The organism is Micromonospora sp. CPCC 205546, from assembly GCF_036902715.1.
Lineage (GTDB): Bacteria > Actinomycetota > Actinomycetes > Mycobacteriales > Micromonosporaceae > Micromonospora.
In genome coordinates, this window is sequence record NZ_JBAKHL010000058.1 from 1 (window position 1) to 41,826 (window position 41,826).

General features: G+C 73.3%; 21 protein-coding genes and 1 tRNA gene. 16 read left to right on the forward strand and 6 right to left on the reverse strand.

The window, feature by feature from the left end:
* The coding region (locus V6U77_RS30095) for a helix-turn-helix domain-containing protein (protein ID WP_442934438.1) at positions 1–102 on the reverse strand (102 nt) is incomplete at its 3' end.
* A gap of 110 nt (positions 103–212) precedes the next feature.
* Positions 213–1,529 (reverse strand): D-arabinono-1,4-lactone oxidase, encoded by a 1,317-nt coding sequence (locus tag V6U77_RS23325; protein ID WP_334608762.1) that lies wholly within the window; start codon positions 1,527–1,529, stop codon positions 213–215.
* A 222-nt stretch (positions 1,530–1,751) separates the two neighbouring features.
* On the opposite strand from V6U77_RS23325, the gene V6U77_RS23330 reads away from it, so the two are divergent.
* Positions 1,752–2,324: a TetR/AcrR family transcriptional regulator gene (locus V6U77_RS23330; RefSeq protein WP_334608763.1), complete on the forward strand. Its 573-nt coding sequence runs from the start codon at positions 1,752–1,754 to the stop codon at positions 2,322–2,324.
* A gap of 46 nt (positions 2,325–2,370) precedes the next feature.
* Here the strand turns inward: V6U77_RS23330 and V6U77_RS23335 are convergent, their stop codons facing one another.
* Positions 2,371–3,579 (reverse strand): amino acid deaminase/aldolase, encoded by a 1,209-nt coding sequence (locus V6U77_RS23335; RefSeq protein ID WP_334608764.1) that lies wholly within the window; start codon positions 3,577–3,579, stop codon positions 2,371–2,373.
* 331 nt (positions 3,580–3,910) lie between these two features.
* On the opposite strand from V6U77_RS23335, the gene tmk reads away from it, so the two are divergent.
* The 7 genes from tmk (at position 3,911) to V6U77_RS23370 (ending at position 10,353) form a co-directional block, all read left to right on the forward strand.
* The gene (gene tmk / locus V6U77_RS23340; protein WP_442934487.1) at positions 3,911–5,974 is read left to right on the forward strand and encodes a dTMP kinase; all 2,064 of its coding nucleotides are present in this window, start codon (positions 3,911–3,913) and stop codon (positions 5,972–5,974) included.
* Positions 5,974–7,248 carry a DNA polymerase III subunit delta' gene (locus V6U77_RS23345; RefSeq protein ID WP_334608765.1) on the forward strand — a complete coding sequence of 425 codons (1,275 nt, stop codon included), beginning with the start codon at positions 5,974–5,976 and terminating at the stop codon, positions 7,246–7,248. Before tmk ends, V6U77_RS23345 begins: the two co-directional genes overlap by 1 nt.
* 194 nt (positions 7,249–7,442) lie before the next feature.
* The gene (locus V6U77_RS23350) at positions 7,443–7,772 is read left to right on the forward strand and encodes a YbaB/EbfC family nucleoid-associated protein (protein ID WP_121397041.1); all 330 of its coding nucleotides are present in this window, start codon (positions 7,443–7,445) and stop codon (positions 7,770–7,772) included.
* A 1-nt stretch (position 7,773) separates the two neighbouring features.
* Positions 7,774–8,079 (forward strand): hypothetical protein, encoded by a 306-nt coding sequence (locus tag V6U77_RS23355; protein WP_334608766.1) that lies wholly within the window; start codon positions 7,774–7,776, stop codon positions 8,077–8,079.
* Entirely contained in the window at positions 8,079–8,762 is a 684-nt protein-coding gene (locus tag V6U77_RS23360; RefSeq protein ID WP_334608767.1) for a hypothetical protein, read from the forward strand. The genes V6U77_RS23355 and V6U77_RS23360 overlap by 1 nt, the downstream gene beginning before the upstream one ends.
* A gap of 128 nt (positions 8,763–8,890) precedes the next feature.
* On the forward strand, positions 8,891–9,751 hold the full coding sequence (locus V6U77_RS23365) for a PSP1 domain-containing protein (RefSeq protein WP_334608768.1): 861 nt from the start codon (positions 8,891–8,893) through the stop codon (positions 9,749–9,751).
* A 98-nt stretch (positions 9,752–9,849) separates the two neighbouring features.
* On the forward strand, positions 9,850–10,353 hold the full coding sequence (locus tag V6U77_RS23370) for an AAA family ATPase (RefSeq protein WP_334608769.1): 504 nt from the start codon (positions 9,850–9,852) through the stop codon (positions 10,351–10,353).
* Between the two features lie 139 nt (positions 10,354–10,492).
* Here the strand turns inward: V6U77_RS23370 and V6U77_RS23375 are convergent, their stop codons facing one another.
* Positions 10,493–12,328 carry a metallophosphoesterase family protein gene (locus V6U77_RS23375; protein ID WP_442934488.1) on the reverse strand — a complete coding sequence of 612 codons (1,836 nt, stop codon included), beginning with the start codon at positions 12,326–12,328 and terminating at the stop codon, positions 10,493–10,495.
* Positions 12,329–12,374: 46 nt separating this feature from the next.
* Here V6U77_RS23375 and V6U77_RS23380 point away from each other — a divergent pair.
* A tRNA-Thr gene (locus tag V6U77_RS23380) sits at positions 12,375–12,448 on the forward strand.
* Positions 12,449–12,619: 171 nt separating this feature from the next.
* Here the strand turns inward: V6U77_RS23380 and V6U77_RS23385 are convergent.
* Both V6U77_RS23385 and V6U77_RS23390 read right to left on the reverse strand, forming a co-directional pair.
* Entirely contained in the window at positions 12,620–13,096 is a 477-nt protein-coding gene (locus V6U77_RS23385; protein ID WP_231925809.1) for a hypothetical protein, read from the reverse strand.
* 99 nt (positions 13,097–13,195) lie between these two features.
* Positions 13,196–14,293 carry a class I SAM-dependent methyltransferase gene (locus V6U77_RS23390; protein ID WP_334608770.1) on the reverse strand — a complete coding sequence of 366 codons (1,098 nt, stop codon included), beginning with the start codon at positions 14,291–14,293 and terminating at the stop codon, positions 13,196–13,198.
* Between the two features lie 363 nt (positions 14,294–14,656).
* Here V6U77_RS23390 and V6U77_RS23395 point away from each other — a divergent pair, with 363 nt between their 5' ends.
* From V6U77_RS23395 to V6U77_RS23425, 7 genes are all read left to right on the forward strand, one after another.
* Positions 14,657–15,619 carry an ornithine carbamoyltransferase gene (locus tag V6U77_RS23395; protein ID WP_089002384.1) on the forward strand — a complete coding sequence of 321 codons (963 nt, stop codon included), beginning with the start codon at positions 14,657–14,659 and terminating at the stop codon, positions 15,617–15,619.
* Positions 15,616–20,565, forward strand: a complete 4,950-nt coding sequence (locus V6U77_RS23400) for an amino acid adenylation domain-containing protein (protein WP_334608771.1) — start codon at positions 15,616–15,618, stop codon at positions 20,563–20,565. The genes V6U77_RS23395 and V6U77_RS23400 overlap by 4 nt, the downstream gene beginning before the upstream one ends.
* Positions 20,562–25,838: a type I polyketide synthase gene (locus tag V6U77_RS23405; RefSeq protein ID WP_334608772.1), complete on the forward strand. Its 5,277-nt coding sequence runs from the start codon at positions 20,562–20,564 to the stop codon at positions 25,836–25,838. Before V6U77_RS23400 ends, V6U77_RS23405 begins: the two co-directional genes overlap by 4 nt.
* Positions 25,835–27,994 carry a lantibiotic dehydratase gene (locus tag V6U77_RS23410; protein WP_334608773.1) on the forward strand — a complete coding sequence of 720 codons (2,160 nt, stop codon included), beginning with the start codon at positions 25,835–25,837 and terminating at the stop codon, positions 27,992–27,994. Before V6U77_RS23405 ends, V6U77_RS23410 begins: the two co-directional genes overlap by 4 nt.
* A complete protein-coding gene (sbnB, locus tag V6U77_RS23415) occupies positions 27,988–28,995 on the forward strand; it encodes a 2,3-diaminopropionate biosynthesis protein SbnB (RefSeq protein WP_089002380.1) in 1,008 nt (335 codons plus the stop codon). Before V6U77_RS23410 ends, sbnB begins: the two co-directional genes overlap by 7 nt.
* Positions 28,992–35,366, forward strand: coding sequence for an amino acid adenylation domain-containing protein (locus tag V6U77_RS23420; RefSeq protein WP_334608775.1), 6,375 nt, complete (start codon positions 28,992–28,994; stop codon positions 35,364–35,366). Before sbnB ends, V6U77_RS23420 begins: the two co-directional genes overlap by 4 nt.
* Positions 35,363–41,826: amino acid adenylation domain-containing protein (locus V6U77_RS23425; protein WP_334608776.1), on the forward strand; the 6,464-nt coding region annotated here is incomplete at its 3' end. The genes V6U77_RS23420 and V6U77_RS23425, both read left to right, overlap by 4 nt.

Here is a 41,826-nt window from a genome sequence, read left to right on the forward strand (position 1 = left end):
CCGACCCAACCTCCGCGCGATCGACCGCATCGACTCACCCTCAGCCCGACCCAACCCGATCTGCTCCCGCTCCAGCGAACTCAACCTTGATGCCACGACCACCCCAACGAAGATCCCGGAAGGGTGTTGCAACCACCGGTTGAGTCCGCCTCTGAGGGCCGTTTCTTGCCAAGATCGTGGCGAGCGCCCTCGCGCCGCAGCGCCGAGGGGGGTCAGCCCAGGGTTCGGGTCAGGTGGGGGTTGGTGAAGAGGTGGTGCGGGTCCAGGCGGGCGCGCAGGGCCTGGAAGTCCGCCCAGCGGGGATAGGCCGCCGCGAGTGACTCCGCGTCGCGCCAGTGCAGCTTGCCCCAGTGTGGCCGCCCGCCGAGGCCCGCAGCGACCTGCTCGAAGGCCCGGAAGTACGGCTCGTACGGCATGCCGACGTACTGGTGGACGGCCACGTACGCCGACTCGCGCCCGTAGCCGTGGGAGAGCCAGATGTCGTCGGCGGCGGTGAAGCGCACCTCGACCGGGAAGAGCACCTTGAACGGCAGCCCGTCGACGATCCGGCGCAGCGCGTCGAGCGCCTCGCGCAGGGCGTCGCGCGGCAGCGCGTACTCCATCTCCACGAAGCGGACCCGGCGCGGCGTGCAGAAGACCCGGTCGGAGCGGCCGGTGTAGCGGCGCTCGGTGAGCGCGCGGGCGGAGACGGCGCTGATGCCGGGGGCGAGCGCCGGCACGGCGCGGCCGAGCCGGCAGGCCGCGGCGAAGAGGGTGTTGGAGAGGAACTCGTCGTCCAGCCAGCCGCGCCACGGGGGCAGCGGCCGGTCGTCGGCGGCCACCCGGTCGTTGGCCTTGACCTGCACGCGGTCGGTGTACGGGAACCAGTAGAACTCGAGGTGGTCGTGCCGCTCGACCAGCGAGGGCAGCTCGTCGAGCACGGCCGCCAGCGGCGCCGGCCGCTCGTGGGCGCGCAGCACGAAGGCGTCCACGCAGCGCAGGGTCACCTCGACGAGCACCCCGAGCGCGCCCAGCGACACGCGGGCGGCGGCGAAGACGTCGGGGTGCTCGTCGGCGGAGCAGCGCAGCACCTCGCCGGTGCCGGTGACGAGGGTGAGCGCCTCGACGAACGTCGACAGGCAGCCGTACGCGGCGCCGGTGCCGTGGGTGCCGGTGGAGATCGCGCCGGCGATCGTCTGGGCGTCGATGTCGCCCAGGTTGGGTAGGGCCAGACCGTGTGCGGCGAGCAGTTCGTTGAGCGCGCGCAGGGTGATCCCGGCCGGTACGGTGACCAGTCGGCGATCGACGTCGACGCGTACCCCGGTGTGCAGGTCGGTCAGTTCCATGCGCCGTCCGTCGGTGACCGCGACGCCGGTGAAGGAGTGGCCGCTGCCCACCGCCCTGATCCGGTCCCCGGTCGTCGCGGCGGCGCGGACGGCCTCGGTGACGTCGTCGAGGGAGGTGGGGCGCAGGATGGCGGTGGCGGTGGCGCGTTGGTTGCCGGCCCAGTTGGACCAGGCTGCCAGGGTTGGCGGTGCGGTACCGGCCATGCGCACTCCTTGACATGAATGTGAAGTGACTTCATATCAGCAACGTTGTCGCAGGTAAATACCGCAATCGAGGTTTGCTCGTTGTACCGGTAGTCACGAACCCGTGACGTGCAGATATGTTCATCCGTCGAAGGGGGGTGGCGAGTGTCCACACCAGCCGCCACAGCCGGGCCGCTGCGCCGCGTACCGGTGCAGGGTCGAAGTGTCGCACGGGTCCAGCGGATGCTGGACGCCTGTGCCGAACTCGTCGACGAGGTGGGGTACGAGGGTCTGACCACGACCCTGCTCGCCGAGCGTGCCGAGGTGGCGATCGGGTCGGTCTACCAGTTCTTCCCGGACAAGCGGGCGATCGTGCAGGCGTTGACCCTGCGCACGATGGAGTCCTACCTCCAGCGGCTCGACGAGCGTTTCGCCTCCGACGACCTGACCCACTGGTGGGACGGCGTCGACGCGGGGATCGACGAGTACATCTCGATGCACCGCACCGTTCCGGGATTCCGTACCCTGCACTTCGGCGACGTGGTCGACCTGCACCTGCTCGACGAGCAGCGGGACAACAACGGGGTGATAGCGGACCAGTTGGCCCGGGTGCTCGCCGAACGCTTCGGGCTGGACGTACCCGACCTCCGCTTCCACCTGGAGATCGCCGTGGAGGCGGCCGACGCGCTGATCAAGTTGGCGTTCCGCCGGCTGCCCGAGGGCGACGACCGGGTGCTGGCCGAGGCGAAGGCGCTGATCCGGGAGTACCTGCACCGCCAGGTCGACGCCCCGGCCGGCGTGGACCAGCCGGGCTGACCCGGCGGGCGTGGACCAGCCGGGCTGACCCGGCCGGCGGACTGGATCAGAGGAACGCGTGGCCCTCGCCCCGGTAGGTCGGCACGGTGCCCACGACCGCGTCCCCCTCGACCAGGTGCAGCTCGTTGACGTGCTCGCACAGCTCGCCGGCCTTCGCGTGCCGGAACCAGACCCGGTCGCCGACCCGCAGCCCGCCGGCCGCCGCGCCGGCCAGCGGGGTCTGCACCTCGCCGGCCCCCTCGGTGCCGATCAGCTTCAGGCCCGCCGGCAGCCACGGCAGGGGCAGCCGGCTGCCCTCGGCCGGGCCGGAGGCGATCCAGCCGCCGCCCAGCACGGTGGCGAGGCCGGGCCCGGGGCGGCGGACCACCGCGCAGGCGAAGGCCGCCGCCGGGGTGGGGCGCCAGGCGCGGTACGCGTCGAACAGCGTCGGCCCGTACAGCCCCGATCCCGCGGTGACCTCGGTGACCGCGGGATCGGCGCTGGTGGCGGCCACGCTGCCGGTGCCGCCGCCGTTGACGAACTCCAGGTCGGCGTGTTCGCGTACGGCGGCCACCGCCGCGCCCCGGCGGGCCAGCAGCTCGCGGTACGAACCGCGCTGGGCCAGCCGGATCGCGGAGCCGAGCACCGCCCGCCCGGGCGGAGCGTCGCCGAGGCCGGCGATCTGCGCCTCGTACGCCATCAGCCCGACCAGCCGGAAGCCGGCGCGCGCCGCGACGGTGGCGGCGAGCGCGCCGGCGGCCCGGGCGCTGTGCACCGGTGAGCGGCGCACCCCGACGTGCACCCGCCCGCGCAGCGGTCGCCAGGAGGCGTCCAGTTCGAGGCAGACCCGCAGCTCGGGGCGGCGGCCGGGCGGGCACACGGCATCGACGAGGTCGAGCTGGTCGGTGCCGTCGATCATCAGCGTGACGGCCCCGGCGAGCGCCGGGTCGGCGGCGAGCGCGGCGAGCGCCCCCCGGTCGACCGTGGGGTACGCCACCAGCGCGTCGTCGGTCACCCCGGCGCGGACCAGCCAGAGCGCCTCGGGCAGCGTGAAGGCCATCACGCCCCGCCAGCCGGGTCGCGCCAGCGCCCGGCCGATCAGGTCCCGGGCGCGGACCGACTTGCTGGCGATCCGGACGGGTTTGCCGGCGGCCCGGTCGGCCAGCGCGGCGGCGTTGCCGTCGAAGGCCGTGAGGTCGACGACGGCGTACGGCGGGTCGAGGTGCGCGGTCGCCCGGTCGAGGCGCTCACGAAGTTTGTCGCTTTCGATGGCCACGTGTGCACGCTAACTGTCTGGGGGTCAATGCGAAATACCCTCGCGTCTGTCCGGGCTGCGGGCGGTGGTCGCGGCGGCCTAGGCTCGGCGAACAGGAGAATGTCGCGGCGGGGCAGGTCCCCACCGGGTCTAGAGTGTTCCACCGGGACTGCCCAGCGATGGGCCGGCACGTGGAGGTACGGCCATCGAAAGCCAGTTCAACGGCGAGTCGCCCGGCGTGTCGTCGTCCTCGACCAAGCCCGGCGCCGCCGAGAAGCCCGGGGCGGACCACTCCGGTTACGCCGCCATTCGCTCGGTGCTGCGGATCACGCCGTTCCGCCGGCTCTGGATCGTGCTCGGTGCCGCCTCCTTCGGCGACTGGTTCGGTCTGCTCGCCACCAGTGTCTTCGCCGCCTCCCAGGTCGAGGGGAGCACCGCCAAGGGCGCCGCCTTCGGCGGCGTGATCGCCATCCGGCTGCTGCCGGCGTTGGTGCTCGGCCCGATCGCCGGCGTGTTCGCCGACCGCTTCGACCGGCGCTGGACGATGGTCATCTGCGACGTGCTGCGGTTCCTGCTCTTCGCCTCGATCCCGCTGGTCGCGTTGCTCGGGGCGAGCGGGCCCGTCGTGGTCGGCTGGGCGGCGATCGCCACCTTCCTGATCGAGTCGATCACGCTGCTGTGGATCCCGGCCAAGGAGGCCGCGGTCCCCAACCTGATCCCGCGCGCCCGGCTGGAGGCCGCCAACCAGCTCACGCTGATCACCACGTACGGCCTCACCCCCATCCTCGCCGCGGCGGTCGCCGCCGCCCTGGACGCCGCCGTCCGGGCGGCCACCGGGGGAGCGACGCCGAACTGGGCCGAACCCGCTCAACTCGCGCTCTGGGTCAACGCGTTCTCCCGGCTGGCCACCGCGCTGGTGGTGGCGTACGGCATCAAGGAGATCAGCCAGGGGCAGTCCGCCGAACGGGAGGGCACCGAGCAGAGCATGCTGCGCCAGTTCAAGGAGGGCTGGCGCTACATCGGCCAGACCCCGCTGGTCCGCGGCCTGGTGCTCGGCATCTTCGGCGCGTTCGCCGGTGGCGGCATCGTGATCGGCACCGCCAAGTTCTTCGCCACCTCGCTCGGCGCCGGTGACGCCGCCTTCTACCTGCTCTTCGGCGCCATCTTCATCGGCCTCGCGCTGGGCATCGGGCTCGGCCCGATGATCGTCAAGGACATGTCCCGGCGGCGCTGGTTCGGCATGAGCATCGTGCTGGCCAGCGCCTCGGTGATGGCCCTGGCCTTCGCCATCCACCTCTCCATGGCGATGGTGGGCGCGATCCTCGTCGGCGCGGGCGCCGGGATGGCGTTCCTCTCCGGCACCACCCTGCTCGGCGGGGAGATCGCCGACGAGGTGCGCGGCCGGGTCTTCGCGGTGGTGCAGATCGGCACGCGGCTGGTGCTGATCCTCGCGATCGGCCTCAGCAGCCTGCTGGCCGGCGTCGGCGGCTCGCGCCGGCTGGAGCTGGCCGACCTGGGCGTCTCGATCTCGTCCACCCGACTGCTGCTGCTCGCCGCCGGCGCCGCCGGCATCTTCGCCGGGATCAGCGCGTTCGGGCAGATGGACGACAAGAAGGGCGTTCCCGTCCTGGCCGACCTCTGGGGCTCGATCCGGGGCCGCCCGCTGATGCCGGCCGAGCCGTTCGTCTCCGCCGGCCTCTTCGTGGTCTTCGAGGGCGGCGAGGGCGCCGGCAAGTCCACCCAGCTCGCCGCGCTGGCCGAGCGGCTGCGCGGGCAGGGGCGCGACGTGGTGGTGACCCGCGAGCCGGGTGCCACCACCGTCGGCGAGCGGATCCGGTCGCTGCTGCTCGGCGCGCCCGGTTCCGACGTGCCGTCGCCGCGCGCCGAGGCGCTGCTCTACGCCGCCGACCGGGCGCACCACGTGGCCACCGTCGTCCGGCCGGCGCTCGTGCGGGGCGCGGTGGTGATCAGCGACCGGTACGTCGACTCGTCCCTGGCGTACCAGGGGGCCGGGCGGACGCTCCCCGTCGACGAGGTCTCCTGGCTCTCGTCCTGGGCCACCGGCGGGCTCAAGCCCGACCTGGTGGTGCTGCTGGACGTCGACCCGCACACCGGCCTGACCCGGGTGGCGGCGCGCGCCGAGGCGGCCGACCACGTGGAGGCCGAGTCCGTCGCGTTCCACGAGCGGGTCCGCTACGCCTTCCTCGACCTCGCCGCCGCCGACCCGAAGCGCTACCTGGTGCTCGACGCGTCCCGCCCGGTCGAGGAGATCGCCGGGCAGGTGGCCCGGCGGGTCGAGGAGATGTTCGGCGCCCCCGGCGGCATCGTGCACCCGCGCCCGGCGCACGGGCCGGACACCTCGGTGCAGCCGGAGTTATCCGAATCGGAGCTGGTACCGATGGAGCGCCGGACCTGATGCCCGACGTCTTCGCCGACCTGGTCGGGCAGGACGAGGCGGTCGACACGCTGCGCCGCGCCGCCGCCGCGGCGTCCGCCGTGCTGCGCGCCGCCGCCGTCACGCCCCCGACCGACGGCGCCGGGGACGGGTTCGACGCGCTCGCCGAGGAGTCCGCCGACGCGCAGCCGGCGGCCGCCGTCGACGCGGGGGCGGGGATGACGCACGCCTGGATCTTCACCGGGCCGCCCGGCTCGGGCCGGTCGGTGGCGGCGCGGGCCTTCGCCGCCGCCCTCCAGTGCGCGTACGGCACCGGCTGCGGGGAGTGCCCCGGCTGCCACACCACGATGACCGGCACCCACGCCGACGTCCGGATGGTGGTGCCGGAGGGGCTCTCCATCGGCGTCAACGAGATGCGGGCGCTGGTGCTGCGCGCCGCCAGCACCCCGTCGGGCGGGCGCTGGCAGGTGGTGGTCATCTCCGACGCGGACCGGCTCACCGAGGCGGCCGGCAATGCGCTGCTCAAGGCCATCGAGGAGCCGCCGCCGCGGACGGTCTTCCTGCTCTGCGCCCCGTCGACCCACCCGGACGACATCTCGGTGACCATCCGGTCGCGCTGCCGGGTCGTACCGCTGGGGCAGCCCGCGCCGGAGGCGGTGGCCGAGGTGCTGGCCCGCCGCGACGGCGTCGCGCCCGACGTGGCCCGGTGGGCCGCGGCGGCGGCGCAGGGGCACGTGGGGCGGGCCCGCCGGCTGGCCCGCGACCCCGAGGCGCGCAAGCGCCGGGAGGCCGTCCTCGCGGTGCCGCGCCGGCTGACCGGTGTGGGGGCCGCGTTCGACGCGGCGTCGGCGCTGATCGAGGCGGCCGAGGCGGAGGCCGAGGCGTCCGTCGCGGAGGCCGACGCGGCCGAGCGGGCGGCGCTGGAGACCGCGCTCGGCGCCGGGGGCACCGGGCGGGGGGCGGCCGGCGCGATCCGGGGCGCCGCCGGGCAGCTGAAGGACCTGGAGAAGCGGCAGAAGTCCCGGGCCACCCGGGCGCAGCGGGACGCGCTGGACCGGGCGCTCGTCGACCTGGCCGGCTTCTATCGCGACGCGCTCACCATGGCGCTGCGCGCCCCCGTGGCGCCGGTGCACACCGACACCGCCGCGCTGGCGGAGGCGGGCGCCCAGAAGTGGGACGCCGAGGGGGCGCTGCGCCGCCTGGAGGCGGTGCTGGAGTGCCGGGCGGCGATCGAGGCGAACGTCAAGCCCCGCATCGCCGTCGAGGCGATGATGCTCTCGCTCTGGAAGGGCTGAGCCCGCCGGTCGCCCGTCCCCGGGGCGGCCCGGGGCGGACCCGCCGCGGCCGCTGCGCCGCGGCCCGGTCCCGCCGGCCGGACCGGCTGTCCACAGGCATCGACAGCCGCGATTGCTGTGCGGTACGGTCCGGTGTGCCGTGGTGACGGTGGCGGCACGCACAGTGATTCCCTTGTTCCGGGAGGAGTCCGCCGATGCCGCGGGGGGAGATCGACGAGGCCTGGATCGAGGAGGCGGTGCGGCGCTACCGCCGCATCGAGTCCCTCCAGACCGAGTTCGACCAGGCGGTGTCGACCGTCGAGGTCACCGTCCGATCGCCCGACGGCTTGGTCGAGGTGGTGGTGACCGCCGGCGGGCGGATCACCGACGTGCGGTTCCTCGGTCCGCTGCACACCCGCAACCCGCGCGACGTGGCCGGCTCGGTGCAGGCGGCGGTCACCGCGGCGGCCGACGCCGCCCAGTGGGCCCGGGAGAAGCTGCACAACGAGACCTTCGCCGCCTACCGGCCGCTGGCGGGAGCCTGAGATGGAGAGCCTGCGCGCCCTCGCCGCCCGGCTCGACGAGGCGAGCGAGACCATGACCACCGTGTCCCGCACGGTCACCGTGGGCGACCCGGCCCAGGTCGCGTTCGGCGCCGACGCCCCCGGCCGGCCCGGGGAGATCGGGCGGGCCCTGCACCGCCAGTGGACCGCCGCCACCGGCGACCGGGCCCGGGAGGCGCACCTGGCCGCCCAGCGACTGGCCGCCGCCGCGGCGGCCGTACGGGCCGCCGCCGACCACTACGCCGACGTCGACCGCGCCGCGCGCCACCGGCTCACCGAGGAGGTGTGATGGACGCGCTGGAGCGGCTCGCCGAGCCCGGCCTCGACCTGCTCCGCCGGGTCGACACGCTGCTCGCCGCCGGTGCCCCCGAGGGCCACCGGGTGTGGCCGCTGCTGCGCCGCATGCAGGTGCTTCCGGGCGAGGCCGTCCGCAACTTCCTCGACCTGCATCCGGCACCGCTGGCCGCCGCCGGCCACAGCGCGCGCCGCCTCGTCCGGGGCTACGACGAGGCCTGCGCCGCGCTGACCGACCCGGTGCTGTGGTCCGGTTCGGCCGCGTCGTCGTACGGGCAGGCCCGGGCCGCCCTGCTGCGCCACCTCGACGAGGGGCCCGAGAGCCTGGTCGGCCGGCTGGAGTCGACGGCCGGCTTCGCCGACGCGCTCGCCGACTGGGTGGAGGGCAGCCGCCTCGCACTGGCCCGGGCGCTGGCCGACGTGCTGCGCTGCGCCGAGGCGGTGACCGTCGTCGCCGCCACGTCGACGCCGGCCGGCGCACCGGGGCGGGGAGCGGCGGGGCCGGGCGCGACCGAGGCCGCCGAGATCGCCGCCCGGGTGCTGGCGGTGCTCTGCGTCGCGTACGACGGGGCCGAGACCCTGCTGCGCCAGTGGACGCCGAGCCTCGCCGAGTCCCGCTGGCGGGCGCCGGTGGCCGAACGCCCGCGCTACGACACCCCCACCCGCGTCGGCTGGTGACCCGCCGTCCCGGGCGGGCCGGAAGGGCCGGCCGCGCAGCACCTCAGGGGCGTGGACGGCTGCGTGCCGTAGTCGGGCGGCGACTGCCCGCCGGGTGGTCCCGCCCCGCGCGCCGTAGGGTGTGAAGCATGGGCATGCTGTGCGCGGTCAGCTTCCAGCGGTACGGGCGCCTCTACTACCTGGACCCGGGCGAGCTGCGCCCCCAGGTCGGCGACAAGGTGCTGGTGCCGACCGACGACGGGCCCGAGGTGGCCGAGTGCGTCTGGGCGGCGCAGTGGGTCACCGAGGAGACCGAGGGCTTCCCCCGCCTCGCCGGCCTGGCCGGCGAGGAGGACCTGCGCCGCGACGAGGCCCTGCGCCGCCGCAAGGCCGAGGCGAAGGTCGCGGCGAAGCGGCTGATCCGGGAGCACGCCCTGCCGATGAAGGTGGTGGCGATCGACCACGTCCTCGCCGCCGCCGAGGGTGGCGGTGAGCGGAGCACCATCTACTTCACGGCCCCGCACCGGGTGGACTTCCGCGCGCTGGTCCGGGACCTCGGGGCCACCCTGCACTGCCGGGTCGAGCTGCGCCAGCTCTCCGCCCGGGACTCGGCGCGGGTGCAGGGCGGCATCGGCTCCTGCGGCCGGGACCTCTGCTGCGCCACCTTCCTCACCGACTTCGAGCCGGTCACCATCCGGATGGCGAAGGACCAGGACCTGCCGCTCAACCCGCTGCGCATCTCCGGCGCGTGCGGCCGGCTGATGTGCTGCCTGAAGTACGAACATCCGCTCTACCAGCGGTTCCAGGAGTCCGCCCCGGCCGTCGGCGCCCGCGTCACCACGCCGGAGGGGGAGGGCCGCGTGGTCGGCCACAGCGTCCCGAGAGACGCGGTGACCGTCCGCCTGGACGCCGACGGCTCGCGCTCCATGTGCTCCCGCGCCGACGTCTGCGGCTCCCGACTCGCCTACGAGAGCCGTGACCTGTCGGGCCAGGAGGGTGCCGCGCGATGACTGGCGCGCCTTGTCGCTCACGGCGGTGACACCGCTGCGGACGACCGAGCGACCATGAGGGACCGCACCCGTCTCACCTTGCTCGCTACCATCCGGCGATGGGCCTGAGGAACTACCTGATCGAAGGCGTCTCCGGCACCGGCAAGACCTCGGTCTGCAAAGAACTGCGGCGGCGCGGCTACCACGCCATCAACGGTGACCGGGAGCTGGCCTATCAGGGCGACCCGGAGACCGGTGAGCCGTTGGACGGCCTCGGGCACGAGCACCACATCTGGCGCGTGGACGACGTGCGGGCCCTGGTCGCCAACCACGACGAGCCGGTGACCTTCTTCTGCGGTGGCTCACGGAATCTTCACAAGTTCGTCGACTTGTTCGACGGCGTCTTCGTCCTGGAAGTCGACTGGGACACCTTGAACCGGCGGCTCGACGGGCGACCGGAGGACGAGTGGGGTGGAAGAGCGGCCGAACGCGAACTCATCAGGCGATTGCACCGAACCACGTCAGACACCCCGAAAACCGGCACCCCGATCGACGCCACCGCACCCCTCGCGAACGTCGTCGACGAAATCCTCCGCCAGGTGACGCTGTCCCCGGCCACGTAGGCACACTCTCCCCGACCCTCCCGGCCTCTCCGGGTCGATCATGAGGTTGGCGGCGAAGTCGATCGCGAACAGTGCCGCCAACCTCATGATCGATGCGGTCCTGTCCCCGGGGGCGGGGGGCGGGGGTGGGGTGGGTGGGTCAGGTGAGGGTGGTGGGGGGTTCGGCCAGGCGGGGGCGCAGCGGCTGCTTCGGGACCAGCCAGGAGGAGCCGGGGGACTGGTCCGGGTTGACCTGCCAGTCGCGGGCCACCCGGTCGACGGCGATCGGGTAGATCGTCAGGGTGCCGTCGGGGTCGATGCGCAGCCGCAGGAACGCCTTGGCGTCCTCGATGCCCTGGCCGGCGAAGAGTTCGTTGACGTTCACCCCGAACGCGCCGGCCACCAGCAGGTAGGCGGCCACCAGCTGGCTCGCCACCAGCCCGATGACCGGGCCGTAGAGCACCGCCGCGGCGGCGACCGGCAGGGGCCACGGCCAGTGGTAGAAGGGCAGGGCCAGCCAGGCCCAGGTGCCGACGGCGGCCAGCGCGATCTGGGTCAGGCCGTGGCCCACGCCCAGGATCCAGTGCCGGGCGTGCCGTTTGCCGCCGGAGCTGGGCGGCTTGGCGAAGAACGCGGCGCCGAGCATCGTGACGATCAGCATCGCCATCAGGGGCACGCTGAACAGCCGCTGCTCGATGCCCTCCGGGTTGCTCGCGACGCCGGCCATCGCCAGCATCAGCAGCGTGTGCAGGGTGCCAAGCAGCGTGGTGAAGCCCGGGTTGCGCAGCGGAAGGCGGGGGAAGATCCCCCAGGCGTACCGGCGGGAGCGGGCGGCGTCCGGGTAGCAGCCCGCCAGATCGTACGGGTGGGAGGTGCTGGCCCGCCGGGCGAGGGTGTCGCGCGGCGGCACCTCGATGCGCTCCGGGAGCTTGTGCGTCGGGTAGAGGTACGCCCCGCCGCCCCCACAGGTGATCAGCTGCCGGTCCGGGCCGGCGTAGCGGGCGTAGTGGTGCAGGTCGCCGGAGACCAGCAGCCGTACCTGCGCCCCGGTGGGCGCGACGATGGTGCGGACGAAGTAGTCGATCGAGTCGTACGCCGTGGGCTGGTCGACGGCCTTGACCCACGTCGGCGCCGGCACGGCCAGGATCACCCGGCTCTCGGGGCCCAGCCGCTCGGCGACCCGGTCGAAGTAGGTGAGCTGCGGATCGTCCAGGTACGAGCCGGACTGGTCGTCGAGGCCGAGCAGCCACCAGCCGGCGGGCAGCTCCACCGCGAAGTACGAGCGGGACTGGCCCGTGTCCCAGCCGCCGAAGTGCCGGTCCCGGGAGCGGACGAAGAGCCTCAGGAAGGCGGTCAGGCCGTCGTACCAGTCGTGGTTGCCGGGTACCGCGAACAGCGTGGGCCGCTCGGGCGGGGTGACCGGCAGCGCGGCCTGGTAGGGCCCCTTGCAGCGGTCCTCGTACGCCTCGAAGGCCGCCGACGGATAGACCTGGTCGCCGCCCATCACCAGGGTCTGCGCGCGGGGCAGGCGGTGCCCGTCCACCTCCAGCTCCGGCTGGGCGATCAGGTAGGCCACCGAGTAGGTGGCGTTGAAACCGTCGCCCAGGTCGGCCACGTAGTCCAGCCAGAGCCCGCCGTCCGGCCCGACCTGTCGCGCGATGCCCGCGTCGAGGGAGTTCTGCAGCTCCCGCTTGTCCAGGTACGCCCCGAAGAGCATCGCCAGCAGTGTGCGGATGCCGGTGCTGACCAGCAGGAACGGCGCGAGCCACGGCACCGGCCTGCGTGGGGTGAAGCCCAGCTCCCGGGGGTCGACGCCACGCGGCCGGCGCGCGGTCCGCCCGCCGGCCGCCTCGCTCGCGTGCGGGCTCACCGCCGCGGCGTCCTGCGGATCCGCGGCGGGGGCGCGATCGTCGTTCACCCGCCGCAGCGTAGTCCCGGCCGGCGGCGGTCGCTGTCCGGCGGACGACGGATCGGGGCCGGATGTCCGGATGGGGATCCCGTTCGATCGGCGGGCGGGTCGTGCCGTACACTTGCTGATCGTTGCCGCCTTAGCTCAGTCGGCTAGAGCGACGCACTCGTAATGCGTAGGTCGACGGTTCGATTCCGTCAGGCGGCTCGGTACAGAAGCCCAGGTCAACGACCTGGGCTTCGCCGTTTCCCGAGGTCGGTCACGGTGCACCGTCCGTGGTGCCAGTCCGCAAATGATCCGCATCCCGTGCCGCGAACGCCTCGTCCAGCCGGTTGGCGACCGCGTCCAGGTCGTCACCGAACAGCCCCGCGTTGACACCTATCGGGGGGATGGGGGCAGGCTGGCGGCCATCGCCTCGCGAACTGCGCGCTCGTACTGGTCCCGACGGAACACGAAGGGGCCGAAGTCCCCATAGTCGCGCTGGGGGCGGTAGGGCTGGGAGAAGCCGCGCCACATCACCGAGTCCTCGGTAGTAACCACCTGCGCTTCCAGGGGCCAGCAGCCGACCTCGCCGCAGTCGCAACCGAGTAGGGCGATCACGCCTTGCCTGGACCGGTAGGCGGAGTCCGATCGTCCGGTGAGGTAGGCAGCCAGGTCACCGAAGTTGAAGTGATCGAGAACGATTCCGGCATAGGCGCCGGGCACATCGTGGCCAGCGGCGTGCTCGAAGCCCGAAACCAGGTCCACCAAGCTCACGTTGTCGGCGTACGGCAATAACTCGCGCGCCGGGTCGGGACCCTGGCCCCACGGACGGATCTCGAAGCGAACCTTGCGAAGCAGCGGCTGAGTTGGCACAAGGTCCAAGTCTGCCGCAAGGTCGCCCGGAACTCCTCGGGCACGTGCACTGTCGAGCCACAGCGGCGTGAGAGGCCGAGGCCAGCGACCGGCAGGCGGTCAGGACGAGAAGAGTTCCCGGTAGACGGCAGCGGTGCCGGACGACCGCCCCCGGTAGCACGACACGAAGCTGCCCGAAACGACGCCGAGGGATCTGGTCAGCGTGGCGTCTACGAGGTAATCGGGATGGACGCCGTCGGGGCTCGTCCGGCGTTCGAAGCTCACCGTGACGACGTCGCCCTCGCACACGTCGAGGCTCTCATCGAACAACGGAAGGTAGGCGGGCGTCCAGTTGGTCTTGTCCAGGAGCGAGTCGATCGTCGTGTCTGCGCCGGGACCGGCGTCCAGCCGAATCCAGCACAGCAGCCCGTCGACCCTTCCGGCCCGCTCGATCCGGAGCTCCACCTCGGTCGTGGCGTCGAGTGGCTCCGCACGATCGAACCGGAGCTGCTCCACGACCCCGCCGCTCGACAGCACGCAGCCCGGATCGGGGTTGACGACCGTCAGGCGGAGGTCGAAGGGGCCGCCGTTGAAATCGAAGATCTGCCGCAGATACGGTAGCGCGTCGCTGGAGAAGGCGAGGCCCGCCGGGAAGAGATCGCGCAGGGAGACCGGGGCGACGAGCGTGTCGCAGGCGGCCGGGACGACCACCGCGCCGGGGTTCAGCAGCCGTGCGTGGGCGTCCGCCATCGCCGCCAGCATTCCCTCCGAGCTGGCGAACGAGCCAATGAGCTCGGCGACGCAGACGTCCGCTCGGGGGTCGAGGTCGTGGTCGAAGGAGACGCCGTAGCGGAGGTCGACCTTCTCGCGTTCCGGTGCCTGGGCCAGCCGCTTCGTCGCCACGGCGTGGCTGCGGGGCATGGCTTCCAGGGCGACGACACTCTGGGCTCCCTGACGGGCGGCCTCCAGCGCCCAGTGGACGTTCTCGCCGGTGCCGATGTCGAGCACCCGGCGACCCGGGCAGGCCGGCAGCAGCGCCGCCCGGAAGGCGTCGTTCCGGACGGTGTCGTTGCTCATCGCGTAGTAGAGGTACGGATCGTAGATCGGATACTCGCCGACCGAGGGCCAGATGGCCGGGCTGCCGTACTCGGGTGAAGAGTCGATCGCGATGCCGACACGGCCATCGCGGTAGTTGTAGGTCTCTCGGCTCAACGCCATGGTTCTTCCCCTGATCGTATGGGCTGCGCCCCGGGCGGAGCCGTCTGCCTGCGCGCGGCGACGGCCTGAGACCAGCGCCGCGACAGCCTAAGACCAGCGCGGCCAGCCTTCCAGTCGGTCTCTTCGACGTCACGTCCGCTCTGCGGGGGCGTGATGAGATCCGCCCCGAACGCCATGACGAGACAAGGCCGGGTCAGCGCGCGCAGCGCCTCCGTCGGCGCTGAGGTCCGGCATCCGTCCTTCACCGCTGGACCGCCAGGCCGGGGCCACTGGGTTCGCTTCAGGCGTGCGTCGGGATGATGTGATCCGTCTGGGCTGGTCAAGGTGGTGACGACTTCTCGCCAACGTTCTCCGGTGGCGTTGATGCCCGGTCATCGCTCGGCCAGGCTGTACGGCGTGCGGCACCTCACCTCGGTTGACAATCTGAGCGATGACGAGTTGTACCGGCTTGTCCGGCGATCCGCGTGGTACGCGGAGCAAGGTGAGGCCGTCGGGCAGCCGCTTCGCGGCCGGGTCGTTGGCAGTTACTTCCGTGCGACCTCGACCCGGACCCGGACGGCCTTCGCGTCGGCGGCGCTGCGGCTCGGCGCGTCCCACATCGCCTACGGTCCGCACGATCTGCAGCTGAACACGGGCGAGACCATGGCCGACACGGCCCGGGTGCTCGGCATGATGCTGGACGCGCTGGTGGTCCGTACCGCCGGCGACCCGGCCGAACTGGCCGCCCTTACCGCGCAGGACGGCATGGCCGTGGTGAACGCGATGACGGCCGACGAACACCCGACCCAGGCCATCGCGGACCTCTCCATGATCGAGTTGCAGTTCGGGCGGGTCGACGGCATCCGGATCCTGTACGTGGGCGAGGGCAACAACACCGCTGCCGCGCTGGCTCTCGCGCTGGCCCGGTTCCGCGACGTCAGTCTCTGCCTGGCCACCCCCCGGGGATACGGGATGGACCCGGCGCTGCTCGCCCGCGCCCAGCGCGCGGCGGAGACCAACGCCAGCAGCATCACCGAGACGCACGAGCTGGCGGCCGGGCCGTCCGAGGTCGACGTCGTCTACACCACGCGCTGGCAGACGACGGGGACGTCCAAGCCGGATCCGAACTGGCGGGACACGTTCGCGCCGTTCCAGGTCGACGGTGAACTGATGGCCCGGTACCCGGAGGCGGTGTTCATGCACGACCTTCCGGCACACCGCGGCGAGGAAGTGACCAGCGCGGTCCTCGACGGGCCGGCCAGCATCGCCTTCCGGCAGGCGGAGCAGAAGTTCCACAGCGCGAAGGCGGTCCTCGAGTGGTGCGTTGGCGGGACCGACAGCCGGTGAGTTGCCACAGCCAATTCCGCGCGGTCGTCGCGGACCGGCCGGGCGCACCGGCGGTGGTCGACGGTCAGCGGATCCTGACCTACGCGGAACTCGACCGCCGCGCGGACGCGGTGGCGGGACTGCTGCGCGACCTGGGGGTCGGCCCGGAGTCGCTCGTCGCGGTCATGGTGGATCGTTCGGCCGCGCTGCCGGCGTGCGTACTCGGTGTCTGGCAGTCAGGCGCCGCCTACATCGCCCTGGACCCGCACACGCCGCGTAGGAGGCTGCGGTCGATCGGCGGCAAGCTGCGACCGGCCGCCGTCCTCACCGAGTCGGGACTGCGCCGGCGAGCGGACGCGCTGGGCGCTCCCACGCTCGTCATCGACGAGCTGTGCGCGGGGGACGACGAGCGTGGCGCAGCCGACGTCCGTGACAGGGCGGCGGCGTCGCCGGCGGCACCGGTCCACCCCGACAACCTGGCCTACGTCATCCACACCTCCGGTTCGACCGGCCAGCCGAAGGCCGTCGCCGTCAGCCACCGGTCCCTGCTGTCCCTGGTCGACTCCTACCGCCGGCTGTACGGGGTGGGGGAGAAGGTGACCAGGGTCCTCCAGCTCGCCGGCTTCGGCTTCGACGTCGCCACCGCCGACGTCGCGCGTACCCTGCTCACCGGCGGATGCCTGGTGATGTGCCCCGAGCAGACGGTGCTCAGCCCGCCGGACCTGGTCCGGCTCATCCGCGCCGCCGACGTCGAGTACGTCGAGATCACCCCGTCGGTGCTCCGCCCGCTCGTCGCCCACCTGGCAGCTGCCGGGGAACGGCTGGACTGCCTGACCCACCTCGTCGTCGGTGGCGAGCTCTGGTCCGGTGCCGAGTACCGCGCGGCCCGTGCGGTCACCGGCCCGGGTGTCCGGATCTTCAACACCTGCGGTCTCACCGAGGTCACGGTCGACAACACCTGGTACGAGACGGACGTCGACGCCGGCTACTCCCAGGGCAGCGTGCCGATCGGCACAGCCTTCGCCTCGACCGAGGTGCTGGTGCTGGACGAGGACCTGCAGCCGGTGCGGCACGGTGAGCTGTACCTCGGTGGCGGCCAGGTAGCGCGCGGATACCTGGGCGATCCGGCCGCGACCGCGGCCCGCTTCGTGCCCGCTCCGCACGGGCCGCCGGGAGCCCGCCTCTACCGCACCGGGGACCTGGTCAACTACGACGCCGACGACGTCCTGGTACACCTGGGGCGCCTGGACGACGTGGTCAAGGTCAACGGCGTCCGGGTGAGTCTCGCGGAGGTGCAGACCGTCCTGGCCGACTGTCCGGGCGTGGGCGCGGCCCGGGTGGACCTGCTCGAACACGACGCACGGACGGTGCTCGCGGCCTACCTGGTCTCGGCCGATCCGGGCACCGAGCTGGATGTCGCCGAGGTACGTCGGTGGGTCGCCGCTCGTCTGCCCCGGGCGATGGTGCCGACCGTGATGGCTGTCGTGCCGGTTCTGCCGACGACCTCGGGCGGCAAGGTCGACCTCACCGCGTTGCGGTCCGAGGTGGCAGCCGGAGGGTTCGAGGCGGTGCCGGCCGAGGATGCCGGGCACGGTCCCCGCGAGGCGCTGCGGCGGATCTGGTCGCAACTGCTCGCCGCCGACCGGGTACGCGGCACCGACGACTTCTTCGACTGCGGTGGGGATTCGCTCCGGGCGGCGGAACTGGTGATCCGGGTCCGGACCGAGCTGGGCGTGGAACTGCCGCCCGGTGTGCTCTTCACCCAGCCCACCTTCGGAGAGCTGGCCGGGCTGGTCAGCCGGTCCGTCGCCGCCGAGCCGGTCCCGGTCGACACGGCCGCCCTGGTCGGTCCGCTCGCTCCCGAACAGCAGCGACTCTGGCTGCTGGACAAGACGGACAAGGCTTCCTCGGCGTACAACATCCCGATCGTCCTCGCCCTGCACGGACAGGTGGACGTGCCCGCGTTGGCTGCCGCCGTCGCCGGTCTGGTTCGCCGTCACGGCGCCCTGCGTACGGCGTTCGAGGTCCACGACGGCCGGGCCCGGCAGCGGGTGCGGGACCTGGCCGTACCGCCGTTGCGCCAGGTCGAGGTGGCCGGTCCGCAGGAGGCCGAGGAGTGGATCAACGCCGAGATTCGGCGTCCGTTCGACCTGGCCCGGCCGCCGATGCTGCGGGCCGCCCTGGTCCGGCTGCCCGGCGCGGACTCCCGGCTGGTGCTCACCCTGCATCATCTCGTCGCCGACGGGCAGAGCGTCCGGATCATCCTCGACGACCTCGGCCGGCACTACCGGGCCGCCGTTGCCGCAGACCCTCCACCGGCCGATCCACCGGGCTCGTTGACCTATCTCGACTACAGCGCCTGGCAGGCTCGCCGCTTCGCGGCCGGAGCCTACGAGGGGCAGCTCGCCGAACTCGTCGATCGGCTGGACGGCTGCGTCCCGGCGGAGCGCTTCCCGGCCCCGGCCGACGCCGTGCCCGGGACGGTCACCCATCGCCGGCACCTCGACGCGGACCGGACGGCCGAGCTCAGGGAGCTGGCGACCGAGTACCGCAGCACCATGTTCGTGACGCTGCTGGCCGCCTACGCCGGCCTGCTGCGCCGGTGGAGCGGGCAGGACGAGGCCCTGATCGGGGCACCGTTCGGTGCCCGTACCGTGCCGGGCACGGAATCGCTCGTGGGGTTCTTCGTCAGCACCGCCGCGCTGCGGGTGACCGTGCCCGAGGCGCCGTCGTACGCGGACCTGATCCGCGCGGCGAGAGCGGCGGTCGCGCACGCGGCCGCCAACGCGGACGTGCCCTTCGAGGTGCTGCACCACCATCTGCGCAGGCGCGGGACGGACCTGTCCTTCACCTCCTGGTTCAACTTCCTCGGCGGCCCGGACATCCCCCCGGAGCTGCCCGGCCTCACCACCCGCGTCGTCGACCAGGACCCGGCGGGGGCGATCTTCGACCTGAACGTCTACCTCACCGACCTCGGTGACCGGATCGCGGTGACCGTCGTGCACGATCGGGCGACGATCGAGCCCCGCCTCGGCGCGGAACTGCTCGACCAGTTCATCGAGATCCTGTCGGCGATGTCGACCGACCCCGAGATGCCGTTCGACCGGCAGGTCCTGGGCGTCGGTGGCGGCGCGCCGGCACCTGCCGCGCCCCTGACCCCGAAGCTGGACCACGCCGAGAAGGTCGTGGTCAGCACCCGCTTCGCGGAGCAGTCGCAGCGCGCGCCGGAGGCGACGGCCCTGAGCGCGTCCGGCGGCACGCTCACCTACCGCGAGCTCGGCGACTGGGTCAGTGCCATCGCCCAGGACCTGTCGCTCGGCGAGGTGCACCGTCGAGACCTCGTGGCGGTGTTCGCGCCGCGCGGCGTCGCACTGGTCGCGGCGCTGCTGGCCGTCTCGTCGATCGGCGCGCGGTTCTGCGTGCTGGACCCTGGATATCCGCCCGCCCGGCTGGTGGCGCAACTCCGCGAGATCGCGCAGGCCCGAGCCGTCCTCGTCGACGGTGATCTGCCGTCCGCTCTCGCCGCGATCGCGCCGACCGTGATCCAGGTCGGTCCGGTCCGGGGCGGTGGCCAGTTCTCCCCGGTGGCCGGCCCGGCCGGTCACGTGGGTTTCACCTCGGGCACGACGGGCAGACCGCGCGTCGTGCGGGCTGGCGACGCACCGCTGGCCCACTTCCTGGCCCGCTACACCGCGGAGTTCGGCCTCGGGCCGGCCGACCGGTTCGCCCTGCTCTCCGGTCTCGGCCACGACCCGTTGCTGCGGGACGTCTTCGCGCCGCTGACCGTCGGTGCGACGCTCTGCGTACCGCCCGAGGAGGTGATCCGCTCCCCACACGAGCTGCACGCCTGGCTCGTCCGGGAGCGCGTCACCGTCGTCCACCTGACGCCGCAGCTGCTGCGGCTGCTCCTGGTCGCGGACCTGCCGCTGCCGCACCTGCGGCTCGCCGTCGTCGCGGGCGACCAGCTCTTCGCCGGCGACGTCACCGCCATCCGACGGTCGGCCCCGGGGGTGACGGTGGTCAACGCCTACGGGGCCACCGAAACCCCGCAGGTCGCGGCCTGGTCGGCGATCCGGCCGGGTCAGCCGGTGGGCCGACCGGATCGCCGGATACCGGTCGACACCGGCATCCACGGCGGCGGCGTCGTCGTGCTGGGCGGGCACGGCCGCCCCGCCGCGGTGGGGGAGCGCGGTCGCATCGTGGTACGGGGCGAGTCGCTCGCCGACGGGTGCGGTCCGGAATACCACACCGGCGACCTGGGACGGACGCTGCCGGACGGCATGATCGAGGTGCTCGGCCGGGACGACGGCCAGGTCAAGATCGCCGGATACCGGGTCGAGCTCCAGGACGTGGACGTGGCGGCCCGGAGCCTGTCGTACGTGACCGACTGCGTCACCGTGCTGGTCGGCTCGGGTGACGAGGCACGCCTGGTCAGCTATCTCACCTCCGTGGACGGCCAGGCCGTGTCCACCGCCCAGCTGCGAGCGGACCTGCGCATCCTGCTGCCGGCGCACATGCTGCCGGCGGGAGTGGTGCGGTTGCACCACCTGCCGTTGACGGCCAACGGCAAGCCGGACCGGACCCGCCTGCCGGCGTGGCGGCCGGGCGTCGACGGAGCCTCGGAGGAGATCGCCGCCCCGGTCTACGCCACGGCTGTCGAGGAGACGATCGCCCGCACCTGGCAGGACGTGCTGGGCGTCGCGCAGGTCGGCCGCGAGGTCAACTTCTTCGACCTCGGTGGCACCTCGCTGCTGGCGATCGGCGTACAGCAGGCACTGGAGGAGCGCCTCGGACGCCCCGTGCCGGTGCTCAAACTCTTCGAACTTCCGACGGTTCGATCGCTCGCCGCGTATGTCGCGGGCGAGCAGGAGACAGCGGTCGAGGTCCGTTCCGTCAGGCGACCAGTCTCCCTGGACTCCGCGCGCCGGCTGCGGATACGCGAGACATTGCGAAGGGACATGTCATGAGCGACCGGCACCACATCGCGATCGTCGGGATGGCTGCCCGATTCCCGGGAGCGGCGGATCTCGACCAGTACTGGGCCAACCTGCGTGACGGGGTGGAGAGCGTCCAGTTCCCCACGGACGACGAACTGCGCGCGTACGGGGTCTCGGAGGAGATGCTGCGGCACCCGGACTACGTCAAGGCGGTGGCCACCGCCCCGGGGGTCCAGGACTTCGACTCGGCGCTCTTCGGCTACACCCCGAAGGAAGCCGACTTCACCGACCCGCAGATCCGGATGTTCCTGGAGAGCGCACACGCGGCGCTGGAGCACTCCGGCTACGACCCGTACCGCGAAGAGGCGACGATCGCGGTCTACGGCTCCGCCGGCACCAACCGGTACGTCGACAACCTGGGCCTTAACAGTGACGCCTCGGCCAGCACGAGCTTCGCGCTGACCTCCCTGAACAACACCGACTACGTCGCGATCACCGCCGCGTACAAGATGAACCTGCGGGGGGCGGCGATCTCCGTCTCCACGGCCTGTTCGAGTTCCCTGGTCGCCGTGCACCTGGCCAGCCAGGCGCTGCGCAACGGGGAGTGTGACCTGGCTGTCGCCGGTGGCGCCGAGGTGGAGATGCCGTTCGGGCACGGCTATCTGTGGGCCCAGGGCAGCCCCTTCTCCCGCGACGGCCACGTGCGACCCTTCGACGGCAAGGCCGACGGCACGCTCTTCTCCACCGGCGCGGGCGCCGTGGTGCTCAAGCGACTCAGTGACGCGCTCGCCGACGGCGACACCGTGCACGCCGTCCTGCGGGGCACCGCGCTCAACAACGACGGATCGGCGAAGGCCGGTTTCACCGCCCCCTCCGTCATCGGCCAGGCGACGATGCTGGCCGAGGCGTTCGCCATGGCCGAGGTGTCCGCGAGTGAACTGGCGTTCGTCGAGTGTCACGCCACCGGCACCCCACTCGGGGACCCGATCGAGGTGGCGGCGCTGCATCGCGCACTGCAGGCGGTGGGTGACGACGCCGGGACCACAGTCGCGCTCGGTTCGGTCAAGTCGAGCATCGGACATCTCGGTCACGCGGCGGGCATCGCCTCGCTGATCAAGGGCGTCCTCGCCCTCCGGCACGGTGCTCTCCCGGGCACGGTGAACTTCCAGGAGGCGAACCCCAAGCTGCACCTGGACTCGACGCCGTTCGTCATCGCCGACCGGCTCACGCCGCTGACCCGGGCCCCCGGAGTGCCCCTGGTCGGCGGGGTCAGCTCCTTCGGCGTGGGGGGCACGAACGCCCACGTGGTCATCGAGGAGCCTCCGGCGCGCGTACCGCAGCCGGTGCGGTCACAACCCCGGATCGTGGTCTGGTCGGCGCAGAGCGAGGCCGCCGGCCGGCAGTACCAGGAGAACCTGGCCCGGTACTTCACCGACCACGACCTGCAGACGTTCCCCGCGGCGGTGCGTACCCTGCAGCACGGCCGCCGGCCGTACCCCCTGCGCTCCGCGGTCGTCGCGGACGACCCGGCGGTGGCCGCCGCGCGACTCGCCGCTGACGACGGCGTGCTGCGGGGAGCCGGTGCGGAGCGGCGGGACCTGGTCTTCGCCTTCCCCGGTCAGGGCTCCCAGCGGGCGGGAATGGGACACCGTCTCTACCGCGAGGACAAGGCCTTCGCCGAGGCCATGGACGAGGTGCTCGATCTGTTCGGGGCGCACGGAATCGACGTTCGGGAGGACTGGCTCTCGGGCGACCCGGACCGGCTGGCCGGCACCGTCGTGACCCAGGCGGCGCTCTTCGCCGTCGAGTGCGCGTTGGTGCGGTCCCTGCGGGCCCGGGGGGTGCGTCCCGGGGCGGTGCTCGGGCACAGCGTCGGCGAGTTGGCCGCCGCCGTGACGGCCGGGGTGTTCTCGCTGGCCGACGGGGTCGCCCTGGTGGCGGCGCGGGCCCGCGCCATGTCCGCCGTCACGACGGGTGCGATGCTGGCGGTGGCCGCTCCCCTGGAGGAACTCTCCTCCGACCTGCTGGCCGGCCTGACGGTGGCCGTGGTGAACGAACCCCGACAGGTCGTCCTCAGCGGCAGCCGCGACGACGTGCTCGCCGCGCAGTCCGAGCTGCAGAGCCGCAAGATCCTGGCCAAGGTCCTGCCGACCGCGGGCGCCTTCCACAGCCCGTTGATGATCCCGGCCGCGGTGCAGTTCGCCGCCGCGTTCGACGGAGTCGAGCTGTCGGCGCCGACGATCCCGTTCTACTCCGCGGCCGCCGGCGGTCTGATCGGCGAGGACCAGGCTGTCGACCCCAACTTCTGGGCCGACCAGGTGGCCGGCGTCGTCCGGTACGACCGGGCGGTGGCCGCCGTGCTCGGCGACGGACCACGTCGCGTGCTCGAGGTCGGGCCGGGCCGGGTGCTCAGCGATCTCGGCAGGGGAACCGGGGGACCGGGCTCCTCGTTCACGCCGGCCCTGCCGCGGACCGACACGGACCTCGCCGGGCTGCTGGCGGTGGTGGCGCGACTCTGGGTCGACGGACACGACGTCGAGTGGCCCGAGCCGGACGACGGCGGCCCGGTACGACGGGTGCCGCTGCCGGGCTACCCCTACCAGCGGCGCCGGCACTGGGTGGACGCACCGGCACAGACGACGCCGCCGGCGGTGGCGGCTGTCCCGGCGGTCGAGGCGGCCCTCCCGGTCAGCGGTGAGCCGACCGAGGCCGGGACACCACTGTCCACCGTGGTGTGGACCGAGACGCAGGCGCTGCCGAAGAGCACCGTGTCAGGGCTGTGCCTGCTCCTGGCGCCGGCGTCCGAGGCGGACAGCCTTCCCGTCGTACTGGCGGTGCAGCAGGCCGGCGCCGCCGTGACGGTCGCCCGGCCGGCGGACGCGTACGCCGAGGTGGGCGCGGAATTCCGGATCCGCCCCGGCTCCCGGGTCGACCTGGACCGGGTGCTGGCCGCGCTGGCCGGCCGGGGGACACCGGTCACGCTCGTGGTGCACGCCTTCACCGCCGGGCCCGACCCGGCGTTGACCAGCGCGGGCGTGAACCGGGCCGTGGAGGCCAGCTTCACCAGCCTCTTCGTCACCGCCCAGACGGTCGCCGCCCTGCCGGCGGGCGGCACGGCGGGGCTGCTGGTGCTCACCCGGGGAGCGGTCGACGTCACGGGCGCCGAGCCGATCGACCCGACCGCCGCGATGCTCGTCGGTTTCGCCCGTTCGCTGGCGAAGGAGGCGCCCGAGCTGGGCTGCCGAGTGGTGGACGTGGCCCTGCCCGCCGACCACGAGCTCGCGTGCGAGCTGGGACAGTGGCGGCGGCACGAGGTCGTCGCGCTGCGCGGTACGCGGCGTTGGGTGCCGACCCAGGTGGCATTCGACGCGGCGCCGTGGGAGTCGCCGTCGCCGCTGCGGCGGCAGGGGGTCTACCTGATCACGGGTGGCACCGGCGGACTCGGCATGGCGCTGGCGCGCGGTCTCGCCGGCACCGGGCTGCAACCACGGCTGATCCTGCTGAGCCGCACCGGCCTGAACGACGACGCGACGGACGAACGCTCCGAGCGCCTGCGCGCCCAGCTCGCGGAGATCACCGGGCTGGGCGCACAGGTCCGCGTCCTGACCGGCGACGTCGCCGACCGCCGGGGACTGCGCCGGGCCCTCGACGTCACGGTGTCCAGGTTCGGGCCGGTCAACGGGGTCTTCCATCTGGCCGGGCTGCCTGGCGACGGCCTGGTGCGGCTGCGCGAACTCGACGACGTCGCGGCGGTGCTCGACCCCAAGGTCCGGGGGACGGTGGTGCTCGACGAGGCGTTGCGGTCCGGCCCGCCACTCGACTTCTTCGCCTGCTTCTCCAGCCGGGCCGCCCATGACGGGCTGGTCGGCAGCGCGGACTACGCCGCCGCGAACGCCTTCCAGGACGCGTACGCCGTGACGCTGCGCCGGGCGGGGGTGCCCGCGGTCTCCATCAACTGGCCGTCCTGGGCGGAGGTCGGGATGGCCGCCGAGTACGGGGTGCGGACCTGGTCGACCACCATCGGCCCGGCGCTCAGCCCCATCATGGACGAGCACCGGCTGGAGGGCGAGGCGATCCTGCCCGGGACCGGGCAGCTCGACCTCATGCTGCGCGGCTACTGCGAGCTGACCGGGCGGGACCTGCCGGTGCGGCTCACCGACGTGGTCTACCACCAGGTCCTCGCCACCGAGGACGAGCGACGGGTGGAGATCCGGCTGCACACCGACGGCACCCTGGAGTCGTGGTCGCGTTCGGGCAGCGACCCGGGCGCCCCGGCGGTACGGCATGCCAGCGCCCGGGTCGTCGCGGCCGGTGAGCCGGGCGGGCCCCGGCCGATCGAGGAGCTGCGTTCGTCCTTCACCCACCAGCTGATGGAGTCGGAGGCCGACGGGCCGCGGCTGTTCCACCTCGGCCGCAGGTGGGACAACACCGTCGCCACCTGGACCCGGACCGGGGAGGACACCTCCGAGCTGCTGGTGCAGCTGCGACTGCCCGAGGAGTTCGCCGACGACCTGAAGGTGTACCCGGCGCACCCCACCCTGCTGGACTCGGCGTCGACCGCGTTCCGGCGGCCCGACGACGGCTTCCACCTGCCGTTCTGCTGCGAGTCGATCGCCTTCTACGGCCGGTTGCCGGCGGAGGTGTTCGTACATGTGCGGCGGCAGGCCAGCGGGCCGGGTGTGATCCGGGCGGATCTCGAGTTGCTCGGGCTCGACGGGCAGCCGCTCTGCGTGGCGACCGGGTACACCCTGCGCCAGATCCAACCCGGCACGAAGGTGACCGTCCCCGCTGACGGCGGGTCGAGCGAGGCGGCCGACGGGATCCCACCCCGGCTGGGGGTCGCGTTGACCCTGGCCATCCTCGGCGCCCGGCATCCCGGGCAGGTTCTCGTGGAGAGCGGAGCCCAGCCGCTGCGCAGCCGCGAAGTTCCCGAACGGCCGGGTCCGACCGGTCCGGCCGTCGGTCAGCTCCCGGCAGCGGCAGTTCCCACCGCGGTCGTCGACGCCCTGGCCGGGGCGGTCGCGGGGATGGCGTCGGCCGGGCCGGTGGCGGCCACCGCCGCGCCGGGCGACGCGAACAGCCTGGAGTCCCGGATGAAGGCGCTGTGGGTCGAGGCGATCGGCGACCCGGACATCGGCATGGACGTCGACTTCTTCTCGGTCGGCGGCAACTCGCTCACCGCCATCGCGCTGATCTCCGCCATCCGGGAGACGTTCCAGGTGGAACTCTCGATCGGGGCGATCTTCGACTACCCGACGATCGCGGCACTGGCCACGTTGCTGCGGGAGCAGGGACTTCGGTGAACGAACCCGTCGTGCTCACCAGTGACTGGGCGCTGTGGCCGGTGGCCCCGGTACGTGCTGCCGGCATGCCGTTCGACTGGCTCGCCGGTTTCGCCGAGGACGGGCTTGCCGCCGTCCGTGAGCTGCTGGCCGAGCCGGACTTCCTCGCCGCGCTCACCTGGCAGAATCCGGCAGCGGCCGAATGGGCCCGGCGGCCCGGTTCCGCGCTCACCTCGTACCGCGCGGGGGTGCTGACCAGGTACGCCCAGCGGTACTGCGCGAAGAACGACAGCATCGGCTTCTTCGGCCCGGTCGGCTGGGCCACCTTCAGTGGCGCGGCCGGCGACTCGCTCGGGGTGACCGGAACGGCGGGGGTACGCAGCACCAGCGCCTCGTTCGAACTGTGGGCGGTGCGCGCCCTGGCGCAGCGGTGGGCCGAGGACCCCGCCATCCGGCCGCATCTCCCGGTGCGACGGGTGCCCAGCGTCAGCGTCCACGAGGGACGGGCGCACCGGCCGTTCCAGGCGCCGCTGACGCTGGAGCCGACGCAGCTCGCCCTGCTGGACCGCCTCGCCAAGGCCGGCTTCACCGAGGCCGAGCTCAGCGCCGACGAGCGGCTGGCCCTGGCCCGACTGGTCGCCGACCGGATCGTCGTCGCCGAGTTCGTGTTGCCACCGGGCGCGCATCCGGAGCAGGAACTGCTGGCCCACCTGGTGAAGCTGCCGGAGACCGAGGCACGCGACCAGGCGGTGGCGGACCTGACGGGCCTCATCGACCAGCTCGCGGCGGCCGAGCGGTTCGTCCGGCAGCCGGCGCAACTGGCCCCGGTGCTGACCGCGGTGGAACAGCGGTTCGCCGAACTCGCCGGCCAGGCCGCCCAGCGGACCAAGGACGAGGCGGCGGCCGGACGCACCCTCGCGTACGTCGACTGCCGGCGGGACCTCGACGCGGTGGTGCCCGCCGGCCTCGTCGATCAGGTGGCTGAGCCGCTGGGGCTGCTCCTGCAGTCGGCCCGGTGGCTGACCGGTGAGGTGCGGGCGGCCGTGGACGAACGGCTGTGCGAGGCCTACGCGGAGTTGCGCAACCGGCGGGAGACGGTCCTCCTCTCCGACCTGCACATCGCCGCGGCGGACGTGCTGGCCGGCGCCCCCGGGACGCTCATCGACGAGATCGCCGAGGACTTCCGGCTGCGGTGGTCGGAGATCCTGCGCGACGCGACCGGCACCGACCCGGTCCAACTGGCCAGCGAGGACATCGAGGCGCTGGTCGACCGGCTGTTCCCCCCGTGCGAGCCCGGCTGGGCGGCGGCCCGGCAGCACAGTCCCGACCTCATGCTCGCCACGGGCGGGGGGCGGCCGCTCTGGGTCCTCGGTGAGCTGCACACCGCCATGAACACCCTGGAGTCGCGGTTCTTCCACACCCTCGCGGACGAGCCCGGGCAACTGGTGGAGCTGACGGCCCGGGACATGGCCGGTGGCCGGATCGTGCCGAGTTACCCGTACGGGCCGCAGATCGACTCGCGTCGGTATCCGCCGCTGACCGTGCACGTGCCCGACCGGTACCTGTACTGGGCGCACAGCACGGACATGGGCGCCCCGGACGGCGTGTCGGTCCTGCCGGCGGCGGGACTCGTCGTCCGGAACCGCGACGAGGGGCTCACCGCCGGCCCCCGGGACGGGCGGTGGGAGCTGCCGGTCGCCGAATTCTTCGGCGAGTTCCTCTCGGCCATCACGGTCAACCGGTTCCGGATTCCCGGGCCCGGCCCGCGGATCACCCTGGACGACCTGGTCATCCGGCGGGCGACCTGGGCGTTCGCGGCCGACGACCTACCGCCGAAGGTGCTCGGCGCCCGTGGCTACCGGCCCGAGGTGCTCAGCGCCTTCCTCACCGAGCGGGGCCTGCCACGGCACCTGTTCGCACAACTGCCGGGTGAACCGAAGCCGTTCTACGTCGATCGTGACGCGCCGCTGCTGGTGACGAACCTGGCTCGCAGCTGGCGGCGGGCCGACCGGGGACCGGTCGTGCTCCAGGAGATGCTGCCCGGCCCCGACCAGCTGTGGCTGCGGGACGCGGCAGGACGGCGTTACACCAGCGAGTTCCGCATGGTCGCGGTGGACCGTAGGGCGCGGGTGCTGCCCGGCCTGGCCGACGCAGGGCGAACGGAGAACCCATGTTGATCCTCACCAGCACCGACGTGCGCGCGGCCCTGCACGGCCGGGAGGCCGAGGTGCTGCACGCCGTGGAGCAGGCGTACCTCGCGCACGAGGCGGGGCGGTCGGCGCTGCCGCACTCGGTGTTCCTCCGGTTCCCCGAGAACGACCGGAACCGGATCATCGCGCTGCCGGCCTACCTGGGTGGCCCGGAACCGACGGCCGGGGTCAAGTGGATCTCGTCGTTCCCGGCCAACATCACGCAGGGGGTGCCGCGGGCGTCGTCCGCCATCATCCTCAACTCGATGCGCACCGGGCAGCCCGAGGTGCTGCTCGAGGGGGCCCGGGTCTCCGCCTGGCGTACGGCCGCCAGCGCCACCCTGGCGGCCCGGCTCCTGCCCGCCGAGAGCGACCAGGCCGGGGTGACCCTGCTGGGCTGCGGGGTCATCAACTTCGCCGTGCTGCGGTTCCTCAGTCAGGTCGTCCCCGGCCTCGCCGACGTCACGGTGCACGACGTCGACACGGAGCGGGCCACCGCGTTCCAGGCCCGGTGCGCGGAGGTGCTGCCCTCCCTCACGGTGCACGTCGAGCCGGACCAGGGGCGGGCGTTGGGCCGCAACACCCTGGTGAGTGTCGCGACCAACGCGCTGACGCCGTACCTGGACACCCGGCAGCTGCGGCCGGGCACGCTGGTGCTGCACATCTCGCTGCGGGACGTGCTGCCCGACGCCGTCCTCGAGGCGGTCAACGTGGTCGACGACGTCGACCACGTCCTGCGCGCCGCGACCTCGGTCGACGTCGCCGCACGACAGGTCGGTCACCACGACTTCATCGCCGCCACCATCGGTCAACTCGCGGCCCGGCCGGGGACTCCCCCGCGGGATCCGCACCGGGTCACCGTCGTCTCTCCCTTCGGGCTGGGTGTGCTCGACCTGGCGGTGGCCGGGCTGGCCGTCAGGATCGCCCGGGACACGGGTCTCGGCGCGCGGATCGAGAACTTCGTCCCGGCGAAGGAGGACCTGTCGTGAGTGCCGAACTCTCGCCGCTCCAGCGGCAGTTGCTCGCCCAGATCATCAAGGGCGGCGGCGTGGGCGCACCGATGCCGGCGCCGGCGACACTGCCGCGCCGGCGCGGCAACGATCCGGTGCCGCTCTCGTACGCCCAGGAGGCGGTCTGGCACCTGCACCAGATCGCCGGCGACGTGCCGCTGTTCAACGTGGTCGCCGCGGACTGGATGGCCGACGGCACGGACGCGGCGAGCTTCGTGAGGGCGCTGCGCGGGGTCGTCGAGCGCCACGACGCGATGCGGATGGCGATCCAGGCGGGCGCCGACGGCAGGCCGCTGCTGACCGTGGCCGCCGAGGTGCCCGTCGAGGTGGAGGAGTTGACGGCGGCGGACGGGGACGGTCCGGACGGCGTGTTCGCCGCCGCCCTGGCCGTCACCGCCCGGCCGTACCGGCTCGACCAGGCGCCGCTGTGGCGGGCCGCGGTCATCACCACGCCCTCGGGACGCCGGCTGGCCCTGTTCGCCGCGCACCACATCGCCCTGGACGCCGCGTCGCTCGCCCTCGTCATCGAGGACATGGCGAGTGGGGGGAGTCCACCGCCGGTCGGCTTCCTCGACTTCGCCGTCTGGCAGCGGGACCGGATCCGCGACGGCGGCGCGAAGGCCGACCTGGACTACTGGCGCCGACGGCTCGCGGCGCTGCCCGACCCGCTGGCGTTGCCGACCGACCGGCCCCGGCCGGCGCACCGCGACCTCTCCGGCGCGACCATCCACCGGGACGTCCCGAAGGCGGTCGTGGACCGGTTGCACGCCGTCGGCCGCGCGTCCGGCGCGACCACCTACATGACGATGCTCGCGGCCTATCTCGTGCTGCTGCACCGCTACACCGGCGACTCGGATCTCATCGTCGGGGCCAGCGTGTCCGGTCGGGTCCGGCCCGAGCTGCAACGGATGATCGGCATGCTGGTCAACGTGGTGCCGATCCGCGCCACGGTCACCGGCCGGGAGAGTTTCCAGACGCTGCTGCCCCAGGTCCGTGACCGGGTGGCGGAGGCCCTGGAGCACCAGGGTGTGCCGTTCGCCGTGGTGGTGCGCGAGACCAGCCCGACGCACAGTCCCAGCCAGCCGCCGCTGGCCCAGGTCGGCTTCAACATGCCGACGCAGGAGAACACCGCCTACCGGGTGCGGCCCGCACTGCCGATCACGCCGCAGGGGTCGCTGCTCGACTTCACCGTGCACGTCGTACCGGCCGCGCAGGGCGCCCTGCGGGTCGAACTCGAATACTCCACCGCGCTGTTCGACGAGTCGACGGCCACGGACCTGCTGACCACGTACGTCGAGCTGGTGGACCGGCTCACGGCGGACCCGGCGCTCGCGGTGGGCCGGGTGCCGCTCACCGTCAGGTCGGCAGTCACGGGCGGGTCCGAGACGCCACCGGCGCTGTTGCCCGAACTCGTCGCCGCGCAGGCCGCCCGCACCCCGGACGCCGTGGCGGTCGAGGACGGCGGCACCTCGCTGACCTACCGGGAGCTGCTGGACCAGGTGCAGTCGCTGGCCGCCCGCCTGGCCGAGCGGGGTGTCGGGCCGGAGACCCCGGTCGGGGTCCACCTGCCGAGGGGCGCCGCCGCGGTGGTGGCTCTGCTGGCGGTCTGGCGGGCCGGCGGCTGCTACGTCCCGCTCGACCCCGAGCACCCGCGGGCGCGCATCGAGACGATCGTCGCCGACGCGGGCGTACGGACCCTGCTCGCGGCCCCGGCCGACGCCGGACGCCTGGCGGAGCTCGGAGTCGAGGTCCTCACGGTGGACGAATCCGCGCGCGGCGTCCCGTTCCCCCAGGTCCGGCTCGCGGCCGGGCACGCGGCGTACGTGATGTACACCTCCGGCTCGACCGGGCGACCCAAGGGTGTGGTCGTCACCCACGGCGGCATCGCCAACCGGGTCTGGTGGCCGGTCAACCGGCTCGGGCTCGGCGCGTCGGACCGGGTGCTGCAGAAGACGGCGCTGACCTTCGACGCCGCGGGCTGGGAGATGTTCGGCCCGCTGATCAGTGGCGGCACCGTCGTCGTCGCCCCGCCCGACGCGCCACGTGACGCGGCGGTGATGCTGCGTGCGGTGGCCGAGGGGGCGGTGACCGTGCTCCAGGTGGTGCCCTCGGTGCTGCGGCAGTTGCTCGCCGCGGACGGCTGGGCCGGCTGCACCTCGCTGCGGCTGCTGTTCAGCGCCGGCGAGCCGCTCACCGGTGAGTTGTGTGCGCAGGTCCGCGACCGGGTCGACGTCACGATCGTCAACACGTACGGGCCCACCGAGTGCGCGATCGACGTGACCGCGTACCGGTGGCCACAGGAGCAGAGCCGGGGGCCGGTGCCGATCGGCAGCCCGCTGGACGGGCTGCGGGCGGTCCTGCTCGGCCGGGACGGCGAACTGGTTCCCCGGGGGGCCGTCGGCCAGCTCTACGTCGGCGGCGTCAACGTCGGCCGGGGGTACGTCGGGCGGCCCGACCTGACCGCCGCCCGGTTCGTGCCCGACCCGTACGGGCCACCCGGATCGCGGATGTACCACACCGGTGACCTGGCGCGGCAGCGGTCCGGTGGGGAGTTCGAGTTCGTGGGCCGGGCGGACGACCAGATCAAGATCAACGGTGTCCGCGTCGAGCCCGGCGAGGTCGAGCGGGCGCTGGAGACGCATCCCCCGGTGCGGGCCGCTGCCGTGCTGGGGCGTCCGCGTCCAGACGGGGGGCGTCAGCTCGTGGCGTTCCTGGTCACCGACGCCGCCATCGAAACCGGTGCGCTGCGTGCGCACCTGCGTCGGACCCTGCCGGAGGCGATGCTGCCCGCGCTGTTCGTCCGGGTGGACGCGATACCCACCACGTCCAGTGGCAAGATCGACGCGGCTGCCCTGCTGAACGGGGTTCCGGACGGGCTGCCGCCCGGCGAGCGGGCGTTGCCCACCGACGAGTTGGAACAGGTCGTCGCGCAGGAGTGGGCCACGGTACTGGCGACCGTCGACACCGTGGGCAGGCACGACGACTTCTTCGCGCTCGGTGGACACTCCCTGCAACTGGGGGAACTGGCGGCCCGGCTGCGGACGCGTACCGGTGGGGCCGTCTCGCTGGCACAGCTGTACCAGGCCACCACCGTCGCCGACCAGGCCGACCTGCTGCGCCGGGACGCGGCGGCGGCCGGCAACGGGACCGACGCGGCGGACCGACCCGCCGCACCCGAGATCGAGGTGCTGCCCAGGAACGGGCTGCTGCCGTTGTCGGCCGGACAGCAGCGGATGTGGATGGCGGAGCAGCTGAGTCCGGGCAGCCCGGAGCAGATGGTGCCGGTGGTGGTGCCGCTGCCGGCGCAGATGACGCTCACCGAGGTGAGCGCCGCACTCGCCCGCGTGGTCGAGCGGCACGAGATCCTGCGTACCCGCTACGAGATGGTCGACGAGCAGCTCACCCAGGTCGTCGATCCGCCCGCCCCTGTCGAGATCCAGCTCGTCGAGGCCACCGGCGCGGACGCGGTGACCCGGCAGATCAGGGAGCTGACCCAGCGGTCCTTCGACCTGGCCACCGACCCGGTCCTGCGCGCCCGGCTGGTCCGCTCCGGCCCCGACCGGCAGTCGCTGGTCCTGCTCGTGCACCACATCGCCTGGGACGGCGTGTCGACGCAGATCCTCGCCGCCGAAATGTCGTCCCCCGGGCCGGCCGCCGCACCGGCCGTTCAGTACGCCGACTACGCCGCCTGGCAGTCGTCCTGGTTGGCGGGCCCGCAGGCGGCCAGTGGACTAGAGCACTGGCAGCGGCTGCTCCGCGGGGCACGCGCGACCGAACTCCCCACCGACCTGCCCCGTCCCGCCCACTGGCAGGGCCGTGGCGCGTTGTACGTGTTCCGGGTGCCGGCTCCGGTCGCCGCCCCGTTCGTGCAGGTCGGGCAGCAACTCGGCGCCACCCCGTTCATGACCTTCCTGGCAGCGTTCAACTGCCTGCTCGCAGAGCTGACCGGCACCCGGGAGATCGTCGTCGGCGCACCCGTCGCCGGTCGGACCAACCCGGCGGTGGAAAAGCTCATCGGCTACTTCGCGAACATCCTCGTGCTGCGTACCGAGGTGGACCCGGGCGACGACTTCCGGGCCGTGCTGCGGCGGACCCGGGAGAGTTCCCTTGCCGCCTACGCGCATCAGGACATCCCGTTCGACCGGGTCCTGGACAGCCTGCGGATCGCCCGCGACCGCTCCCGTAACCCCCTGTTCCAGATCATGTTCGAGGTGGGGCAGGAGCGGCCGTCGTACCTTCCCGACCTGCCGGAGCAGCTGGATCTGCTGTCGTTGCCGTGGCCGACGGCGATCTACGACCTCACCGTCACGCTGAGCGAGGAACCGGACGGTGGTTACCTGGGGCTCGTCGAGTACTCGACGGACCTCTTCCGGCCGGCGAGCATCGAACGGCTGATCCGCCGCTACCGACACCTGCTCGAGCAGGTCGCCACCGATCCGGACGCGTCCGTCGGTGGGCTGGCCGCCCGTACCCTGCCCGAACTGCTCGGGCGTCAGGCGGCGGCGCGGCCGGACGCCGTCGCGGTGGAGCAGGGCGGCGACCGCCTCACGTACGGTGAGTTGGCCCGGCGGGTCGGCGTGGCGGCGGCCCGCCTGCGCGCCGCCGGGGTGGGGCCCGAGTCGACCGTCGCGGTCTGTCTCCCCCGTGGCCTGGACCTGATCGTGACCGCGCTCGCGGTGATGGCGGCCGGCGGTGTGCACGCCCCGCTCGACGTCACCGGGCCAGGAGCGCGGCTGGCGTCGATCGTGGCGTCGATGGACCCCGCCGTCGTGGTGGTGACGCCGGACGCCGTCGGGTCGGTGCCCTCCGGTGGCCCGGCGGTGCTGGTGCCGGAGGACCTGCGGACGTCCGCCCCCAGGGGCGACGGCGGGGTACGAGGCCCGGGAGCCGGAGACCGGCCGGACACCGCCCTTGCCGGACAGCTCGCATATCTCATCCACACGTCCGGCTCCACCGGCGAGCCCAAGGGCGTGCAGGTGGAACACGGCGCGTTCCTGGCCCACTGCGAGGACGTGGCGCTGCGGTACGGGCTGGCCGCCACCGACCGGATCCTGACGACGAGTCCGCCCTTCGTGGACGTCGCGATGGAACACCTCGGCATGACCCTGGTGTCGGGCGCGACCCTGGTGCTCGCCGCCGCCGGCGGGTGGAGCCCGGCCGACCTGCCCGATGTGGTCGCCGCCACGCGGGTCACCTTCCTCGACCTGCCGCCGATGGCGTGGCGGGACATGCTCGACCGGGTCGTGAAGGCCGACAGCCGGCTGGACACCCTGCGCGCGGTCAACATCGGTACGGACGTGGTGTACGCCGAGGACGTGCACCGGTGGCACGAACTCGGCATCGACGCGCGCTTCATCGCCTGTTACGGGCCGACCGAGGCCGTCGTCACGTCGACCCTCTACGAGGTCACCGAGGCGCGTGCCGCCAGCCTGCCCCACGGGGCGGTCGTGCCGATCGGCACCGAGGTGGGACGCACCGTCGGCTACGTGCTCGACGAGCAGCTGCGACAGGTGCGGCCCGGCGCCCGGGGCGAGCTCTTCCTGGGGGGCGGCCTCGCGCGTGGCTACCACGGACGCCCCTCGCTCACCGCCGAGCGCTTCCTGCCGGATCCGTTCTCGACGGTGCCCGGGGCCCGGATGTACCGCACGGGTGACGTGGTCAGCCGGAACGCCGAAGGGGTGCTGGACTTCCACGGCCGGGCGGACCGTCAGGTGAAGATCAACGGCTTCCGGGTCGAGCCCGCCGAGGTAGAGGCGTGCCTGCTCACCCACCCGGGGATCCGGGCGGCGAGTGTCACCGCCGCCACGCGGGGCGGCGCAGCGCAGCTTGTCGGCTACGTCGTGGCCGCCGACCCCACCCCACCGGACGCGCGCGATCTCGGTGCGTACCTGCGGGCACGGCTACCGGAGGCGATGGTCCCGCGGCACTGGGTCTTCCTCGCCGAGCTGCCGAAGTCCGGGGCGGGGAAGGTGGACCTGAGGGCGCTCCCGCCGATCGCCGCCGAGGCCGGCGACGACGAGGGCGAGCGCACCGGGGAGGCGTCCGCCGAGGCGACCGTCGAGGACCTGATAGCCGAGATCTGGTGCGCCGTGCTCGGTCTCCCCGCGGTCGAGCACGATGCCGACTTCTTCGCGATCGGCGGTAACTCGCTGCTGGCCACCCGGGTCCGTACCCGGATCCAGGACCTCTTCGCGGTGACCATCCCGCTGGGGGACCTGTTCGGGGCGACGACGGTCGGGCAACAGGTGGAACTGGTCACCCGACTCGTCGTCGACGAGGTCGACGCGTTGCCCGAGGACGAGGTGGCCGCGCTCCTGCTGGATCAGGACGAGCCTGGGGAGAGACGATGAGCGACACCGCGGGGCCACGTCCGGCGGCCGACAGCGGGGCGGAGCTGCGTCGCCGGCTGGTGGCGCAACGCCTCGCGGGCCGGGTACGGCGGCGCGACGAGGGACCCGCTGCCGACGTGACCGACACCGGGCCGGCGCCACTGTCGTCGGCGCAGCGCCGGATGTGGTTCCTGGACCAACTCGCGCCCGGCGGGGTGGACTACCTGGTGCCCCTCGTGCTGCGGCTGCGCGGTGTGCTCGACGTCGGGGCGCTGCGCGGCGCGTTGACCAGCCTGGCCGCCCGTCACGACATCCTGCGGACGAGGTACGAGCTGCACGACGGGGAGCCGGTCCAGGTCATCGATCCGCCCGCGCCGGTCGACCTGCCGGTCGTGACCACCGACGAGGCCGGGCTCGCCGCCCTGCTGGCCGACCAGGCCGGACGCGGATTCGACCTCGCCACCGGCCCGGTATGGCGAGCGGTCCTGGTGCGGTTGGGCGACGACGAACAGGTACTCGTCGCGCACCTGCACCACATCGCCTGCGACGGCTGGTCCGTGCAGCTGCTCTGCGCCGACCTCGCCGGGCTCTACCACGCGGCCCGGACCGGGGCCCCGCAGCCCGCCCGGCCGGGACAGTTCGCCGAGCACGCGAGATGGGAGCAGCGACACCTCGGCACAGCGGAGGCACAGGCTGGTCTGCGCTGGTGGCAGGACGCCCTGGCCGGGCTGACCGAACTCGACCTGCCCGCCGACCGGCCCCGGTCGGCCCCGCGAGATCCGGCCGGCGCCCGGGTGACCTTCGCGGTGCCGGCGCACGTCGACCGGGCCTGCGCCGAGCTGGCCCAGCGGCACCGGACCACGCCGTACGTCGTGCTGCTCGCCGGTTTCGCCGCACTGCTGGCCCGGCTGACGCGGCAGGACGACGTCGCCGTCGGGATGCCGGTGAGCGGCCGGACCCGGACGGGAGTGGACGCCGTCGTCGGCCCCTTCCTCAACACGCTGGTGCTGCGCTGCGACTGCTCCGGTGCACCCAGCTTCGACCTGCTGGTCGACCGGGTGCGGGACACGCTGCACGCCGCCGTCAGCCACCAGGACATCCCCTTCGACCGGGTCGTCGACGCGGTCGCGCCGGAGCGGGACCTGTCCCGCAACCCGCTGGTGTCGACGATGTTCCTGTTCGAGGACGAGAACGGGGGGCTGCCGGGACGCTTCGACGACCTCGACGTCGTCGACGTCGCCACCCCGCCACGGGGCGTCAAGCTCGACCTGAGCATGGGGCTGCGGCGGACCGCCGACGGACTGTTCGGCGCGATCGACTACGCGACCGCCCTGTTCGACGAGCGGACCGTCGACGAGCTCGTCACCCGTTACCTCGTCCTGCTGGAACGCGCCGTCACCGCGCCGGGGACGTCGGTCGGCGCGCTGGACGTCCTCGACGAGGCTGAGCGCCACCGGCTGCGGGCAGTGCTGACCGGTGTCCGCCGGGACGTCCCCGCCAGCCCCCTGCACGAGCTGGTCCGGGACCGCGCCCGGCGGGACCCGGCGGCGGTCGCGGTACGGGACGGGCGACGCAGGTGGAGCTACGGCGAGCTGGACCAGCTCTCCGACGCCCTGGCCCACACCCTCCGCCGGCACGGCGTCGGTCGGGGCGACGTCGTCGGGGTCTGCCTGCCCCGCAGCGCGGAACTCGTCGGCGCGCTGCTCGCGGTCCTGAAGGCCGGCGGCGCCTACCTGCCCCTCGACCCGGAGGACCCGGCTGCGCGCCGGGCGGAGGTGGCGACCGACGCCCGGGTGCGTGCGGTGGTGGCCGGAACCGACCACGCGGCCGCGTTCGGCGACGTGCCGGTGGTCCCTCCGGTGACCGGGGCCCCGAAAGACGGGGCGGCCGACCTCCACGGGCAGCCCACCGGCCTTCCGGAACTGACCGCACACGACCGGGCGTACGTCATCTACACCTCCGGCTCCACCGGGCGCCCCAAGGGCGCGGTCATCGATCACGGCGGGATAGTCAACCGGCTCACCTGGATGCAGGAGAGCTACCAGCTACGTCCCGGCGACCGGGTGTTGCAGAAGACCCCGTTCACGTTCGACGTGGCCGTGTGGGAGTTCTTCTGGCCGCTGATCACGGGCGCGACCATCGTGGTGGCGCCGCCGGGCGTGCACCGGGACCCGCTGGAGCTGGACCGCCTGATCCGGGACGAGGCGGTGACGCACCTGCACTTCGTGCCGTCGATGCTCGACGCCTTCCTGGCCGTCGTCGCGCAGGCGCCGCCGAGCCTCAGGCAGGTGTTCTGCAGTGGCGAGGCGCTGCGCACCGTCACCGCCCGGCGCTTCGCGGTCTGGTCGCCGGCGGCGCTGCACAACCTGTACGGCCCGACGGAGGCGTCGGTCGACGTCACCGCCCAACGGGTCGACGAGCGGCTGCTCGCCACCCTCGACACCGCCGGCGTGCCGATCGGCACGCCGATCAGCAACATCCGCGTCCACATCCTGGACGAGCAGCTGCGGATGGTGCCGGTGGGCTGGCCCGGTGAGCTCTACCTGGCCGGCATCGGGCTGGCTCACGGGTACCGCAACCGGCCCGGCACCACCGCCGAGCGGTTCGTGCCGGACCCGTTCTCGTCCGTGCCGGGCGAACGGATGTACCGCACCGGCGACCTGGTCCGGCTGCGCGCCGACGGGACCATCGACTTCCTCGAACGCATCGACGCGCAGGTCAAGCTGCACGGCGTCCGGATCGAGCTGGGTGAGATCGAAGCACGGCTGATGGAGCATCCGGCGGTCGCCGAGGCCGCGGTCTCCCTGCACCGGCCCGCGGACATGCCCGCCCAACTGGTCGCCTACGTCGTGGCGCGCGACGGTGCGGACGCCACGCCGGACCGGCTCCGCGCCGGGCTCTCCGGGGTGCTGCCGGCGGCGATGGTGCCCGGCCGGTTCGTGTCCCTGGACGAACTTCCCCGGACCAGCAGCGGGAAGATCGACCGTCGCGCCCTGCCCGCCCCGGAGCAGGACCGCACCACCAGCACCGCGTACGTCGCGCCCAGCACCCCGGAGGAGAACCTGGTCGCGCGGGTGTGGGCCGAGGTCCTCCAGGTGCGACAGGTGGGCGGCGCGGACGACTTCTTCGCCCTCGGCGGCGACTCGATGCGCGCGATCAGACTGGTCGGTGCGCTGCGCGAGGCCGGCCTGGCGGTGAGCGTGCAGGACCTCTTCCAGCACCGCACCGTCGCCGCCGTCGCCGCCGTGGCCCGGCAGTGCCTCGACGACCGGCCGGACGACCTGGTGACCGAGGAGTTCGGGCAGATATCGGCCGCCGACCGGGCGAAGCTCCCGGAGGACGTGCTCGACGCCTACCCGTTGTCGGACGTCCAGGCCGGCATGCTCTACGAGCTGATGGCCGACGCGGAACGCCGGCCGTACCAGAACGTGACGCTGTACGTCGTCGACGACGGTGCGCCGCTGTCAGCCGCCGCCCTGCGGGCCGCGGTGCGGCAGGTCGTGGCCCGGCACGACGTGCTGCGTACCTCCTTCGACCTCACCAGTTACGGTGAGCCGCTGCAACTGGTGCACGCGTCGGCCAGGGCCGAGGTGGTGGTGCAGGATCTCGACGGGCTCGACGAGGCCGAGCAGGAGCTCCTCATCCGGGAGGAGGCCGCCCGACACCGGCTGGCTCCCGTCGTGCTGGACCGGGCGCCGCTGTGGCGTCTCTTCGCCTACCGCACCGGTGCCACCAAGTGGGTGCTGGCCTGGGTGGAGTGCCACGTCATTCTCGACGGCTGGAGCCACAACTCGCTGCTCGGCGAGTTGATGGACCGCTACGTGGCGGCGCGGGAGGAGCGGACCCCGCCGTCGATGGACCGGCCGGCGCGTCGCTGGGCGGACTTCATCGCCATGGAACGCGCGGTGGTCGCCGATCCGGAGAGCCGCGAGTACTGGACCAGGATGCTGGACCGGTACGAGACGCTGCGCCTTCCTCAGGAGTGGGGAGCGGCCGAGTCCGGTGCCCCGCACACGGTGGCGCAGCCGCTCGGTACCGACGCCGACCGGCTGCGAGAACTGGCCGCGGCGGTCGGCGTCCCGGTGAAGAGTGTGTACCTGGCCGCGTTCTTCAAGACGATGAGCGCCCTGAGCGGCGCCGACGGCTTCCTGTGTGGCCTGGTGAGCAACGGCCGCCCGGAGGTCAGCGGTGGTGACGAGGTGCTCGGGATGTACCTCAACACGCCGCCGGTGCTCGGCCTGCGCCCGCGCGGCACCTGGCTGGACCTGATCCGGGCCGCTGCCGAGGCGGAAACCGGACTGCTGCCCCATCGGCGCTACCCGTTGCCCCGGCTCCAGTCGCTGGCCGGGACGACGCAGCCGCTGGTCGAGGCGGTCTTCAACTTCCTCGACTACTACCTGCTGCGCGACACCGCGGTGCAGACGTCCCAGACCGAGGACGACAGCCCCAACGAGTTCCCGCTGGCCGTGACCGTCCTGCCCGGGTACGTCATGTTCACCGCGATGCCGGAGCGGGTCCGCCCGGAACGTCTGAACTGGCTGGCGCAGGCGTACCACCGGGTGCTGACCGACATGCTCGCCGATGTCGGCGGGTCCGCCACCGGGCCGCTGCTCTCCGGCGCCGAGCTCGCGCGGCGGCTGTCCGGGCCGGTGTCCGCGCCGGTTTCCCCGGCCGAGACGACGCTGCACGGTGGCGTCCTCCGGCAGGCGGCGATGACCCCGGACGCCGTGGCGGTCCGCGACGACACCGGGACGCTCACGTACCGGGAGCTCGTCGTGGCCGCGACGGCACTCGCCCGGCGACTGGCGGCGGCGGGGGCGGGGCCGGACCGGCCGGTCGCCGTCTGCATGCGGCGCAGTGCCCACCTGGTGACCGTGCTGCTGGGCATCCTCCAGTCCGGTGCGGCGTTCGTGCCGCTCGATCCGGACGATCCGGCGGCGCGGCTGCGGCAGCGGCTGGTCGGCGCGGACGTCGCGCTGGTGGTGGCCGACGAGGAACTGCACGAGGTGCTGACCGGCGTCGTGCCGGTGCTCGGCCCCCACGCGGGCGGCCCGGAGCGGGCACCCGTCGAGGCGACCGGAGGCCACCCCGCCTTCGTCCTGTTCACCTCGGGGTCCACGGGTGGCCCGAAGGGTGTCGCCGTGCCGCACCTGGGTGCCGCCAACTACGTGCACTGGCTGCAACGGGCGCTGCCGCTGCGCGGCGGTGACCGGGTCGTCCAGAAGACCCCCTACACCTTCGACGTGTCGGTCGGCGAGATCTTCCGGCCGCTGGTCGCCGGGGCGACGTTGGTGATGGCGCCCGACAGGCTGCACCTCGACCCGCTGGGCCTGGCCGCGTTCATCGAGCGGCACCAGGTCAGCCACGCGACCTTCGTACCGTCGATGATGGACGCGTTCCTCGACGCGGTACCGGGGATCCCCGGCTGTCTGCGTGAGGTCATGCTGCTCGGGGAGAAGTTCACCCTGTCGACCGCCCGGCGCCTGGCCGAGCGGACCGACGCCAGGGTGTACAACCTCTACGGGCCGACCGAGGGATCCATCGCCTGCACCTGGTACGAGCTCGCCCCGCAGCCGCACCCGGGGGCGACGAGCGTGCCGATCGGCCGCCCGATCGACAACGTGACGAACCTCGTCCTCGACGTCGACCTCAACCCGGTGCCGGTCGGCGTGCCGGGCGAGCTGTATCTCGGCGGGCACTGTGTCGCGCAGTCCTACGTGGGCCGACCGGCCGAGACCGCCAGCCGATTCGTGCCTGACCCGTTCGGTGGACCCGGTGGTCGGCTGTACCGGACCGGTGACCTCGTACGGTGGCTCGACGGCGACGTCATCGAGTACCTGGGCCGGCTCGACCAGCAGGTGAAGATCAGTGGGGTCCGGATCGAGCCGGGTGAGATCGAGCGGGTGCTGTCGGCTCATCCCGCGGTGCGGGCCGCCGCGGTGACCGTGGTCTCCGACGACGGTGCGCCGCGCCTGGCCGCGTACCTGTTGACCCGCCCCGACCTCGAGTGGGACGTCGACGCGGTGCGGGCGCACGCCCGTGCCCAGCTGCCCGCGCTGCTGGTTCCCGCGCACTTCGTGGTGTTGCCCGAGTTCCCGATGACCGTGAGCGGCAAGATCGACCGGCGGGCGTTGCCCAGGCCGGAGGACGACGGCAGCACGGCGGCGGACCACGTCCCCGCGCGCGACGCCCTGGAGCGGACGATCGCCGAGGTGTGGCAGCGCGAGCTGGGCTGCGGCGAGGTCAGCGTCGAGCGTGACTACCTGGAACTCGGCGGGGACTCGCTCGGGGCGATGCGGATCGCGATCCGGCTCGGCCGTCAGCTCGACATGGTCATCTCACCGACGGACATCCTGGTGCGGCGGACGGTGGCGGCCCTGGCCGAGCTGATCGCGGGGCGGCAGGGCGCCGCGCCGGAGGCCCCGCGCACGGGCCCCGGCGGCGCCGGGCAGCAGCCCGGCCCCCGGCCCCCCGCCCCGTC

Bases quoted from the DNA above. Each gene is read 5' to 3' on its own strand.
- V6U77_RS23325 (WP_334608762.1), bottom strand. From the start codon at position 1,529: ATGGCCGGTACCGCACCGCCAACCCTGGCAGCCTGGTCCAACTGGGCC.
- V6U77_RS23330 (WP_334608763.1), top strand. From the start codon at position 1,752: ATGCTGGACGCCTGTGCCGAACTCGTCGACGAGGTGGGGTACGAGGGT.
- V6U77_RS23345 (WP_334608765.1), top strand. From the start codon at position 5,974: ATGCCCGACGTCTTCGCCGACCTGGTCGGGCAGGACGAGGCGGTCGAC.
- V6U77_RS23350 (WP_121397041.1), top strand. From the start codon at position 7,443: ATGCCGCGGGGGGAGATCGACGAGGCCTGGATCGAGGAGGCGGTGCGG.
- V6U77_RS23355 (WP_334608766.1), top strand. From the start codon at position 7,774: ATGGAGAGCCTGCGCGCCCTCGCCGCCCGGCTCGACGAGGCGAGCGAG.
- V6U77_RS23360 (WP_334608767.1), top strand. From the start codon at position 8,079: ATGGACGCGCTGGAGCGGCTCGCCGAGCCCGGCCTCGACCTGCTCCGC.
- V6U77_RS23365 (WP_334608768.1), top strand. From the start codon at position 8,891: ATGGGCATGCTGTGCGCGGTCAGCTTCCAGCGGTACGGGCGCCTCTAC.
- V6U77_RS23370 (WP_334608769.1), top strand. From the start codon at position 9,850: ATGGGCCTGAGGAACTACCTGATCGAAGGCGTCTCCGGCACCGGCAAG.
- V6U77_RS23390 (WP_334608770.1), bottom strand. From the start codon at position 14,293: ATGGCGTTGAGCCGAGAGACCTACAACTACCGCGATGGCCGTGTCGGC.
- V6U77_RS23395 (WP_089002384.1), top strand. From the start codon at position 14,657: ATGCCCGGTCATCGCTCGGCCAGGCTGTACGGCGTGCGGCACCTCACC.
- V6U77_RS23405 (WP_334608772.1), top strand. From the start codon at position 20,562: ATGAGCGACCGGCACCACATCGCGATCGTCGGGATGGCTGCCCGATTC.
- sbnB (WP_089002380.1), top strand. From the start codon at position 27,988: ATGTTGATCCTCACCAGCACCGACGTGCGCGCGGCCCTGCACGGCCGG.